49 protein-coding genes and 2 pseudogenes (1 of these 51 running past the window's edge) are annotated in these 57,671 nt (G+C 72.5%); 35 read left to right on the forward strand and 16 right to left on the reverse strand.

From position 1 onward, the window contains the following. The first annotated feature begins 98 nt into the window (after nt 1-98). Nucleotides 99-260: a hypothetical protein gene (locus AB0435_RS17745; RefSeq protein WP_366427376.1), complete on the forward strand. Its 162-nt coding sequence runs from the start codon at nt 99-101 to the stop codon at nt 258-260. 207 nt (nt 261-467) lie between these two features. Here the strand turns inward: AB0435_RS17745 and AB0435_RS17750 are convergent, their stop codons facing one another. After that, nucleotides 468-2,759, reverse strand: a complete 2,292-nt coding sequence (locus AB0435_RS17750) for a transcriptional regulator (RefSeq protein ID WP_366427377.1) — start codon at nt 2,757-2,759, stop codon at nt 468-470. Between the two features lie 401 nt (nt 2,760-3,160). On the opposite strand from AB0435_RS17750, the gene AB0435_RS17755 reads away from it, so the two are divergent. From AB0435_RS17755 to AB0435_RS17790, 8 genes are read left to right on the forward strand one after another with little or no spacing between them, the layout of a single operon-like run. Next, entirely contained in the window at nt 3,161-4,783 is a 1,623-nt protein-coding gene (locus AB0435_RS17755; protein ID WP_366004732.1) for an AMP-binding protein, read from the forward strand. Next, a complete protein-coding gene (locus tag AB0435_RS17760) occupies nt 4,780-5,337 on the forward strand; it encodes an acyl carrier protein (RefSeq protein WP_366004731.1) in 558 nt (185 codons plus the stop codon). Before AB0435_RS17755 ends, AB0435_RS17760 begins: the two co-directional genes overlap by 4 nt. Beyond that, entirely contained in the window at nt 5,334-6,482 is a 1,149-nt protein-coding gene (locus AB0435_RS17765; protein WP_366004730.1) for an SDR family oxidoreductase, read from the forward strand. The genes AB0435_RS17760 and AB0435_RS17765 overlap by 4 nt, the downstream gene beginning before the upstream one ends. Then, a complete protein-coding gene (locus AB0435_RS17770) occupies nt 6,475-7,326 on the forward strand; it encodes an alpha/beta hydrolase (protein WP_366427378.1) in 852 nt (283 codons plus the stop codon). Before AB0435_RS17765 ends, AB0435_RS17770 begins: the two co-directional genes overlap by 8 nt. Then, entirely contained in the window at nt 7,323-8,303 is a 981-nt protein-coding gene (locus AB0435_RS17775; protein WP_366427379.1) for a hypothetical protein, read from the forward strand. The genes AB0435_RS17770 and AB0435_RS17775 overlap by 4 nt, the downstream gene beginning before the upstream one ends. Before the next feature lie 30 nt (nt 8,304-8,333). Further along, nucleotides 8,334-9,935: an MFS transporter gene (locus tag AB0435_RS17780; RefSeq protein WP_366427380.1), complete on the forward strand. Its 1,602-nt coding sequence runs from the start codon at nt 8,334-8,336 to the stop codon at nt 9,933-9,935. Then, nucleotides 9,932-10,330 carry a VOC family protein gene (locus AB0435_RS17785; RefSeq protein ID WP_366427381.1) on the forward strand — a complete coding sequence of 133 codons (399 nt, stop codon included), beginning with the start codon at nt 9,932-9,934 and terminating at the stop codon, nt 10,328-10,330. Before AB0435_RS17780 ends, AB0435_RS17785 begins: the two co-directional genes overlap by 4 nt. 2 nt (nt 10,331-10,332) lie before the next feature. Then, complete coding sequence (locus AB0435_RS17790; protein ID WP_366004725.1) at nt 10,333-11,886, forward strand: GMC family oxidoreductase N-terminal domain-containing protein; 1,554 nt, start codon at nt 10,333-10,335, stop codon at nt 11,884-11,886. Nucleotides 11,887-12,133: 247 nt separating this feature from the next. Here the strand turns inward: AB0435_RS17790 and AB0435_RS17795 are convergent, their stop codons facing one another. Then, on the reverse strand, nt 12,134-12,577 hold the full coding sequence (locus tag AB0435_RS17795; RefSeq protein WP_366427382.1) for an NUDIX domain-containing protein: 444 nt from the start codon (nt 12,575-12,577) through the stop codon (nt 12,134-12,136). Between the two features lie 224 nt (nt 12,578-12,801). Between AB0435_RS17795 and AB0435_RS17800 the strand changes: the two genes are divergently transcribed. Together AB0435_RS17800 and AB0435_RS17805 are read left to right on the forward strand one after the other, a co-directional pair. Beyond that, nucleotides 12,802-13,116 (forward strand): hypothetical protein, encoded by a 315-nt coding sequence (locus AB0435_RS17800; protein WP_366004723.1) that lies wholly within the window; start codon nt 12,802-12,804, stop codon nt 13,114-13,116. Nucleotides 13,117-13,806: 690 nt separating this feature from the next. Continuing rightward, nucleotides 13,807-14,835 carry a terpene synthase family protein gene (locus AB0435_RS17805; protein WP_366427383.1) on the forward strand — a complete coding sequence of 343 codons (1,029 nt, stop codon included), beginning with the start codon at nt 13,807-13,809 and terminating at the stop codon, nt 14,833-14,835. Nucleotides 14,836-14,884: 49 nt separating this feature from the next. On the opposite strand, the gene AB0435_RS17810 is transcribed toward AB0435_RS17805, so the two are convergent. The 5 genes and pseudogenes from AB0435_RS17810 to AB0435_RS17830 all read right to left on the reverse strand — a co-directional run bounded on the left by AB0435_RS17810 (nt 14,885) and on the right by AB0435_RS17830 (nt 19,093). Beyond that, nucleotides 14,885-15,547, reverse strand: a complete 663-nt coding sequence (locus AB0435_RS17810) for a methionine ABC transporter permease (RefSeq protein WP_366004721.1) — start codon at nt 15,545-15,547, stop codon at nt 14,885-14,887. Continuing rightward, complete coding sequence (locus tag AB0435_RS17815) at nt 15,544-16,563, reverse strand: ATP-binding cassette domain-containing protein (RefSeq protein ID WP_366004720.1); 1,020 nt, start codon at nt 16,561-16,563, stop codon at nt 15,544-15,546. Before AB0435_RS17815 ends, AB0435_RS17810 begins: the two co-directional genes overlap by 4 nt. A 3-nt stretch (nt 16,564-16,566) precedes the next feature. Beyond that, entirely contained in the window at nt 16,567-17,445 is an 879-nt protein-coding gene (locus tag AB0435_RS17820; RefSeq protein WP_366427384.1) for a MetQ/NlpA family ABC transporter substrate-binding protein, read from the reverse strand. A 150-nt stretch (nt 17,446-17,595) separates the two neighbouring features. Continuing rightward, nucleotides 17,596-18,339, reverse strand: a complete 744-nt coding sequence (locus tag AB0435_RS17825) for a 2OG-Fe dioxygenase family protein (protein ID WP_366427385.1) — start codon at nt 18,337-18,339, stop codon at nt 17,596-17,598. A gap of 233 nt (nt 18,340-18,572) precedes the next feature. Further along, nucleotides 18,573-19,093: pseudogene (locus AB0435_RS17830) on the reverse strand (3-oxoacyl-[acyl-carrier-protein] synthase III C-terminal domain-containing protein). A gap of 567 nt (nt 19,094-19,660) precedes the next feature. Between AB0435_RS17830 and AB0435_RS17835 the strand changes: the two are divergent. The 16 genes from AB0435_RS17835 (at nt 19,661) to AB0435_RS17910 (ending at nt 36,005) form a co-directional block, all read left to right on the forward strand. After that, nucleotides 19,661-20,458, forward strand: coding sequence for a thioesterase family protein (locus AB0435_RS17835; RefSeq protein WP_366004717.1), 798 nt, complete (start codon nt 19,661-19,663; stop codon nt 20,456-20,458). 93 nt (nt 20,459-20,551) lie between these two features. Continuing rightward, the gene (locus AB0435_RS17840; RefSeq protein WP_366427386.1) at nt 20,552-22,414 is read left to right on the forward strand and encodes a fatty acyl-AMP ligase; all 1,863 of its coding nucleotides are present in this window, start codon (nt 20,552-20,554) and stop codon (nt 22,412-22,414) included. 11 nt (nt 22,415-22,425) lie between these two features. Beyond that, nucleotides 22,426-23,361 (forward strand): acyl-CoA desaturase, encoded by a 936-nt coding sequence (locus AB0435_RS17845; protein ID WP_366427387.1) that lies wholly within the window; start codon nt 22,426-22,428, stop codon nt 23,359-23,361. Between the two features lie 82 nt (nt 23,362-23,443). After that, nucleotides 23,444-24,391, forward strand: coding sequence for an acyl-CoA desaturase (locus AB0435_RS17850; RefSeq protein WP_366427388.1), 948 nt, complete (start codon nt 23,444-23,446; stop codon nt 24,389-24,391). 111 nt (nt 24,392-24,502) lie between these two features. Beyond that, a complete protein-coding gene (locus AB0435_RS17855) occupies nt 24,503-24,799 on the forward strand; it encodes an acyl carrier protein (protein WP_366004713.1) in 297 nt (98 codons plus the stop codon). Between the two features lie 14 nt (nt 24,800-24,813). After that, a complete protein-coding gene (locus AB0435_RS17860) occupies nt 24,814-25,914 on the forward strand; it encodes a fatty acid desaturase (protein ID WP_366004712.1) in 1,101 nt (366 codons plus the stop codon). Continuing rightward, a complete protein-coding gene (locus tag AB0435_RS17865; protein WP_366004711.1) occupies nt 25,911-26,774 on the forward strand; it encodes an alpha/beta fold hydrolase in 864 nt (287 codons plus the stop codon). The genes AB0435_RS17860 and AB0435_RS17865 overlap by 4 nt, the downstream gene beginning before the upstream one ends. A 32-nt stretch (nt 26,775-26,806) precedes the next feature. After that, on the forward strand, nt 26,807-26,959 hold the full coding sequence (locus AB0435_RS17870; protein WP_366004735.1) for a rubredoxin: 153 nt from the start codon (nt 26,807-26,809) through the stop codon (nt 26,957-26,959). Between the two features lie 88 nt (nt 26,960-27,047). Continuing rightward, nucleotides 27,048-28,271 carry a cytochrome P450 gene (locus AB0435_RS17875; protein ID WP_366004710.1) on the forward strand — a complete coding sequence of 408 codons (1,224 nt, stop codon included), beginning with the start codon at nt 27,048-27,050 and terminating at the stop codon, nt 28,269-28,271. 85 nt (nt 28,272-28,356) lie between these two features. Continuing rightward, nucleotides 28,357-29,763, forward strand: a complete 1,407-nt coding sequence (locus AB0435_RS17880) for an MFS transporter (RefSeq protein ID WP_366427389.1) — start codon at nt 28,357-28,359, stop codon at nt 29,761-29,763. Between the two features lie 308 nt (nt 29,764-30,071). After that, entirely contained in the window at nt 30,072-31,304 is a 1,233-nt protein-coding gene (locus AB0435_RS17885) for a serine hydrolase domain-containing protein (RefSeq protein ID WP_366427390.1), read from the forward strand. 157 nt (nt 31,305-31,461) lie between these two features. Continuing rightward, the gene (locus tag AB0435_RS17890; protein WP_366427391.1) at nt 31,462-32,448 is read left to right on the forward strand and encodes an ABC transporter ATP-binding protein; all 987 of its coding nucleotides are present in this window, start codon (nt 31,462-31,464) and stop codon (nt 32,446-32,448) included. Next, nucleotides 32,445-33,431, forward strand: coding sequence for an ABC transporter permease (locus tag AB0435_RS17895; protein WP_366427392.1), 987 nt, complete (start codon nt 32,445-32,447; stop codon nt 33,429-33,431). Before AB0435_RS17890 ends, AB0435_RS17895 begins: the two co-directional genes overlap by 4 nt. Nucleotides 33,432-33,484: 53 nt before the next feature. Continuing rightward, nucleotides 33,485-33,871 carry a GntR family transcriptional regulator gene (locus AB0435_RS17900; protein WP_366004705.1) on the forward strand — a complete coding sequence of 129 codons (387 nt, stop codon included), beginning with the start codon at nt 33,485-33,487 and terminating at the stop codon, nt 33,869-33,871. Nucleotides 33,872-34,082: 211 nt separating this feature from the next. Then, nucleotides 34,083-35,303, forward strand: coding sequence for a hypothetical protein (locus AB0435_RS17905; protein WP_366427393.1), 1,221 nt, complete (start codon nt 34,083-34,085; stop codon nt 35,301-35,303). A 138-nt stretch (nt 35,304-35,441) separates the two neighbouring features. Then, nucleotides 35,442-36,005 carry a sigma-70 family RNA polymerase sigma factor gene (locus AB0435_RS17910; protein WP_366004703.1) on the forward strand — a complete coding sequence of 188 codons (564 nt, stop codon included), beginning with the start codon at nt 35,442-35,444 and terminating at the stop codon, nt 36,003-36,005. Here AB0435_RS17910 and AB0435_RS17915 read toward each other — a convergent pair. Then, nucleotides 35,992-36,810 carry an ABC transporter ATP-binding protein gene (locus AB0435_RS17915; RefSeq protein ID WP_366004702.1) on the reverse strand — a complete coding sequence of 273 codons (819 nt, stop codon included), beginning with the start codon at nt 36,808-36,810 and terminating at the stop codon, nt 35,992-35,994. The two genes, AB0435_RS17910 and AB0435_RS17915, sit on opposite strands and share 14 nt — an antisense overlap. Nucleotides 36,811-37,032: 222 nt before the next feature. Here AB0435_RS17915 and AB0435_RS17920 point away from each other — a divergent pair, with 222 nt between their 5' ends. The 5 genes from AB0435_RS17920 (at nt 37,033) to AB0435_RS17940 (ending at nt 44,860) form a co-directional block, all read left to right on the forward strand. After that, a complete protein-coding gene (locus AB0435_RS17920) occupies nt 37,033-37,965 on the forward strand; it encodes a serine hydrolase (RefSeq protein ID WP_366004701.1) in 933 nt (310 codons plus the stop codon). A gap of 503 nt (nt 37,966-38,468) precedes the next feature. After that, complete coding sequence (locus AB0435_RS17925; protein ID WP_366427394.1) at nt 38,469-40,466, forward strand: ABC transporter ATP-binding protein; 1,998 nt, start codon at nt 38,469-38,471, stop codon at nt 40,464-40,466. A 585-nt stretch (nt 40,467-41,051) separates the two neighbouring features. Further along, nucleotides 41,052-41,699, forward strand: a complete 648-nt coding sequence (locus tag AB0435_RS17930) for a DUF4360 domain-containing protein (RefSeq protein WP_366004699.1) — start codon at nt 41,052-41,054, stop codon at nt 41,697-41,699. 314 nt (nt 41,700-42,013) lie between these two features. Further along, nucleotides 42,014-42,553 (forward strand): ATP-binding protein, encoded by a 540-nt coding sequence (locus tag AB0435_RS17935; protein ID WP_366004698.1) that lies wholly within the window; start codon nt 42,014-42,016, stop codon nt 42,551-42,553. 216 nt (nt 42,554-42,769) lie between these two features. After that, nucleotides 42,770-44,860, forward strand: coding sequence for a SpoIIE family protein phosphatase (locus tag AB0435_RS17940; RefSeq protein ID WP_366427395.1), 2,091 nt, complete (start codon nt 42,770-42,772; stop codon nt 44,858-44,860). Nucleotides 44,861-44,894: 34 nt separating this feature from the next. Here the strand turns inward: AB0435_RS17940 and AB0435_RS17945 are convergent, their stop codons facing one another. From AB0435_RS17945 to AB0435_RS17970, 6 genes and pseudogenes are all read right to left on the reverse strand, one after another. Continuing rightward, nucleotides 44,895-45,398 (reverse strand): hypothetical protein, encoded by a 504-nt coding sequence (locus tag AB0435_RS17945; RefSeq protein ID WP_366427396.1) that lies wholly within the window; start codon nt 45,396-45,398, stop codon nt 44,895-44,897. Nucleotides 45,399-45,584: 186 nt separating this feature from the next. After that, the gene (locus tag AB0435_RS17950; protein WP_366427397.1) at nt 45,585-46,514 is read right to left on the reverse strand and encodes a ribokinase; all 930 of its coding nucleotides are present in this window, start codon (nt 46,512-46,514) and stop codon (nt 45,585-45,587) included. Nucleotides 46,515-46,526: 12 nt separating this feature from the next. Continuing rightward, nucleotides 46,527-48,421, reverse strand: a pseudogene (locus AB0435_RS17955) (substrate-binding domain-containing protein). Continuing rightward, nucleotides 48,411-49,994 carry a sugar ABC transporter ATP-binding protein gene (locus tag AB0435_RS17960; protein ID WP_366004693.1) on the reverse strand — a complete coding sequence of 528 codons (1,584 nt, stop codon included), beginning with the start codon at nt 49,992-49,994 and terminating at the stop codon, nt 48,411-48,413. Before AB0435_RS17960 ends, AB0435_RS17955 begins: the two are co-directional and overlap by 11 nt. A gap of 120 nt (nt 49,995-50,114) precedes the next feature. Continuing rightward, nucleotides 50,115-51,125 carry a LacI family DNA-binding transcriptional regulator gene (locus AB0435_RS17965; RefSeq protein ID WP_366004692.1) on the reverse strand — a complete coding sequence of 337 codons (1,011 nt, stop codon included), beginning with the start codon at nt 51,123-51,125 and terminating at the stop codon, nt 50,115-50,117. A 169-nt stretch (nt 51,126-51,294) separates the two neighbouring features. After that, complete coding sequence (locus AB0435_RS17970; RefSeq protein ID WP_366004691.1) at nt 51,295-53,694, reverse strand: phosphoketolase family protein; 2,400 nt, start codon at nt 53,692-53,694, stop codon at nt 51,295-51,297. Between the two features lie 250 nt (nt 53,695-53,944). Here AB0435_RS17970 and AB0435_RS17975 point away from each other — a divergent pair, with 250 nt between their 5' ends. Beyond that, nucleotides 53,945-54,760 carry a sigma-70 family RNA polymerase sigma factor gene (locus tag AB0435_RS17975; RefSeq protein WP_366427398.1) on the forward strand — a complete coding sequence of 272 codons (816 nt, stop codon included), beginning with the start codon at nt 53,945-53,947 and terminating at the stop codon, nt 54,758-54,760. 103 nt (nt 54,761-54,863) lie between these two features. Beyond that, nucleotides 54,864-55,055: a hypothetical protein gene (locus AB0435_RS17980; protein ID WP_361523651.1), complete on the forward strand. Its 192-nt coding sequence runs from the start codon at nt 54,864-54,866 to the stop codon at nt 55,053-55,055. A gap of 65 nt (nt 55,056-55,120) precedes the next feature. On the opposite strand, the gene AB0435_RS17985 is transcribed toward AB0435_RS17980, so the two are convergent. Further along, a complete protein-coding gene (locus tag AB0435_RS17985; RefSeq protein WP_366004688.1) occupies nt 55,121-55,423 on the reverse strand; it encodes a chaplin in 303 nt (100 codons plus the stop codon). 460 nt (nt 55,424-55,883) lie between these two features. On the opposite strand from AB0435_RS17985, the gene AB0435_RS17990 reads away from it, so the two are divergent. Next, complete coding sequence (locus AB0435_RS17990) at nt 55,884-57,359, forward strand: SDR family NAD(P)-dependent oxidoreductase (protein WP_366004687.1); 1,476 nt, start codon at nt 55,884-55,886, stop codon at nt 57,357-57,359. Between the two features lie 73 nt (nt 57,360-57,432). Here AB0435_RS17990 and tsaD read toward each other — a convergent pair whose 3' ends face one another. Continuing rightward, nucleotides 57,433-57,671: the end of a tRNA (adenosine(37)-N6)-threonylcarbamoyltransferase complex transferase subunit TsaD gene (tsaD, locus tag AB0435_RS17995; protein ID WP_366004734.1), read on the reverse strand. 826 nt of this gene lie beyond the right edge of the window; only the last 239 of its 1,065 coding nucleotides appear in the window; its start codon lies beyond the right edge, outside the window — the gene reads right to left on this strand; it ends in the stop codon at nt 57,433-57,435.

Raw genomic sequence — 57,671 nt, forward strand, 5'->3', positions numbered from 1 at the left:
TACCGGAATACCACCGTGCGCATGCTCGCCATGGCCTTCCTGGTCGCCGTCCGGAGCCGGCGCATATCCGCCCAACCGACGGAACCCTCCCCCCGACCGTGAACGAGATCCGCCGCCTGTACGACCGGATCGTCCTCGCCCCCGCCCGCACCGCCCGGACCTGGCTCGCCCTGCACTGGCACCGCTGGCGCACCCGCCACCAAAGCCGGGCCCGCGCCAGCCACTACCGCACCCGGACAGGCCGCGCTCACTCACCGTGAAACCACCGGCTGTAGTACTAGGAGGTGAACAGTTCCCTGGGGGAGTTTGAGGACACCGCGCGAAGCGTGGTTGGGGGTCTGGGGGCGTGCCCCCCACGCGGCGGAGCCGCACATCAGACGCAGCCGGGAAGGGGCGGGTAGGGGAACAAGCCCGCCGCTGGGGGCACCTCCCAGCGGTAGCTGGGGGAGCCAGCCACCCGCACCCGGCTACCGCCCCTCACCCCCGCGCCCCACCACGCACGGCACCCCCACCCTCCCCCCGCCCCGCGCAGCGGACACGCACGCCAGTCGGTACCGCGCGTGCGACACCGTCGCCTCCTGCCCCAGCAGCGCCGCGCACTGCGCGATGCGCCGCCAGGTCCGTTCGGCGTCGTCGAGCAGGCCGTGCTGGTGCTGCCAGGTGAACTGGCGGTCCGCGAGCCTGGCGGCCGTGCCGGGCCGGGCGGGGCACTCGCGGTCGATGACGCGCCGCAGGTTCGCGTACTCCGCCGCGAACCACGCCGAGGCGTCCACCGTGATCCGGGTGGCCACCCGGCCGGGTATGACGGCGGCGACGGCGTCGGCCCGGTCGCCCCGGGCGTCGTCGGCGGGCGGCAGGCGGGGCGGGCGGGCCAGCCCGCGGTCGGCGACACGGGCCAGCAACAGCCAGGCGTCCAGCAGGCGTTCGCGCACGGCGTCGGCCTCCTCAGGAGTGATGCCACCGGCGCCCCCATCCGGGCTCGCCGCCGCGTACAGCCGCAGCAGCTCCGGCAGCCGGTAGCGCGGCTCGCCGGTCGCGTCGACGCCGACCGGGGTGAGCAGACAGTGGTCGACCAGGGTGCCGACCACGGTGTCGGCGTACGGCCCGCCGAGCAGGACCCCGACGACCCAGGACGCGAAGTCGTCGAGCTCACCGTGGGCGAGGAGCCGCATCGCGCGCCGGGCGCGCGGGTCCAGGGCGGCGCAGCTCGGGGCGAGCCGGGCCCGTACGCCCACGTCGTCCGCCTCCAGCACGTCGAGGCGGCTGTGCCGGTCGCCGATGATCTCCGCGAAGGTGCTCAGCGGCCAGTTGGGCCGCGCGGCCAGCCGCATCCCGGCGATCCGCAGCGCGAGCGGGAGTTCCGCGCACGCGGCGGCCACCCGGCCCGCCGCGTCGGGTTCGGCGACGACCCGCCGCCGTCCGATCATGCGCTCCAGCATCAGCAGGGAGTCGGTGGGGGAGAGCGGTTCGAGGCCGACCAGGGTCGCGCCCGGCGGGGCGGCGAGCCGCATCCGGCTCGTCAGCAGGAGCGCGGAGCCCGCCATGCCCGGCAGCAGCCGCCGCGCTTGCGTCGGGCCCGCGGCGTCGTCGGCGACGATCAGGACGCGCCGGCCCGACAGGCGCGTACGGAGCAGCGCCGCCCGTTCGTCGGTGGAGTCGGGCACGGCCCCACACGCGACGCCCAGTGAGCGCAGCAGCTCGCCGAGCGCGTCGTGAACGCCCTTCGGGCTGTCGGAGGTGGCCCCGAGCTGCACGTGGAGCTGGCCGTCGGGGAAGCGGTGGCGCAGCTGGTGTGCGGCGTGCACGGCCAGCGCCGTCTTGCCCACGCCGGGCTGGCCGCACACCAGGACGACGGGCGGCGCGGCGGCGGTCCCGGCCGCGTCGAGGAGCATGACCAGCCGGGCCGTCTCTGCCTCGCGCCCGGTGAAGTCGGGTATGTCCGGAGGGAGTTGGTGGGGTGCCGGGGCCGGTTCGCTCGGCCGGGGGCGCTCCGGCTCGGCCGGCTCGGCGCCGCGATGGCTCAGGGTGTCGTCCTCGTCGAGGATCCGCTGGTGGAGCCGGCGCAGTTCGGGCCCGGGGTCGACCCCGCACTCGTCGGCGAGCAGCGTACGGACCTGGGTATAGGTCATCAAGGCGTCCGCCTGGCGGCCGCTGCGGTAGAGCGCGAGCATCAGCTGGGCCCAGGCGTGTTCGTCCAAGGGGTCGGCGGCGGCCATGGCCCGCAGCCGGGGCACGATCTCGTGATGCCGTCCGAGCGCCAACTCCGCCCACACGAGCGAGCGTTCGGCGAGCCGTCGGCGGTCCATCAGATGAATGGCCTCGGCCTCCATCGCGGCCGTGGGGGGCAGGTCGCCGAGGACGGGCTCCTGCCACAGGGCCAGCGCCTGCTGGAGGAGGAGCGACGCGGTGTGCGGATCGTCGTCGAGCAACTGCTCGCCGACGTCGACGAGACGGCGGAAGTCGTGCAGGTCGAGCTCGCCCGGCTCCACGTGGAGCGCGTAGCCGCTGGGGTGGGTCCGCAGCCGGCCCGGGTCGTCGAAGAGGCTCCGCGCCTTCCACAGATACGTACGCAGCATGCCGCAGGCCGAAGCGGGGGGACCGGGCCCCCAGATCAGGTCGGTCAGCCGGTGCTTGGGCACGGGGCGGTTGGCGTGGAGCAGCAGGATGCTGAGCAGGGCGCGCTGCTGGGGCTGTGTGATATCGAGAACGTGATCGTCAGCGGTACGGATCTCCAGATATCCCAAGACTCGAAATTTCACGGTTCCCCCGGGATGCAGAGGTTGACGCCGGACCGGCAGCGGGCCACCGATGGGATCTGCCGACTCCGGGCGACGCTTCGGTCGCGCGGATTGTAGTCAGTTCGAGGGCACTCCGGATGAGGCGGGGAACCGGCCATTTGGCGATCAAGCAAGGACTCGCACCGGAGCCGGATCGGGGGTCACCGCGTGTCGGGGAGCGCTTACGTGAGAGTAGCAACTCCCTGACCGGCACGGCAGGTGTATCGGCCCGCTCCCGGCGGACGCCCCGTAGACGTCGCGTAGACGGTGCGCTCCTAAAGTCGACTGGGTCCAGTGGTCATGGACCAGCGGTGTCGACGGGGGGATCGTCCATGCGCGTTCCGGGCCGTAAGGGGCAGCCGCCCGGAGCGTACGACGGAAATGTGAATTCCGAATTCCATACGCTGGTCGATCGCCTCGCCGAATATCCCGGGCGGGAATTGTGGTGCTACCGGGGGCGTGAAATCGTCCGCCACTCCTACGCCCGGGTCCACGACGACGTCCTCGCCGCCTGCGCCGCGCTGGAGCGCGCCGGCGTCGTCGCCGGGACGCACGTCGGCATCCTCGGCACGAACAGCTACGAGTGGATCGTCGCCGACCTTGCGCTGATCCGGCTGCGGGCCGTCTCCGTCGCCCTGCCCGTCGAGACCCACCACGACACCCCGCCGGAGGAACTCCGCGCCGCGTACGGCCTCGGGCTGCTGCTGATGTCGCGGAGCGAATACACCCGGCGCGCTCCCGGCCTGCCCTGGACCGCGCCGCTGGACGACCCGGGCGCCGCCGTCGTCGCACCCGGCCGCGCCCGTGAAGTCCCCGGGCCCGACGTCTTCACGCTGGTGTTCTCCTCCGGCTCCAGCGGCCGGCCCAAGTGCGTCATGATGAGCGCGCCCGGCACCGTCGCGACCCTGGAGGAGTACGCCGTCCAGCTGCGCCTGGACGCGAGCGACGCCATCTTCGTGGTCCTGCCGCTCACCGCCTTCCCGCAGCGGCTCATGGTCTACCTCGCCGTCTGGCGCGGCTTCGACATCCGGCTCGCGGACGTGCCCCGACTGCACCCGGCACTCAAGGCGATGGCGCCCACCGTCGTCGTCGGCCCCCCGGCCTTCTTCGAGACCGTCGAGAACCGCCACCTGGCCCTGCCCCCCGCCGAGCGACGCCGGGCCGGCCGGCTGCGGCGGCTGACCGGGCTGATCCCCCTGCGCGGCGTCCGGCAGCGCGTGCGCCGACGGCTCTTCGCCGACGCGCACGCCCAGTTGGGCGGCCGGGCGCGGCTGCTGCTCACCGGCTCGGCACCGGCCCGGGTGGCCACCCTGCGGCTCATGGAACAACTCGGCTTCGCGCTGCACGAGTTCTACGGAATGACCGAGGTGGGCGTCATCTCCTGGAACCTTCCGGGCCGCACCCGGCACGGCTCCGTGGGCCGGCCGCTGCTCCCCGGCACCGTCAGGACCGCCGAGGACGGCGAGATACTCGTCCGCTTCGACCCGCCCCGCAGCGTGGGTTATTACGGTGAGCACGGCGATGACGACGTCCACCGCCCCGACGGCTGGACCGGCACGGGCGACCTCGGCCACTTCGACGGGCCGTACCTGCACCTCACCGGGCGCAAGAAGGCCGTCATCATCACGCGGTCCGGCTACAAGCTCCAGCCCGAACCGGCCGAGCGCGCCCTCGCCGGACTGCCGGGGGTCGCGCACGCCGTACTGCTGGGCGGCGAGCACGCCCATGTGGTGACCGCGGTCGTCTCCCTGTCGGACCCGGCCGACGACAGCGTGCGCACCCGGCTCGACCGCACCGTCGAGGACCTCAACCGCGGCCTGCCCGAACCGGCCCGGATCGCCCGTCTGTTCTGCACGGAGGAGGCGTTCACCGCCGTCAACGGGCTGCTGACCCGCACCCTCAAGCCGGACCGGGCCGCGATCGCCGCCCACTTCGGGAACCGCCTGTTCACCCCGGCGCAGCTCCCCGCGACGACACCCGCACCCAGGACGGGAGAGGCGCCATGACCCGGCGGACACCCGAGGACGACCCCGCGGCACGGGCCGTCGCCCTGATCACCGAGACCCTGCCGCCCTGGGCGGACCGTGCCGCCGTCGTGCCCTCGGCCCGCCTGCGCGAGGACCTGGGCCTCGACTCGCTGGCCAGGGTCGCGCTCGCGGCCCGGATCGGCGAGGACATCGGCGAGGCCGGGGAAGGCCACGCCTTCGAGGAGTTCACCACCCTCCTCACCGTCGCCGACGTCCAGGAGCTCTACCGCAGGCTGAGCGCGGCACCGCCCGCGGACACCCTCGGCCGGCTCGTCCTCCTGCTCGCCCGCGTCGGCCCGGAGCCGCTCGACACCACGCGCATCGACCCGGCAGCACCCCTGCGCGAGCTCGGGCTCCCCTCCATGGTCCTGGTGGACTTCCTCGTCCGCATCGAGACCGAATTCGCGTTCACCTGGGACGAGGACACCTCTCCCCAGACCTTCGCCACCCTCACGGCGCTCGCCCGCCACATCGACGACCGCACCGCACCACCGGCCACCGGCCGGCCCGCCCACAGGGAGCACGCTCCATGACGCCGTCCGGCGCACCACCCGCCCTCGTCACCGGCGCCACCGGCCTCGTCGGCGGCGCGATCGTCCTCGAACTGCTGCGCCGCACCGACGCCGACATCCTGTGCCTGGCCCGCGACAGCCGGCACGAACCCGCCGCCCGCCGGGTCCCCCGGCTGCTCGCCCGCATGGCCGCCGACTACGGCATGGACGACGTCGCCGGGCTGATCGCCACCCGCTGCCGGGTGCTGCCCGGCGACGTGACCGCCCCCGGCTGCGGCATACCCGACGCCCTGCTGCCCCCGGCGGCGGGCGAGGTGTGGCACGCCGCCGCCTCCCTGAAGTTCCGCGACCGCGACCGCGCGGAGATCGACCTGCACAACGTGACCGGCACCCGCAACGCCGCAGAACTGGCCGTACGGCTCGGCGCCCACACCTTCGACCTGGTGAGCACCGCCTATGTGGTGGGCGACCGCACCGGACTGCTGACCGAGGCCCCCGTCCCCGCCGGCTGCCGCGCCAACAACGCGTACGAGAGCTCCAAGATGGCCGCCGAGGCCCTGGTGGCCGGGGTGCCGGTCGAGACCGTGCGCATCCTGCGCCCCGGCATCGTCATCGGCCACAGCGGGACCCTCGCCGCGCCCACCACCTTCGGCCTCTACAGCTTCGTCGACGAACTGACCGCGTTCCGCGCCCTGATCGAGCCCCGGCTCGGCAACTACCTCGACCATTACCCCGTGGCGATCCTCGGCGACCCCGACACACGCGGCAACCTCGTGCCCGTCGACGCCGTGGCCGCGGCGGCGGTGCGCCTCGGCGCCGTGGGGGCGCCCGGCGGGATCTACCACCTGACCAACAGCGAACCCACCCGCCTCGGCGAGGCCCTCACCGCCCTGACCGGCGCCCTCGGTATCCGCGCGCCGCGCTGGGTCCGCGACCGGGCCGAACTGAACTCCATCGACGAGGCGTTCAACAAGGGCCTCGACTTCCAGGGCGCCTACATGCGCCAGGACAAGGTCTTCGACGCGTCCAGGGCCCGGCGGCACTGCGCGGACCTCCTCACCGTCCCGCTCGGCCCCGCCCGCGTCGGCGCGTACATCACCCGCTACCTCAAGGACGGCGCCGCCGAACAGGTCCGCGCCCTGCGCAAGGCGGCCGCCCGTGTTTGACTTCGCCGACCCCGCCACCCTCGACCTGCGCTACCGCGGCCAGGGCCGCTGCGCCACGGCCACCGGCGCCGAGCTGTACTACGAGAGCGTCGGCAGCGGCCCGCCCGTCGTCTGCCTCAACAACTTCTTCATCGTCGCCCCCGCCTGGCGGAACTTCACCTCACGCCTCGTCCGCGACCACACCGTCGTCACCTACGACCTGCGCAACCAGGGAGTCTCCAGCCCCGGCCCCGGCGCACACCACTTCGACGACCACGTGGGGGACCTGCGCGACCTCCTCGACCACCTCGGCCACGACGCCGTCCACCTGATCGGCACCTCCGCCTCCACCCTGATCTGCCGCGACTTCGCCCTCCGCCACCCCGAACGCGTCCGCGGCATGGTCCTCACCGGCCCCGCCTTCTCGCCGTACGGCCCGCTGCGCATGCGGCTCATGGCCAAGGACTGGCTCCAGCGCCTGGACACCACGCACGCCGCGGGCGTCTTCGACTACCTCTATCCGCTGGTCTTCACCGACAAGGCCATCGAACGCGGCGGCCGCGCCACCTACCTCGCGCTGCGCGAACACTTCCTCGCCCTCAACTCCGAGGCGCAGGTGCGCGTGTGCGTGACCGAACTCCGCCAGGCGTCCGGCGACCCCGCCCTGCTCGCGCGGATCACCCGGCCCGTCCTGCTGCTGATCGGGGACGGCGACCACCTGTGGTCCCGCACCACCCTGAAGGACGCCACGGCCCTGATCCCCGACGCCACCGGCCACGTCATCGAGGGCGCGGGCCACATGCCGTTCATCGAGGCGACCGAGGAGTTCGAGACCGTCGTGGGCCGCTTCGTGGCGAGGACATGAGCGAGGACATGAGCGAGGACATGAGCGACGCCGCCGGCACGGAGGCGGGCTGGCAGGCGGCCCTCGACGGCTTCGTGCCCGTGCCCGCCGCCCACGCCCGGCCCGAGCTGGACGCGGCCACGGCCCGCCACCTGCTGCGCTGCCCGCCCCCGGTGTGGGCGCGGCTCACCGCCGGGGGCCTGCCCGCGCGGCCCGCGCCCGACGGGGAACGCTACGACAGCCGCGACCTGTTCAACCTCGCCGTCCACTCCGGATCGCGCGTCTCCGTACCCGAGGTGGCCCTGTCGCTGGCCCTGCGCTTCACCCGGCAGGACCCCCGGCACTGGTCACGCACGCGCGCATGGGAACTGCGGACCACCCTGACCTGCCTACGTCACGAGGGGGAGGGGCACTGGCGGGCCTGGCCACCGGTCCCGTACGACACCCCCGCCGCCGGCGCCGGGCCCCGGCGCTGGTCCGGCCCCGAGGCCGTCCACACCCTGAGCCACCGGGTGCGGACCCGCGGCGTACACGCGCGTCTGGTGGGCCCGCGGCTCCGCGCCGAGACCGCCGACGAACTCGCCCGGCCGCTGCGCTACGTCCGCATGCCGGCCGCCGTCCGCGCCGACGCCGCGTGGATGGCGGAACGGGGGCTGGTCGACTGCGTCAGTGGTACGCTCTCGCTCGCGCGGCGGCTGACCGCCGCGGGATACGAGGTCCGTGGCCGCACCGGCTGGCTCGTGGGGCCGGAGGTCTGCGACCACACCTGGCTCGACGTCCGGGACGACGACGGGCAGTGGAAGAGCGTCGACGTCGCCCATCACCACCTCGCACGCACCCTGTTCGGACCGGACGCCGTCGCCCCCGAGACCTTCGCGGGCTCGCGCCCCGACCGCCTCGTGGCCAGCGCCGCCCCGCCCGGGGAGCAACTGTTCGCCCACCGGTGCCGTACCGCACCGGCCGACCTGGACTGTCGGATCTCAGCTGTGAGCCGGTAGGCCCCCGGGGCCGAGGAGGCGTGGAGAGACATGACGGAGGCGGAGAGGCTGCGGCGGCCGCGCGTGCCGGAGGGTGTAGGGGCCGTCGGGGCCGCCGGGGACACAGTGACGCTGCGGTCCATGGCACCGGTGCTCGTCATCCTCTGCACCGGGCTGTTCATGGTCTGGCTCGACACGACCATCGTCAACGTCGCGCTGCCCGACATCCAGGACTCCCTCGGCACGACCTTCACCGGCCTCCAATGGGTCGTCAACGCCTACACCTTGACGTTCGCCTGCCTGATGCTCGTGGCCGGTGACATCGGTGACGTGTTCGGCCATAAACGGGTGTTCCTCGTGGGCATCCTGGGATTCACCGCCGCGTCGGCGCTCTGCGCCGTGGCGCCGGACATCGGCTTCCTCCTCGCCGCCCGCGGACTCCAGGGCGCCTGCGGCGCGGTGATCATGCCGATCTCGCTGTCCCTGATCACCGCGCAGGGCGGCACCCCGCGGGTGCGGGCCGCCGCGGTGGGCATCTGGTCCGGCGTCGGCAGCCTCGGGCTGGCCGGCGGCCCGCTGGTCGGCGGCCTCCTCGTGACCCACTTCGGCTGGGCCAGCGTGTTCTGGGTCAACGTGCCGATCGGGCTCCTCGCCGCGCTCGCCGCCCTGCGGTTCATCACCACGGGCCGCGGCCACGCCGGACGCCGCATCGACACGACCGGCATGGTGCTCTTCTCCGCGGGCGTCGGCTCCCTGACCCTCGGCCTCATCCAGGCCGACGACTGGGGCTGGACCTCCGCCGCCGTCCTCGGCGTGCTCGCCCTCGCGGCGGTGCTCCTCGCCGGCTTCGCGGGCTGGGAGCTGCGCACCCGCGCCCCCGTCCTGCCGATGACCCTCTTCCGCGACCGGGCCTTCACCCTGCCCAACCTCGCGGGCATGGTCACCTTCTTCGGCATGTTCGGCGTCCTGCTGTTCCTCTCGGTCCACTTCCAGTCCTTCGAGGGGCTCTCCGCGTACGACACCGGGCTGCGCTTCCTCCCGCTGACCGCGGCGACCGCCGTGGCCGCGCCCGTCGCCGGGTGGGTGACCGGCCGCTACGGCGCCCGGCTCCCGCTCGCCGCGGGCTGCGCCGTCTCCGCGCTGGGCCTGCTCGCCCTGACCCGGGTGCCGATGGACGACGGATTCCTGGAGTACACCGGCCCGTTCGTCCTCATCGGCTTCGGCACGACGCTGGCCGTCACGCCCGGGACGATCGCGGTGCTCGCCGCGGTCATGGAGAACCGGGCGGGCATGGGCGCCGGGGCCGTCCAGACCTCCCGGCAGATCGGCGGGGTCCTGGGCGTCGCCGTCCTGGGCACCGTCGTCATCCAGCACTTCCGCGACAAGCTGCCCGGCGCGCTGGCCCACCTCGCGCTCCCGGACGGCGAACGCGCCCGCGTCGTCGAGCGGCTCTCCTCGGGCGGCCGTCCCGACGTCTCCGGGCTACCGCCCGCGGCGCGCACGGCGATCCTGGAACCGGCGGGCCGGGCCCTCGCGGACAGCATCCAGACGGCCATCGGCGTCGCCGCCGTCTGCAACCTCGTCGCGGCCGTGCTGGTGCTGGTCGCCATGCCCCGCCAGGCGCACACCCCGGGGAAGGGCGGCACCGCGTGATCGGACACCTGGGCCTCAACGTCCCCGACCTGCGGGCCGCCGTCGCGTACTACGACCGCATCGTGCCCCTGCTGGACTTCGAGACCTATTTCGGCGACGCGACACAGCACGCCTACCGGCCCGCGGACGGCAAGCGCGGCACCTACCTCTTCCTCTACGAGAGCGCGGAGCCCGGCGCCCACTCCCGCCACCGCACCGGCCTCCAGCACCTCGCCTTCATGGTCCCCACCCGCACCCGGGTCAGGGAGGTCGCCGCGGCCGTGGTCGCCGCGGGCGGTGAACTCGTCCACGCTCCAAGGGAGTTCCCCGAATACCCGCCGCCCTACTACGCCACGTTCTGGACCGACCCCCACGGCTTCCTCCTCGAAGCCGTCTGCCATCACGACCGGGAGTGAGCGTGGGCGACCAGGCGGACCACGACTACGTGATCGTCGGCGCCGGGTCCGCCGGCTGTGTCCTCGCCGCCAGGCTCAGCGCCGACCCCGGCACGAGCGTCCTGCTCCTGGAGGCCGGACGCGACGACGCCGTCCGCGCGATATCCGTGCCCGCCGCCTTCTCCACGCTCTTCCGCACCGAGGTCGACTGGGACCACCGCACCCGCGCCCAGCACGCGCTCGACGGCCGGGAGCTGTACTGGCCCGCGGGCAAGGTCCTCGGTGGCGGCTCCTCGATCAACGCCATGGTGTACGTCCGGGGGAACGCCGCCGACTACGACGGCTGGCGCGACCGGGGCCTGGACGGCTGGGGCTACGACGACGTCCTCCCGTACTTCCGGCGCTCGGAGCACAACGCGCGCGGCGCCGACGCCCACCACGGCACCGGCGGCCCGCTCGCCGTCTCCGACCTCCGCCACCGGCACCCGCTCAGCGAGGCGTTCCACGCGGCGGCCCGAGCGGCGGGACTGCCCGCGAACCCCGACTTCAACGGCGCCCGGCAGGACGGCGTCGGCTTCTACCAGGCCACCGTCCGGCGCGGCCGCCGCGCCGGCACCGCGAGCGCCTTCCTCCGGCCCGCCGCACGGCGCCGCAATCTGACGGTGCGCACCCGGGCGACCGTGCGGCGCGTCCTCGTCGAGCGCGGCCGGGCGGTCGGGGTGAGCGCCGAACTCGACGGCCGGGAAGCGGAGTTCCGCGCCCGCCGCGAGGTGATCCTGGCGGCCGGCGCGATCGGCTCGCCCCGGCTGCTCCTGCTCTCCGGCATCGGCCCCGCCGCCGAGCTCACCGCGCTGGGCATCGCCGTCGTGTCCGACAGCCCGCAGGTCGGCCGTAACCTCCAGGACCACCTGACCATCGGCGCGGGCTGGGAGGTGCGCGGCGTCCGCACCATGGAATCGGCCCTCGGCCCGGTGAACGTGCTGCGTTATGCGGCCGGGCGCCGTGGCCCGCTGGCGTCGCACGTGGTCGAGGCGGGCGCGTTCGTCGCCGCCGGGGGTGCCCCGCCGCACCTGCAACTGCACGCCGCCCCCGTGCTCTTCGACAACCACGGCCTGACGCCGCCGCCGTGCCCCGGGTTCACGATCGGGGTGTCCCTGCTGACGCCCACGAGCCGGGGGAGGATCACGCTCCGCTCCGCCGACCCGGCGGCCGCCCCCGTGATCGATCCGTGCTACGGCACCGGGCCCACCGACCTCGCACGCCTCGTCGACGGCCTGGAACTGGTCATCGAGATCGGCAACACCCGGCCGCTGTCCGGCCACTTCGCCGCCCTGTACGCCCTCCCGGCCACGGACCGCGGGGCGCTGGAGCGGTGGACGCGCGCCCGCGCGGAGACCCTCTACCACCCGGTCGGCACCTGCGCGATGGGCACGGTGGTCGACGCGGCGCTCCGAGTGACCGGGGTGGACGGGCTACGGGTGTGCGACGCCTCGGTCATGCCCGTGATCCCCCGGGGCAACACCAACGCCCCGACCATCATGATCGCGGAACGGGCCGCCGACCTCATCCGCGGCTGAGGCCGCGCCCGGCCCCTGGTCCGACGGAAACCTCCTGACCAGGCGTACGCCAGGCCGAATGCAGACGGCTTGATCCCTCCTTCCTCCGGTGTGTCTGTTTATTGCAGTGTTCTGAGGTGGTCGAGTGCCACTCCAGTCACAATCTGCACACCCGGAGCGCTTGAGGACACCGCCGCGCAGCGGTGGTGCGGACGACGACCACCCACAGCACCGACCACAAGATCCGCCGGACAGGCCCGCCGCGCCGTCACGCGCGCGGCAGCAGGCCCGTGGCCACCAGTTCGTCCAGGACCATGGCCGTGGCGGCGCTGACCCGGTCGCGGTCCTCGGGGCCCAGCCACGCCACCTCGGCGATCTCGCCGTCCGGCACCGGGGCGCCCGTCCCCTCGGCCGTGAAGCAGACCATCCGCACGACCGTACCGGCCGCCTTGCCGTCGGCCGCGGCCTCGACGGTGACCGCGTGCGCGATCGTCGCGGGGTCCAGCGTGACGCCGAGCTCCTCCGTGATCTCCCGTACCAGGGCCTCCTCCCGGCTCTCCCCGGCCTCCGGCTTGCCGCCGGGGAGGTAGAAGGCGGGCCTGTCGTGCGTACGGGCCGTGAGCACCCGGCCGTTCTCCAGCCGGATCCACGCGACCTTCTCGATCAGCCTGCCCGCCGGGGCCGTGCCGGCGGGGCGCTGTTCGACGTCCATGCTGCTCCTCGTGCGGGGTGACGGGCGCGGGCCCCTCGACGGCCGGCGCGAACCGCACGCCGATGATGTCATCACCGCGTCCGTCCCCGGCCACGTGGGGCCGGTGGCCATGATGTCGTGCGGCTCGGGCGCGCGGGCGCGACCGGCCACTGGGAGCGCGGGCATCGGCATCGCCCTGCACGAGCACCTGTGGCACCGCGACCATCCGCGCCTCATCCTGGCGCGTGACCGGATCCGGGGCCGGGCTCGACACCGAACTCCTGCCCTCCCCAGGCCTGTTCACCGCTCGGACGGGGCTGCTGTACGGCCTCGCCCACCTCGGCGGCCCGGGCTCCGCAGTGGCCACGCCACCGCTCGGCGCGGCGCTGTCCGGCGCGCTGGTGGACAGCTGGCCCGACGCGGCCGTCTTCCTCTTCTTCGGCGGGCTGCTGGGCCTACTCGCCCTGGCCCTTCCGGGGGACGGCGCCTTCGAGGACGGAGCGCGCGACGTGCATGCCGTCAGCGATGGCGCCGAGGCGGTGTGCGGTTCGGGCAGGTGAGCGAACGGCCGCGCGCCGCTCCCCGATGAGGGGGTCCGACTGCCGTGCCAGGGTACGGAATCCGGTCACTCCGATATGCCGTCACCATATGCCGTTGGGCGCGTAGTCAGGTCCGTACCGCCGCCCACTGGCGCTGTTGCGTTCCCGAGTGCCGGGCGTGTCGCCGGTGGCTCACCAGACCCTGTCGTACGTTCACGGTACGCCTTCCCCGGGGCGTCCGGATCACGGCGCTATTGTCACCGCATCGCAGCTGAGCCGCATCAGGGGGCGCGTGGCGCACGGACAAAGCCGTTTGCCTATGCAGCACGGACCGAGTGCGCCGTGTGCCTCAATACCTCTATCGAATGTATGGTTTTCGTTTTTACGCTCGCGTCTAGAGGGCACCTTCTTGCCAGGCCCGCCAGGGGAGAGGAGACGGGGCCTGGACGCACGGCCCGCCACGGGGGACGAGGGAGGGGGCAGTGATCCAGCCTGGGAGCGACCGTCCAGGGGGACACGGCGCGGGCACCGCGCCGCGAGGGAACGCGTGCGGGCGTATCCCTGCCTTCTCCGTGCCGATCCGCCGGAGAGCCGGCCTCCGCTCCGCCGAGGAGCACCCACCGCAGACCAGGACGGGCTTCGCCCGGTCCGAGCACCCCGTACCGCCACGTCGAGTTCGGCTCGGAATGGCCCGAAGGAGGCCGGCCCCAGATGCCACAGGACATCGCACTGGACATACCGTTCCCCACCAAGACGAATCCACGGGTGGACGCCGTGGCCGATCGCAACGAGCGATGGCTGATATCGGCTGGTCTGCTCAGCAGCCAGCAGAACATCGAGCGCTACCGGTCATGGAACATCGCCCTGCTCGCGGCGGGCTTCCTGCCCGACGTCTCCGAGCGGGAGCTGACCTTCGGCCTCGCGGTGCAGAGCTTCCTCTTCTTTTTCGACGACCTCTTCGACGGCGCCCTGGGCCACAACCCCGCGGCCACGTACGAGATCTGCCACGAGATGGCGGCCCTCGCGCGGCAGGGCTCCGGCTTCGGCAAGCCCGCCGTCGTGCCGACCTTCCCGCTGGCCCGCCTGTGGTCGAGCCTGTGGACCCGGGCCCAGCAGGGGATGTCGGCCGCCTGGCGGGCACGCACCGTCCGGCACTGGGAGGAGTACTTCCTGACCTACGTCTCGGAGGCCGTCAACCGCAAGAGCGGCACCGCGCTCGGCATGGACTCGTACATGAAGCTGCGCCGTGACGGGATCGGCAGCCAGGTCGTCCTCGACATCTCCGAGCGCTGCGGGCACTTCGAGGCACCGCCGGAGATCCACCAGAGCATGTGCATGCTGGAGGCCCGCGACATCACCGCCGAGGTCGTCACGCTCACCAACGACCTCCACTCGCTGGAGAAGGACCAGGCGAACGGCGACCCGAACAACGCGGCCCTGCTGCTGAGCAGGGAGCACTCCTGCTCACAGGACGAGGCCGTCGCCCGGCTCCAGGAGATGGTGCGCCGGCGCACCCGCCGCTTCCAGCAGCTCGTCGACGAGGCCGACCGGCTGTGCGACGCCTTCGGCTTCTCGGGGGAGGAGCGCGAGAACACCCACCGCTTCCTGGACACCAACCGCGCCTGCATGCGCGGGAATTACCACTGGAGCAACATCAGCGCCCGTTACAGCGACGTGGGCGTCCTGCACGTCATCCGCTCCCCCCGGATCGAGGACGTCATAGCCCAGACCGTCGACTGAGCGGCGCCCCGGGCGGCGGAGTGCCGCCGCCCGGGGCGCCGCCCGGCCGTCAGCGGCGCAGCACCTTGCGGGCCAGCAGATTGCCCAGCAGCTGGGCGATCTGCACCAGCACGATCAGGACTGCCACCGTCACCACCATCACCGAGGTGTCGAAGCGCAGATAGCCGTACGTCATGGCGAGGTTGCCCACCCCGCCGCCGCCCACGGTCCCGGCCACCGCCGAGAAGTCGATCAGCGCGACCAGCATGAAGGTGAAGCCCAGGATCAGCGGTCCGAGTGCCTCCGGGATCAGCACGGTGAGGATGATCCGCCAGGGGCCCGCACCCATCGACCGCGCGGCCTCGACCACCCCGGGCTCGACGGACAGCAGATTGCTCTCCACGATCCGGGCCACCCCGAACGTCGCCACGAGCACCATCGGGAAGATCGCCGCCTCGGTGCCGATCATCGTGCCCACCACGCCGCGGGTCACCGGTGACAGCGCCACGATGGCGATGATGAAGGGCACCGGGCGGATCACATTGATCAGCGCGTTGAGCACCGCGAAGACCAGCCGGTTCTGCAGGATGCCGCCCTTGCGGGTGGCGTGGAGGACGATGCCGACGGCCAGGCCGAGCAGCGCGGACAGGCCCAGGGTGACCAGCACCATGTAGACCGTCTCGCCGGTGGCGTCGACCACCTTGACCCAGAATCTGCTCCAGTCGACGTTCACGCGGCGGCCTTTCCGGCCGCGGCCAGTTCGGTGAGGAAGGCGTCGATCGCGTCGTCCGGACCGCGCAGTTCGAGCGTCACACTGCCCAGCGGGCGGTCCTGCACCTCGGCGACCCCGGCGTGGGCGACGGAGAAGTCCAGCTCGTACCGGCGCAGCAGCCGGGACCACTCGTGCGTGCCCGCGGCGTCGGCGGAGACCGGCAGGGTGACGAGCCGGCCGGTGTGCCGGGTGCGCAGCCGTTCCAGGATCGCGTCCTCGGGCACGTCGTGCAGCGCCGAGCGGACGAAGGAGGAGGTGACGGGGTGCCGGGGCCGGGAGAAGACGTCGTAGACACCGCCGCTCTCCACGACCCGGCCGTCCGCCATGACGGCCACCTCGTCGCAGATGCCGCGCACCACGTCCATCTCATGGGTGATCAGCACGATGGTGATCCCGAGCTCGCTGTTGACCCGCCGGAGCAGGGCCAGCACCTCGCCCGTGGTCTGCGGGTCGAGCGCGGAGGTCGCCTCGTCGCAGAGCAGCACCTTGGGGGAGGTGGCGAGGGCGCGGGCGATGCCGACGCGCTGACGCTGGCCGCCGGAGAGCCGCTCCGGATAGCGGCGCGCGTGCTCCGCCAGCCCCACGAACCGCAGGGCCTCCTCGGCGCGCGCACGGACCTCGGCGCGCGGCAGCCCCGACAGTTTCAGCGGATAGGCGACGTTGCCGAGGACCGTGCGCGAGCGGAACAGGTTGAACTGCTGGAAGACCATCCCGATGGACCGCCGGACGGCCCGGCGCCGTCGCTCGCCCAGCGCGCCGAGGTCCTGGCCGTCGATGAGCACCGTGCCGGAGGTGGGCACCTCCAGGTGGTTGATCAGGCGCAGCAGGGTGCTCTTGCCCGCGCCGCTGTGGCCGACGATGCCGAAGACGCTGCCCGCGCGGATGGTCAGGGACACCTCGTCGACGGCCCGGAATCCGGACTCCCGCCTGCCCTCGCGGGCGGGGAAGACCTTGCTGACGCCACGGAGTTCGATCATCGGTCAGCCCCGGCTCTGCTTCTGGAGCCGGTCGAGTTCCCGCTGGAGCTCGGCCGCCGGGATGTCCACGACGTACTTCGCGCCGTGCGCCGACTTCGCCACGGCCTCCTGGACCTTCGGGGACCGGTAGATCTTGACGATCTTCCGCACGGCCTCGCTGTCCTTGTCCTTCGCCCGGGCGGCGATGACGTTGACGTACGGGCGGGCGGCGGCGCTCTCCGGGTCGTCGCGGAAGATCGCCTCCGACGGCTGGTGACCGGCCAGCACGGCGACGCCGTCGTTGATGACCGAGGCGTCGGTGTCCTTGAGGGTGCGCGGAGTCTGCTGGGCGTCGACCGGAGTGATCTTCAGATGCCTCGGATTGGCCTCGATGTCCTCCGGCGTGGCGTAGATTCCCGCCTTGTCCCTGACCTCGATCAGCTTCGCCTGCTCCAGCACGAGCAGGGCCCGGCCCTGGTTCGACGGGTCGTTGGGGATGGCGATCCGGGCGCCGTCCGGGAGTTCGGCGGGCTTCTTGTGCTTGAGGGAGTAGAGGCCCATCGGTGCCACGGAGGTGGAGGTGACGGGCACGATGTCGGTGCCGTTGCGCGCGTTGAACTGGCTGAGGAACGCCAGGTGCTGGAAAGCGTTGAGCTCGATGTCGCCGTCGGCGAGCGCCCTGTTGGGCAGCTGGTAGTCGTCGAAGGTGACGGTCTTGACGTCGATGCCCTCCTTCCTGGCCTCCTCGGCCACGACGTCCCACTCCGGGTCGGCGCCGCTGACCCCGATCCGCACCTGGTCGCCGTCGGCCGCGTCGGACAGACCGCAGGCCGACAGCAGGAGCGGGAGTACGGCGGCCGCGGACGCCGTCGCGAAGAGGCGGCGGGAAGGGGTGAGTTTCATCGACAGGCTCATTCCAGGAAGTGCAGGACCAACAAGTGCTGAGGATCGTATGAGTGGAATGAGCATTTACCTGGGAAAGAAAGGAAGGCTTCACGGGCCTGTAATAGGAGTGAAGGAATCCCCTCTGCGGGTTCCGGGGAGTTCCGGCCCTTACGCCGCCCCCGGGAAGAAGTCGACGAGCAGCATGTCGCGGACACCGGAGTCCGTGCCCGCCGCGGGCCGTACGGGGGAGACCCCGTGCAGCACCCGCCTGTCGTCGAGCAGGATCGTCTCCAGGGGTGTGGTGAGCAACGCCCGGTGCACGGGCCGCTCCTGGAGGTCGTAGAGGCAGGACTCCGCGCCCCGCACGCCCCGGCGGCGGATCAGCACCTGCGCGACGTACGCGTGGCCGTCCCGGTGCACGCCCTCGGGCGCGGGGTGGCCCTCGGCCCGGACGGTGGCGGTGACGCGGATCTGGTGGACGCCGCAGGTGTCGATGCCGGTCCGGGGGCCGGGCAGGCGCTCATGGAGGGCGTGGACGACCGCGCGCAGCACCTCGCCCGCGGCCACGGACTCCTCCAGCGGGGCGAAGAGCCGGTCCACCCCGCCGTGCACCCGGTTCACCGACCGGTCCTGGAAGAACGCGGCGTGCGGCAGCGGCGTCAGCCGGCCGTCGGCTATGCGGAAGGTGCCGTACCGGCGGAAGCGGTAGGGGCTGTCGGTGCCCAGGTGGGCGTCGGCCGGCAGGTCGTCCCAGGAGGCGGTGAACCGTGCGACGGAGTCCGCGGGAAGCCCGTCCAGCGCGGCGGTCAGCATCTCCGGGCCGAAGTGTGTGAAGGGCGGCCGTTCCGGTTCGGCGGGCTTTCCGGACGGGGCGGCGGGCCGGCCCGGCACGCGCGAAGGGGCTGACGTCATGGTGTCCTTGCCTTTGGTGCGGTGTGTTCCGTCGGCGAGGCGAGCCGCTGCGCGGTGGCCTCATCACGACATTAAGCCGACACCACGGGCCCGTTGGCCGGAACGCGTTCATCGGTGGGACGGAAGGGGGCAAACGGGCTGAGGAGAAGAAGAGGGGGCAAGAGAGGAGGGGTCGCGTGCGGAACTGCCCGGCGCACGTGCTCAGTCGGCGCCCTGCCTACCGCGTGGACCGCTCACGGCAGTCGCACGACCTGGGCTCCCCAGGTGAGGCCGGCCCCGAAGCCGAGGAACAGCGCCAGGTCGCCCGTGCCCACGGCCCCCGATTCGCGCAGCCGGGCGACGGCGAGGGGAATGGAGGCGGCCGAGGTGTTGCCGGTGTTCACCACGTCGCGGGCCACGGCGACGTGCGCGGGAAGTCCCAGCCGCTGCGCCACGGTCTCGATCATCCGCAGATTCGCCTGGTGCGGGACGAAGGCGCCGAGTTCCTCCGGGCGCACACCCGCCGCGTCCAGGGCCCGCCGGGCGCGACCCCCGCGTCGGCGGCCGCCTTCCGTGCCGCCTCCACCGCCATGTCCGCCACGGTCTCGTCCGCGGCGGCGTACCGACGCTCGACGATGCCCGTACGCCGTTCGATCCATTCAGGTGTACGGCCGGTGCGTTCCGCGATCTCGTCATTGCCCACGACGCGGTGCGGCCGATACGCGCCGATCCCCAGAATTCCTACGTCCTGTGCGGCAGCTCGCCGTATCAGCATGGCAATACCCACCTTCGGTCCGTCCTGGTGCCGGCCCGCGTCCGGCCGTCGTCACGAGGCCGCCGCCGTGCCCTCGACACGGAACGCGGCCACGGGAGAACCGGCGGAGGAAACCGTCCGGGCCCGGCCACGCCGGCCGTTGCCGGGGATCGTGGACGGAGTCCGGTTCCCGCTCCGGAAAAGGCGGGACGACCGACCCCGCCTGGGGCGATAGCGGAGCACATGGCTTCCGCGGGGCACCGGGCGCACCGCGGCGGCGGTCGCCGTGCCTCTCGTACGGGCCCCGAACCGGATCGAGCTCACTCGCCGGGGAGACTATCGCCGGGCGAGTTGGATTCCGCAACCCGATGGCGGAAGGTCGTCGAGTGTTGAACGTCACGCGGATTCCATGATTCGCGCGCCCGTGACGCGGGTCACAAAAATTATTGCTTGCTTGGCGACATAGGCCCCTTCTACGGTCACACGTGTGATCCAACTCATCGCCATGGCTGGCCTGTTGTCGACGATCGAGTTCCGTCATCGCGCGCGGTTCCCCGCGCCCGCACCGACCGGGGAAACGGTGGGCTCATGACGAACACCGCACCACCGCTGTCGCCGCTGGATCTGCTCGGCCGGGCCGCGGCCGGCAGCATCGACGCCGGAGCGCACCTGAACGGCTTCGGCGGATTTCACGGCGGGCTCACGGTCGCGCTCATGGCAGCCGCGATGCGGGGCGAGGCGCCCGGCCTTCCCCTGCGGAGCGTCACCGCGCGCTTCCACCGGCCGATCAGCGACGAGTTCCGGGTGGAGACCTCGCTGACCAGGGCCGGGCGCAGCCTCACCGCGGTCGGCGCCAGGGCCGTGACGGCCAAGGGGACACACGTCGACGCCTCGGCGGTCTTCGGGTCGCTCAAACCGGCGGAATGGCGGGAGTTCGCCCCCGCGATGCCGGAGGCGCCACCCGTCGAGGAATGCGAGATATTCGCGATCCCGCCGGAGTTCGTGCCCATTTCCGCCTATCTGGAGATCCGCCCGGTCGGCCCCAACCGGCCGTACGCGGGCGGCACGGAACCCGAACTGACCGCCTGGCTGAGGCTCGTGGGCGACGAGCGGCCACCGGACGCCCTGCGGTTCATTCTCCTGATGGACGCGCTGGCGCCGTCCTATGCCGCCGTGCTGTCGACCCTGGCCCTGGTGCCGACGGTCGAACTCACGGTACGCACCGGCGAGAACCTCGACCGCACGGCCTCGCCCTGGATCCTCCTGCGCGCCCGGACCGGCGCGGCCACCGCCGACGGCTGGGTGGACGAGGAGATCGACGCCTGGGGTCCGGACGGCGCCCACCTGGGTTCGGCCCGGCAGCTCCGCATCATCCGCACCGACTGAGAGCTCCACCGTGCACGGCGGCGGGAGCACAGGAATCCAGGGTCCGGCACCGGGCGATGAACCCGGTCACGAGACCCGTGTAACGGGGGCGCTGTGGATCACATATCAGGGTGGGCGGGTCCGCCACGGCCCGAGACCCTGCCCGAGATACTCGGACACCGTGCGAGCCTGCCCCGGCAGCTCGCCTTCCGCTTCCTGCCCGACGGCACGGACGACGCGGCCGTGGAATGGACGTACCACGACCTCGTCGAGCACGCCGACGTCATCGCCGCCGGCCTGCTGCGGCGTGAACTCACGGGCCGGCGCGTGGTCCTGGCCCTCGACCCGGGCCTGCACTACATCGCCGCCCTCTTCGGGATCTTCCGGGCCGGCGCCACCGCCGTGCCGTCCTTCCCGCCGACCGGGAAGCGGGCCCTCGCGCGCTTCGTCGCCATCGTCGAGGACTGCGCCCCCGACGTGATCATCGCGGACACCCGGCTGGCGGACCGCGTCGCCCAGTTCGAGGCGGAACTGCCCGCGTCCGTGGCCCGCCCGCACTGGATGTTCGTCGACGACGACCACTTCCGGCAGACGGCGGGCGCCCGGACCCCGGACGGCGGCCCCCACGCGGCCGCGCCGACCGACGGGCCGGCGCTGCTCCAGTACACCTCCGGCTCGACCGGCGACCCCAAGGGGATCGTGCTCACGCACGAGAACCTCGTCAGCAACTGCCGTGCCCTCGAGGCGAACATGGGGTACGAGCCCGACCGCGTCGGCTGCACCTGGCTGCCGCCCTACCACGACATGGGCCTGATGGGCACGATCATGCTCGCGGTGCACGGCGGCTGGCCCCTGGTGTTGATGCCCCCGGCGTACTTCGTGCAGCGGCCCTACCGCTGGCTCAAGGCCGTCACCGACCACAAGGTGACCATTTCGGTCGGCCCGAACTTCGCGTTCGACATCTGCACGTCGAGCATCACCGACGAGGAGCTGGCGACACTCGACCTCGGCAGCCTGCGCCAGGTCTTCTGCGGGTCCGAGCCCGTCTCGCGCGCCACCCTGGACGCCTTCCGGGACCGCTTCGGGCCGCGCGGCTACGACGAGACGTCGCTCATCCCGTGCTACGGACTCGCCGAGGCCACCCTCTACGTCTCGGGCAAGCGCACCGGCAGCGCCGTGAGGACCGTATGGCTGGACAAGGCGGAGCTGGAGAACGGCCGCGTCCGCCACCTGTCCGCCGAGGACGCAGAGGCCGCCGAAGCCGCCGAAGCCGCCGAAGATGCCGAAGCCGCCGGGGACGCCACGCTGTCGGAGGGCGGCCGGGCCGCCCGGATCGTCAGCTGCGGTGAGGTCGCCGAGGGCCACGAGGTGATCGTCGTCGACCCCGGCGAGCGGCGCCCGGCGGAGCCCGGCCGCGTCGGCGAGGTCTGGGTGAGCGGCCCGAACGTCGCCGCGGGCTATCTGGACAAGCCGGAGCTCACCGCCGAGACCTTCGCCGCGCGCCTCGCCGGTTCGGAAGCCGAACGCACCTATCTGCGCACCGGCGACCTCGGATTCCTGCACGAGGGGGAGCTCTTCATCACCGGGCGCCTCAAGGACCTCGTCGTCATCGCGGGCCGCAATCTGTATCCGCAGGACATCGAGCGTTCCGTGCGCGGCTCCCACGGGAAGCTGCGCGGCGCGGCCGCCTTCTCCGTGCCGGGGGAGAGCGGCGAGGAGCTCGTGGTGGTCACGGAATTCCGCGGCACGGCACGGCAATTGGCCGAGGAATTCGCCGGGGTGCGGGACGCGGTGGTCGCCGCGGTGACGGCCGGGCACGGCGTGGCACCGGCCGATGTGCACATCGGCCCCGTCGGCGCGATCCCGATGACGACCAGCGGCAAGGTCCGCCGGGACGCCACCCGCAAGGCATATGTCCAAGGAACGCTGAAGAAGCTGACCCCGGCCGCGGACGACCTGCCGCTGTCCGTACGGTGACGGGAGTCCCCATGACCTCTGCGCCCGAGACATCCTTCGCGCCCCCGCCCGGTGACCTCTCGGCGGCCGGCCCCGACACCGACGCCTCCGCCCGCCGCCTCGCCTATGTCACGGTGGGGGTGCCCACCCTCGGATTCCTGGGCGCGGTGGTGTTCGCCGTGGCCTACGGCTTCACCGCCGTCGACCTCGGTCTGCTCATCGGGATGTACCTGCTGACCTCCCTGGGCGTGGAGGGCGGCTTCCACCGCTTCTTCTCGCACCTGTCCTTCGCGGCCAGGCCCGGTGTCACAGCCTTCTGGGGCATCGCCGGATCGATGGCGGCCCAGGGCCCGATCGTCTTCTGGGTGGCCACGCACCGCCAGCACCACGCCTACACCGACCGCGACGGCGACCCGCACTCGCCGCGGCCGGCCGAGGACGGGCGGCGCTTCCCCCGGGTGCGCGGGCTCTGGCACGGCCACGTCGGCTGGCTGTTCACCGTCCGCCGGCAGAACTGGAGCAAGCGCGTCCCCGACCTGCTGCGGAACCGGCTGGTCATGCGGATCGACCGGTACTACTTCGGCTGGGTCCTGCTCGGTCTCGCGCTGCCCGCCCTGCTGGGCTGGGCGCTCACCGGCGGCAGCGGCCGGGGCGCCGTGGGCGGGCTGCTCTGGGGCGGGCTCGCCCGGATCTTCCTCCTCGACCACGTGACGTGGAGCGTCAACTCGATCGGTCACACGCTGGGGAGCAGGCCGCACCGCACGCGGGACAACAGCCGCAACGTCGCCTCGCTCGCGCCGTTCTCGGTGGGGGGCTCCTGGCACAACAACCACCACGCGCAGCCGGGTCTGGCGCACAACCGGCACGCGTTCTGGCAGATCGACATCGCGGGAGGCTTCATCCGGCTGCTGGACCTGCTGGGTCTGGTGTCCGACGTCCGCTATCCGAAGCGCGCGCGACCGGAATAGGCGGCGCGCCTTCGCCGGTCCGCAGGTGCGCGGAAGCGGCCGTACCGCCACGCGGCCCGGCAGCCGAAGAAAGGAGCACCACGTGTCCACCACCACCGTCGACCCTCTCGCGGCGGCCATCGTCAAGCTGGATCCCGCCAGCCGCCGCATCAAACGGTTCTCCGCACTGACCACGATGACCCTGCCGCTGCTCGGCACCGCGGCGGCGGTCTGGTTCCTGTGGACCGGAAACTTCACGACCACGGACCTGGTCCTGTTCGGTGTGATGTATTTCGTGCACATGGGCGGGATCACCATCGGGTTCCACCGCTATCTCTCGCACAAGGCGTTCAAGACGTCGCCCTTCTTCGAGGGCGTCATGATGATCACCGGATCCATGGGCGCCCAGGGCCCGTTGATGTTCTGGGTCACCACCCACCGCAGGCACCACCGGTTCAGCGACCGCGAGGGCGACCCGCACTCGCCCAACCTGCACGGCCGCGGCCTGCGGGCCAGGCTGCGCGGCCTGTGGTACGCGCACATGCCGTGGATGCTGAGCGACGAGACCTCCAAGTGGACGGTCTTCGCCCCGGACGTCCTGCGTGACCGCCGGCTGATGTGGTACCACCGCACCTATCCCACCTGGGTGCTCGCCGGCGTGCTGCTCCCGGCCGTGGCCGGCCTCGCCGTCGAGCGGACGCCGATAGCCGCCGTGACGGGCCTGGTGTTCGGCGGGCTGGCGCGGATCTTCGTCGCCAACCAGGCCGCCTGGTGCGTCGGTTCGGTCTGCCACGCCATCGGCAGCCGTCCCTTCGGCAACGCCGACCGCAGCGCCAACAACTGGCCCGTCGCCGCGTTCACGTTCGGCGAGGGGCTCCAGAACAACCACCACGCGTTCCCGGGCTCCTACCGCCACGGGGTGACCTGGTGGGAGCCGGACCTCAGCGGCTGGCTGCTCTTCGGCCTGGGCAAGGCGGGCGTCGTCTGGGACCTCAGGGAGCCCGACGCGGCCACCATCGCGCGCAAGCGGGCCGTGAAGTCCGCCGCCTGACCCCACTTGCCCCCGCCCGCCCTGACCCCACTTGCCCCCGCCCGCCCCTTCCACCGCACCCCTTTCAGCACACCCTTTCCACCACGACACCCACGGGAGCGTGAGCACCAGATGTTCGGACGCAAGAAGGAACCGCTGATAACCGGACCGCTGACGGAGGAGTCCCTCCGGCAGTGGCTGATCGGCCACCTGGCCCAGCGGATCGAGGTGCCGCCCGCCGACATCGACACCGGCAAGACGTTCGAGGCGTACGGGCTCGACTCCCGGGTCGCCGTCCAGGTGTCGGGCGCGCTGGAGAAGGTCGTCGAGCGGCGGCTGTCCCCGGGGCTGCTCTACGAGCACCAGACCATCGACGACCTGAGCGGCTATCTGGCGCGGGAGCTCAGGCTGTCCGACCGGACCGGCTGAGGGGAAGCGGGACCATGGCCGCGTACAACTTCCCCTCGGATCCCGGCGAACCCTTCAAGGACTTCCTGCGCAAGTCGGAGCGGCTGGAGGGCGAGCGGCTCGCGTCGGCGATCCCCAGGGACTACTTCGAACCCCGGGTCGCCCGCGGCCTGCTCGGCTTCGCCGTCAGCTGGGCGCTGTACGCCGGGGCGATCGTGGGCGTCGCCTACGCGCCGCACTGGCTGCTGTACATCCCGCTGTGGGTGGTGGCGGGCCTCGGCGGCTGGGGGCTGCACTGCATCGCCCACGACTGCGGGCACGGCTCGTTCTCCCGGTCGCGCAGGTTCAACTTCGCCGTCGGCCATGTGTCCCTGCTGCCCCTGGTCTACCCCTTCCACGCCTGGCGTCACGTGCACAACCTGCACCACAGCCACACCAACAACCTGGAGCTGGACACGGACTGGCGGCCGGTCCCGGCGGCACTGTACGACCGGATGCCGCTCCACGAGAAGGTGATCTACCACGGGACGCGGACCTGGGCGTTCTGGGGCGGCACCATCAACTACTGGCGGGAGTCGGGCTTCCGGCCCTCGTTCTTCCCCAAGCGGGAGGCGCGCCGCGACGTCCGCCGGTCGATCGTCTTCGTCCTGGCCGTGTGCGTCCTGTACTTCACCCCGCTCGTCTACTTCACGGGCGCGGAGGGCTTCCTCCTCTACTTCGTCGCGCCGTGGCTCGCCACCCACGCGTGGTTCAGCGCGACGACGCTGATGCACCACAGCGCCGGCGACGTGCCCTACCTGACCAGCGAGCACTGGACCCGCAACGCCAGCAGGCTGCTGGTGACGACGGACTACGTGTATCCGAGGTGGCTGCTCTTCCTCACCCACAACATCTCCATCCACACGGCGCACCACGTGGCCCCCGTCGTCCCGTACTACAACCTCCGCAAGGCCCAGGCGGCGCTGAAGGAGGCGTACCCCGGCATGGTCCGCGAGGAGCGGGTGCGGGTGGGGCAACTGGCGCGCATCATCCGGCGGCTGCACTTCTACGACACGGAGTCCGGCTTCTACACCGACTTCTCGCGTACGCACATCGCGCCGGCGGACACCCCGCCCGCGGTGAAGGCGCCGTCATGACACCGCTGAGCTTGAGGCGGATCGCCCACGCGGCGGTTGGCGCCGTGCTGCCGGGCACCGGCGGGCGCTGGGCGACCGACGTCTTCAGCCGGACCCGCACGCTGGGCGCCCGGCCCGACAACGTCCTGCCGCTGGGCGCCCGCAGGTTCGCCGTGGCGGGGAACCCCGATGTGCGCGGCGGCTATCTGTGGGGCGACGACGGCGGGCCGACCGCGCTGCTCGTCCACGGCTGGGGTTCCGACAGCAGCAGCATGTACTCCCTGATCGCTCCGCTGCGGCAACTCGGCTACCGCGTGGCCGCGTTCGACGCCCCCGCGCACGGCGTGCACGAGGGCACCCGGGCGACGATGACGCAGTTCACCACCGCCGTGGGCGCCGTCCTGGACTCCCTCGGCGGCGCGCGGGTGGTGGTCGCGCACTCGCTGGGCTCGATCGCCGCGGTCGGGGCCGTCGCCGCGCGGCCACGGCAGGGCGTCGACTGCCTCGTCCTCCTCGCCCCGACGTGCACGCTCTCGGCCGTGCTGGAGCGCTGGGCCGAGGCCGAACTGCGGCTGTCGCCCGCGATCGTCGACCGGATCCGCGCCGAACTGCACCGCCGCAACGGCGTGCCCGTCGGCCACTGGGACGTCGTCGGCCTCGGCCGCGCGCTCGACTGCCCGGTCCTCGCCCTCCACGACCCCGACGACCCGGTCGTCCCCTTCCGCGAGGCCGAGGCGATCGCCGCCGGACTGCCCGCCGTACGGCTCGAACGCGCCCCCGGCCGCGGCCACATGGGCATCCTGATGTCACCCGAAGTGAAGAGCGCCGTCTCCGCGTTCGTCGCGGAACACGGCACGAGGACTGGAGAGACCATCCCGTGAGCGAGGAAACGGAATCCGGCGGCAGGGCGTGGATGTGCCTGGTCTGCGGCTGGGTCTACTACGAAGCCCTCGGCCTGCCCGAGGAGGGCATCGCCCCCGGGACCCGCTGGGAGGACATCCCGGCGGACTGGAAGTGCCCCGACTGCGGCACGACGAAGGACGACTTCGTGATGGCCCCGCTGTAGCACCACGGCACCACAGGCCGCCGGACCCGCGGCACGACCGAGCCGCCCGGCGTGAAAAGCCCCAGTTCCGCGCGACGAAGGAGTCTCAATGACCACCGCCACGGACCCGCGCACCGCCATGATGACGCTCCTCTCCCCCCAGGGGAAGCGCGACCCGTATCCCCTCTACGAAGCCCTGCGCGCCCACGGCCCGATCCTGCCGCTGGGGCCGGGCCAGCTCGTCGTCACCGGGCACGCGGAATGCGCCAGAGCCCTCCGCGAACCCGCCCTGCTGTCCACGGACGCCGCCGTGCAGGACGCGCTGCTGCCCGGCTGGCGCGACCACTCCTCCTGGCGCTGGCTCACCAAGAACATGCTCTTCAGCAACAACCCCGACCACGACCGCTACCGCCGCTTCTTCGGCGTCGCCTTCACGCCCCGCCGCGTCGCCGACCTGCGGCCCGCCCTGGAGGGCCTGATCGGCGGGCTCGTGGACCGGCTGGCGGACCTCGGCGCGGGCGGGGCCCCGGTCGACTTCATGGCGGAGTTCGCGTTCCGGGTGCCCATGGCCGTGATGGGGGAACTGCTCGGCATACCCGCGGCCGAACAGCCCGGCTTCCGCGGCGCCATCGGCGCGATCACCACCGCCCTGGAGCCCGTCCAGGACCTCGCCCAGCTCCTCCCCGGCGACGCCGCCATGGATCAACTGGCCGTGTACTTCACCGACCTGGCCGACCGGCGCCGCGCCCGGCCCGGCACCGACCTGGTGAGCGAGATGGTCCGGCTGCGGGACGGCACCGGCGAGCTCAGCGAGGAGGAGCTGGTCGCCAACTTCATGCTGCTCCTGGTCGCCGGCACCGAAGCGCCCATGGACCTCATCGGCAACGCGCTGCGCCTCGCCGTCGAGCACCCCGAACACGCCGGCCGGCTGCGCGAGGACCCCTCGCTCGCCCCCGGCTTCGTCGAGGAGACCCTGCGCTTCGACCCCGCGGCACAGGCCCTGAACCGCATGGCCGTCGAGGACTTCGACTTCTTCGGGGTGCCGGTGGCCGCCGGCACGAAGGTGACGCTGCTGATCGCCGCGGGCAACCGCGACCCGCGCCAGTACGCGGACCCCGGCGTCTTCGACCCCGGCCGGCAGGGCAACCACGCGCTCACCCTCAGCGGGGGAGCGCACTACTGCCTCGGCGCGGGCCTGGCCCGGATGCAGGCGGAGATCGCGCTGCCCGCCGTGCTGCGCCGCTTCCCCGGCCTGACCCTCGCAGGTGAACCCACCTTCCGTGACCAGCTCGTTCAGCGCGGCTTCGGCCAACTCCCCGTGAAGTGTGGGTGAGCGGCCCACCTCACATTCCGTCAGTGCTGGGTGACGCTGTATGCTCCAGTGAGTTGGAAATGCCAACTCGCGAGCGAGGAGAGCGATGACTCAGACTGCCGCCGCTCAGGCGGGCAGTGCGACGAAGCCCCGCTTCGGTCCAGTGTTCGCCGTCGTTGTAGCCGGGGTTGCGATGTCCAACCTCGACATGTTCATCGTCAACGTCGCCCTGCCCGACATCGGCGATCAGTTCTCCGGATCCTCGCTGGCGTCCTTGTCGTGGGTCCTCAACGCCTACGCGGTCGTCTTCGCCGCGCTGCTCGTCCCGGCGGGCAGCCTCGCGGACCGCACCAGCCCCCGCCAGGCGTACCTCCTCGGCATCACCGTCTTCACCGTCGCCTCCGCCGCCTGCGCGGTGGCGCCCGGGGTGTGGGTCCTCGTCGCGGCCAGGGTCGTCCAGGCCGTCGGCGCGGCCATGCTGATCCCCTCCTCCCTCGGCATCCTGCTCGCCGCGGCCCCGCCCGAGAAGCGGGTCGCCGCGGTCCGCGGCTGGACGGCCATCAGCGGTGTGGCCGCGGCGCTCGGCCCCGTCGCCGGCGGCCTGCTCACGCAGCTCGACTGGCGCTGGGTCTTCCTGGTCAACCTGCCCATCGGCGTCTTCGCGCTGGCCGTCGGCGTGCGCGTGCTGCCCCGTACGCCCGCCCGCCCCGCCACCGCCCGGCTCGACCTCGTGGGCGCGGCCCTCCTCACCCTCGGCATCGCCGTCGTCGCCCTCGGCCTGGTCAAGAGCGAGGACTGGGGCTGGACCTCCGGCCGCACGATCGGCTCACTGGCGGCGGGCGTCGTCCTGCTGGCGCTCTTCCTCCTCAGCTCCTCCCGCCACCCCTCGCCGGTCCTGCCGCTGCACCTGCTGCGGGTGCCCGCCGTCGGGCCCTCCACCTTCGCCAACCTCCTCTTCGCGGTGGCCTTCGGCGCGATGCTCCTCTCCGCCGTGCTCTGGTGCCAGCAGGTGTGGCACTGGTCCCCGCTGCGGACCGGCCTCGCCATCGCCCCCGGCCCGCTCATGGTCCCCGGCTTCGCCATGGGCATCGGCCCCGTGATCCGGCGGTTCGGCTCGGCCGCGGTCTCCGCGATCGGCTGCCTCCTCTTCGCCGCGGGCGTCGGCTGGTGGATCCACCGCCTCGGCACCGGCCACGACTACGCCGCGGGCCTGCTCCCCGGCATGCTGCTCACCGGCATCGGGGTCGGCCTGGTCGTGCCCACGCTGGTCGGCGCCGCGGTCACCGCCCTGCCGCCGCAGAGCTTCTCCACCGGCTCGGCCGTGGTGACGATGGCGCGTCAGGTCGGTTCGGTGCTGGGTGTCGCCCTGCTCGTCGCCTTCCTCGCCGCGCCGCACGGCGGTGACCCTGTCACCTCGTTCGACCACGGCTGGGAGTTCATCCTCGTCTCGGCCGTGGCCGCGGCCGTGGTGTGCCTCTTCATCCCCCGAGCGAGGCCCAAGGAAGCGGCCTGACGGTGTACGTAACGGTGGAGCCCGGAGGCACGAAAGCCCCCGAACCCTCCTGGCTCACGCGCTCCCCTGGCGCGGCCGCGGCCTGACGGCTGTCGGCACGACGTACACCAGGCCGGGCGGCCCGTGTGCGCGGTGACCCCACCGCGCCGGGCCGCCCGGCTCTTACGTGCCCCGCGGGAACGGGGGTTTTCCCTACCCCGGCCGGGGGTTCACGTCCCTGGTCCGCCACCGCCGCCCCTGATTGGCTGGGGAACGCGGGGGAGGGAACGGCCCTCCACCGGTACGGGACACACAGGGGGACGAGGACGATGCGCGCGTACGGGCGGAAGAGCCGTTGGCCGAAGGCCGGCCGGGCGGGTGCCGCGGTGGGCGTGGCCGCGGCCGTCGCGGCGGGGATCGCGATCGCGCCGCAGGCGAGCGCCTCCGGCCCGGCCGCGGGGCACTACGGCACGCGCGCTCTGGAGGCGGACGTGCGCGCGGTGCGGGCCGCGGGCGGGAAGGTGAGCGTCCTCGCCGAGGTCGCCACCGGCGACGGTGCCGTCCGCGCCAGGTCGGCGACGGGGGCGCAGGTGCCGTGGGACGCGCGGTTCCGCACGGCGAGCACGACGAAGACGTTCACCGCCACCGTCGTGCTCCAGCTGGCCGCCGAGGGGAAGCTGTCCCTGGCCGACACGGTCGAGAAGTGGCTGCCCGGCGTGGTGTCGGGCAACGGCAACGACGGGTCGAGGATCACGGTCCGCGACCTGCTCCAGCAGACCAGCGGCCTCTTCGACTACGTGGACGACCCGGAGCTCTCCGGCGCGCTCACCGAGGACTTCGAGAAGCACCGCTACGACGCCACGCCCGCCGAGCAGTGGGTGGCCGTGGCGATGCGCCACCGGCCGCTGTTCGCACCCGACCACGAGCACCCCCGCTGGGCGTACTCCAACACCAACTACCTCCTCGCCGGCATGGTCGCGGAGAAGGCGGGCGGCCTGAGCTGGCGCGAGCAGGTCGAGCACCGCGTCATCGCCCCGCTCGGTCTGCGGGGCACCAGTGTCGCGGGCGCCAACCCCTTCATGCCCGGACCGCACGCCCAGGTGTACTTCGACGTGCCCGGCGGCGCCCGGCTGGACGTCACCGAGCACAGCCTCCAGCACACCGCGGACTCGGCGGTCATCAGCACCACCGGCGACCTCAACACCTTCTTCCGCGCCCTCGTCACCGGCAAGCTCCTGCCCGAGGCCCAACTGGCCGAGATGCGGCGGACCGTGGCCCGGACCGACGACCCCGGCGACCTGGCCGAGTGGCCGCAGGGCGAGTACGGGCTCGGGCTGCGCTGGGTCCCGCTGTCCTGCGGCAACGGCTACTGGACCCACGAGGGCGACGGATTCGGCTCGTACACCCGCACCGGCGTGACCCCGGACGGGAAGCGGTCCGTCGCCGTGTCGATCACCAGCGCGGGGGACCGCCCCGATTCGGCGCGGCTCAATCCCGCCGCCCGCAAGCTCGTCGACGACGCCCTGTGCGCACGGCCGAGCTCGGGTAACTCCGCGAAATAGGGCGTATCTCACTAAAAGGGGCGCGAGTTCGCTGCGGTGCGGCGAGTTCGCGCCCTTTTTGGTTGTTTTGTTCCTCCGTGTTGACATGTGATCCCGTGATCCATAATGCTCATTCCACTAGCTGACTAGTTAATTAGCAAAGTGGGCGGTGGGTCGGATGAGATCAGCCGACGGCGCGAGCCGTTGGGCGGTGGAGGCGCGAGGGCTGGGCAAGCGCTACCGGAAGAACTGGGCGTTGCGCGACTGCTCCTTCCGGCTGCCCGCCGGGTCGGTCTGCGGGCTCGTGGGCTCCAACGGCGCGGGCAAGAGCACCCTGCTCAACATCGCGGCGCGGCTCGTCCGGCCGACGACCGGCAGCCTGCGGATCCTCGGCCGGCCAGTGACGGACCCCGGGGTGCTCGCGAGCTGCGCCTTCGTGGCCCAGGACAAGCCGCTCTTCCCGCAGTTCACCGTGGAGGACACGCTGCGCCTCGGCGCGGAGCTCAACCCCCGCTGGGACCAGGCGGTCGCCGAGCGGATCGTGGGGTCCGGCAGGATCCCGCTCGGCGCGCGCGTGGGTACGCTCTCCGGCGGCCACCGCTCCCGGGTGGCGCTCGCCCTGGCCTTCGGCAAGCGGCCCGAACTGCTGCTGCTCGACGAGCCGCTGGCCGCGCTCGACCCGCTCTCCCAGCACGAGATCGGGGGCCTGCTGATGGCCGAGGCCGCCGAGCAGGGCACCACCGTCGTGATGTCCTCCCACCAGCTGTCCGACGTGGCCACCATGTGCGACCACCTGGTGGCCGTCGCCGACGGCCGCGTACGGCTGGCGGGTGAGGTCGACGAGCTGCTGGAGGCCCACCGGATGGTCACCGGAGCGCACCTCGTGGAGGGCGTGCCGGAGGAGATCGCGCGGCACACCGTCGTCGAGTCGCGCACCACAGGGCGGCAGTTCACCGCGCTGATCCACGCGCGGGGCCCGGTCGAGGGCGAGTGGAAGGTCACCGCGCCCAGCCTGGAGGAGGTGCTGCTGGGCTACCTCCGGTCGCCCGGCGCGCCCGCCCTGGTGACCGCGGACGCCGGACCCGAAGACATCGAGCAGACAGAGCACACCGAGCACACCGAGATCGAGGCCCGCGCCGCGCGCGGGGAGGAGGGGGCGGCATGAGCACGGCCGCAGGGACAACGAAGGGGACGGAGGCCGGCAAGCAGCCGCCGCGCCTGCTGCGTGGCATGGCGTGGCTGGTCTGGCGCCAGCACCGCACGGCGCTGGTGGCCTGCCTGGTCCTCGCGGCGTCGGCCTCCGTCTACATGCTCTGGGAACGGGCGGCGGCGGTGGACTACCTGTCCGGCGACCGGATGGGCATCCCGGACGGCGAGTTCAAGATGGCCTTCCAGGGCACGGCGTACGCGTCGGCCTTCCAGAACGGCTCCTGGGTGATGTCGATGCTGCCCGTGGCCCTGGGGGTCTTCCTCGGAGCCCCGCTGATCGCCGGTGACCTGGAGCGCGGCACCCTGAGGCTGGTGACGACCCAGTCGATGACCCGCCGCCGCTGGCTGGGCACCAAGACCGGCACGGCGGTGCTCGTCACGCTGCTGTGCTCGGTCGGGCTCTCCCTCGCGTTCACCTTCTGGTGGCGCGCGGTGCACGGTGCCACCTTCGCCGACTGGACCGAGAGCAGTGACTTCGACACCACCGGGCCCATGCCGGTGGCACTGTCGCTGCTCTACCTCGCCGTCGGCATCGCGTTCGGTGTGTTCGTCCGCCGGGTGCTGCCCGCCATGGTGCTGACGTTCGGCTTCGGGTTTGCGATGAACCTGGTCTGGGACCGGATCCGGCTGCTGCCCTTCACGCCCCGGCAGATCACGGGCCCCGTGGAGCAGGGCCAGCCCGCCGTGCCCGCAGGCGGCGCCCGTTTCGACAACTGGACCGTCGACGCCCAGGGCAAGCTCCATGGTTTCGGCGCCTGTGCCAACGAGCGCACGCCCGCCGAGTGCAGGGCGAACAAGGGCATCGTCGCCGAGCGCCTGGAATACTTCGGCCACGACCAGATGAGCGCCATGCAGTGGACGTGGGCCGGAATCCTGCTGGCGGCGGCCCTCGCGATCGCGGGCCTCACCGTGTGGTGGATCCGCAGGCGGCCACTGTGACCCGCGCGGCCGTCCGGTCCACGCGCAGACGGACGGGATGAGGGGCGGGCGACATGGTCGAGTTCAGGATCGACCGGCACAGCGGCATGGCCGCCTACCTCCAGATCGTCCAGCAGGTCCAGGAAGCGCTGCGGATGGGCATCCTCGCCGAGGGCGACCAACTGCCCACCGCGGCGCGGGTCGCGCGGGACACCAAGCTCAACCCCAACACGACGCTGAAGGCGTACCGGGAACTCGAACACCTGGGGCTGGTCGAACCCCGCCCCGGCGTGGGCACCTTCGTCAGCGCCGTCCCGGCGCAGCGGAGCCCCCTCGCCGACTCCCCGCTCCTCGGTGAACTGGTGGACTGGATGCGCCGGGCGCGCGCGGCGGGCCTGGACTGGGGAGACGTCTCGGCTCTCGTCACGGCGGCACGCGTGGACCACTTCCCCGCGGGTTGACCGGATCCTGTGGCCGGCCTGTGTGTCCGGCCGCGGGCCGTCTTGTCCGCCACACGCTTCGCGCGGTGTCCTCGGTCTCCCCCCAGCGGTAGCCGGGGGAGACCGAGGACGCTCCCCCGAACTTCGTCCGGGGGACCCCCAAGGGCGCCACCGCCGAAGGCGGCGACGGCCCCGCACCCGACCCCGACCTACGAAACGGCATGACGACACCATGAAACCGGTCCCGATACCCGGCTCCCGCACCGCGGAGGACGCCCCGGCGGCGGAGCCCGCCGCCGGGGCGGCGCTGCCCGCGTCATCGCCCGCGGGCATGGCGAAACGTATCTTCCCCTGGGTGTGGCCGCCCCTCGCGGTCTACGCCGTCACCACCGCGCTGCATCTCGTGCTGCTGTCCGCGATGGCCGGCCCCGACGGCCCCGGGCTGCGGGACCGGCTGCTCTCCTGGGACGGCGCGCTGTACGTCGACATAGCCGCCAACGGCTATCCCGACGGCTACACCTACGCCGCCGACGGCAGCCTCACCGGCAACAACCTCGCGTTCTTCCCGCTGTATCCGCTGCTGATCCGCGTGGTGCACACCTTCACGGGCCTCGGCCACGAGATGGCGGGCATCGTCACCGCCCACCTCGCGCTGATCGCCGCGCTGATCGTCGCGCAGTGCCTCCTGACCCGGCTGTACGGACGGCGGACCGCCGTCATCGGGATCGTCCTGCTGGCCGGGGCGCAGCCGATGGCCGTCGCCTTCCTCATGTCCTACAGCGAGTCGCTGTTCCTGGCGCTGGCCGCCGGGACGCTGCTGGCCGCGCACCGCCGCGCCTGGCTCACCGCGGGCACGCTCGCGCTGCTCACCGGGCTGACCCGGCCCGCCGCGGCGGCCGTGGTGGCGGCCCTGGCCGTGGCCGTCGCCCTGGAGCTGCTCCGTGAACGCCGCTGGCGGGCCCGCCCCTTGGCGGCCCTCGCCCTGGCCTGCGCGGGCACGCCCCTGTACCTGTGGTGGGTGGGCGCGCGCGTCGGTGATCCGGACGCGTGGTTCACCATCCAGGAGGCCGGCTGGGGCACGCACTGGGACAACGGTGCGGCGTTCCTCGACTTCCTCCAGGACTCGCTCGCCCACAGCGAGGGCTGGGTGCCGGTGAGCACGGCCGTACTGCTGCTCGCTCTGGTCTGCGCCACGGTGGCGGCGTGGCGGCGCGACGCGTGGCCGCCGCTGCTCGTCCACGGCACGGGCATCCTGGTGCTCACGCTCTGTCAGAGCAATTACTCCCACTCCAAGCTGCGCCTGCTGGTGCCGGGCCTGCTCTTCCTGGTGCCCGCGGCGAGGGCGCTGGCCCGGGCGCGCCAGCGCACGGCGGTGATCGCCCTGACGGCGGCGACGTTCTTCGGCTGCTGGTACGGCGCGTACATGCTCACGGTCTGGCACTTCGCGATCTGAGCGGCTGGGGTGGGCCACCGCGCGGTCGTGCGTGAGTAATCGTACCGCTGCGGAGAGTTAAAATTTTTGACGTGTTGCCGCACAACCAGCTCCGCCTTCCGGTTCATTGGACGCACCGCACGACGGATCGAGGGATCTGTGACTGGAGAGACGGACCGGCTCCCGCCGCTCCGCACGCGCAGCCGTCGACTGGCGATCACCTTCGCCGCGTTCCGCGAGATGCACGCGAGGCGCTGGTGTGCGTACGCCCATGTGCACACCGGCGACGGTGAGGCGGCGGAGGAGATCGTGGCGGCGGTCTTCGAGCAGTTGGGCCGGCGGTGGCCGTATGTGCTGCGCCGGCCGTCCGCCGACGCGTACGCCTGGTCGTTGCTCAAGGAGCACCTCGCCGTCTGGCTCGCGGTGCGCGGCCGGGACTCGGCGCTGGTGACGGCCGCGTTCGGCTGCGTCACCCGCCTGCCCCAGGAATGCCGTCAGCGGTTCGAGCTGCTGGAGAACCGGATGGCGCTGTACGCGGCGATCGCCCGGCTGCCCGAGCGGCAGTGCGACGCCCTCGTCCTCAACCATGTGATCGGCTACAGCGTGGTCCAGGTCGCGAGCCTGCTCGGCGCCGACGAGTCCCTGGTGCACTCCCACATCGGCCACGCGAAGCGCAAGCTCGCCTCCGGCCTGCCCGTCGGGCATCCCGTCAGCGGGAGTTGACCCCGCGGGATCCGAGACTGTCGGCCGGGGCGCGGCGAGCGGCGGGGACCACCACGGGGGAGCCGTCGGCGGGGGCCTGGAGGATGTCGGCCTCGATGCCGTAGAGCTCGCGCACCAGGGCCGTGTCGACGACCTCCCGGGGCGCGCCGTGGGCGACGACCCTGCCGTCCTTCATCGCGATCACGGAATCGGCGTAGCGGGCCGCGCCCGCGAGGTCGTGGAGGACCATGACGACCGTGCGTCCGGCCGTGGCCACCTCGCGCACGAGGTCCAGGACCTCGACCGCGTGGCCGATGTCGAGCGCGCTCGTGGGCTCGTCGAGGAGGACGACGGGCGTCTCCTGCGCGAGCACCATCGCCAGCCAGCAGCGCCGGCGCTGGCCGCCGGAGAGCCGGTCCAGGCGGCGGTCGGCGAGCTCCTCGACCCCGGTGGCCCGCAGGGCCTCCGTCACGGCGCGCTCGTCGTCGCGCGACCACTGGCGGAAGAGCCCCTGGTGCGGGTGGCGGCCGTAGCGGACGAGCCCGGCGACGGTGACGGCCTCGGGTGCCGGCGGGGACTGGGGGAGGAGCGCGACGCGGTGCGCCGCCTGACGCTGTCTCAGCTGCCAGATGTCGGCGTCGCCCACGTGCACCCGGCCGGACTCGGGCTGGTGGAGGCGGGCGATGGCGCGCAGCAGCGTCGACTTGCCGCAGCCGTTGGGGCCGACGATCGCGGCGACCTGGCCGGAGGGGACGGTGAGGTCGACGCCTGCCACGGCGCGGTGACCGGGGTAGCCGGCGATGAGCTGTTCGACGCGGAGCTCCACGGGCGGGGGCCTTTCCAGAAGATCGCCGATCGGTGTGGACCCTTGTGCGACAGGGTCTTCCGGTGAGGCGCGCGCCGGCGCCCCTTTATCAGACGCCCGCACCCTCCTCGCGTCAGCATGCGAGGCCCCAATCACCCGATGGTGAGGCGGATTTCGTCACGTGAGGAGACCGGTGCAACGATGCGCTCGCCCGAACCGACTATCTGAGTAACTGGAGCCTGTATGCAGCGATGTGGGGGAGCATCGGCCGGCCGCTGGGGAGCGGCGATGGTCGCGTCGGCCACGGCCGTCGTCCTCGCGCTCCCGGCGCCCATGGCGGAGGCCGCCGGCGCGAGCGGCCCGCCGAAGGTCGCCGCCAAGGGCGCGTACCTGCTCGACAGCGGTGCCGACAAGCAACTGTGGGCCAAGGAGGCCGATGCCAGGCGGCAGATGGCCAGCACCACCAAGATCATGACCGCCGTCGTGGTGCTCGACAGTCACGGGGTGGACCTCGACCGGCAGATCCTGGTCAAGCAGTCCTACCGCGACTACGTGACGCGCACCGGAGCGAGCACGGCCGACCTCCGCACCGGCGACAAGCTGACGGTCAGGCAGCTGCTCTACGCGCTGATGCTGCCGTCCGGCTGCGACGCCGCCTACGCGCTCGCCGACTCCTTCGGCAGCGGCGACGACGAGGGCGCGCGCACCCGTTCGTTCATCGCCATGATGAACAAGAAGGCCGCCGAGCTCGGGCTGACCCGCACCACCTACGACTCCTTCGACGGCATCTCCTCCCGGGGCGGCAACCTCACCACCCCGCGCGACCTGGCGAAGCTCTCCCGGCACGCGCTGGGGAACCGCACCTTCCGCCAGGTCATGGGATCCCTGAACACCCAGCAGAAGGCGACGAACGTCAACCGCCTCTACACCTGGTACAACACCAACAAGCTGCTCGGCTCCTACAAGGACGTCATCGGCATCAAGACCGGCACCACCTCCGCCGCCGGCCCCTGCCTGGTCTTCGCCGCGCAGCGCCGCGGCCGCGCCGTGATCGGCGTCATCCTCGACGACGCCACCGGGCGCTACCCCGACGCCGCCAGGATGCTCGACTACGCCTACGGCAAGCACACCGAGCTGAAGCTCCGCAAGCTCCCCCCGATGGCCCGCGAGGACTGACCGGCCCGGCACCCCGCCGACGGCCCCCAGAGCCCGGACCCCCGACCGGAGGTCCGGGTTCCGCGCGTGTGCGGACCCTTGGTGTGAGTGTCCGTCACTTCCCAGGAACCAGCACTGTTTTGTACCTGAACGAGTGAACCGTCAGCGGGGAAGTGCCGGATGCCGAACTCCCCGGCACGCAGGGGGAGATAGAGTCCTTCCTGTCCGGAAACGGACATCGGATCCCCGCGTTCGCCGACGGTTGTACCGGACCGCACCGCCGTCCGCCGGGGCCCGCCACCCCCACTCCGGCTCCTCGGCACGTCGCCGCCCACCCCTGCGGCCTTCGCATGCCCATGGGCCCTGCCCAAGAACGGGAGCGCACCCCCACCACTTCGTCCACCGAACCCTGGAGGCGCCATGTCCGCCCGAACCGAGCCCCGGAACGACCCGCGAGCCCACCGCCCACGGCCCGCCGCACCGGAGCGCCGGCCCGCCGCGGCGAGTGACCGGCCGGAGGCACGATGACCGTCCTCAAGGGGCGGACACCACGGACGATCCCCGTCTCGGTCAGCGAACTGCTCCTGTTCGGCGGCGCCTTGCGGTGCGACGCGCCGTTCGCGAACCACGAGAAACCCCTCCTGCGGCTCACCTTCCGGTCGATGGCCCGGCAGTTCCCGGCCATGGTCGGCACAGTGGCGAAGGCCGCCTGGCGCGAGGACCCCGCCGCGCTGCTCACCCTGCTGGGCGCCGAGCTGGGGCAGGGCGCGGCCCGCGCCTTCGGGCTGGTGGCCACCAATCAGGTGCTCGTCGCCCTCTTCGCCTCCGGACCCACCCCCGGGCGGATCCACCGGGCGCTGCCCGCCCTCCTCGCCGTCACCGCGGTCAGCGCGGCCTCCGCCCTGCTCGCCTCGGTCTCCCTGGCCGCCGCCGGGCAGTTGGAGCCCAAGGTGGAGCGGGTGTGCACCGCCCGCTTCTACCGCACCGCGGTCCGGGTGGAGCTCGCGACGCTGGAGGACAAGGACTTCCACCGCAAGCTCGACGCCGGCCGCTTCGGCACCGACTCGGTGCGGATGATGCTCGGCTCCTCGGTGCTCGTCGTCAACGCCCTGATCGGGCTGGTCTCGGCCGCCGGCGTACTGGCGCTGCTGCACCCCTCACTGGTGTTCATGCTGCTGCTGATCGCGGCGCCCAAGGGCTGGGGCGCGGTCGTCTCCGCCCGCCGCCAGTACGCCTCGCGGCACGTCTGGATCGAGCACCGGCGTGCCATCTCCGTCATCACCTCCACGCTGACCAGCCAGGACTCCGCCGCCGAGATCCGCGTCCACGGCGCGGGCCGGATGCTCGTCGACGCCTACGACGACATGGCGGCCACCATGGAGAAGGAGCAGCAGCGCCTGGCCCGCGCCCAGGCGGCCACCCAGAGCGCGTCCTCGGCGCTGTCCGGGCTGGCGGCCGTCGCCGCGTACGGCGTGCTGTGGCTGCTGCTGGCGTCCGGGGGAGTGCCGCTGGCGATCGCCGGCACCGCGGTGATCGCCGTGCGCGCCTGCGGAGCCGGGCTCACCTCCCTGGTGATCCAGGTCAACCGGCTCTACGAGGAGGCGATGTATCTGGCCGACCTGGAGGACGCCTGCCGCACCGCCGAGCGCCACGCCATCCCCTCCGGCGGGACGCCGCTGGCGGCGGGGGTGCGCGAGATCCGGCTGGAGAAGGTCTCGTTCGTCTACCCCGACACCACGGCCCCCGCGCTCTACGAGGTCAGCCTGGCCATTCCGCCCGGCAAGGTCGTGGCCCTGGTCGGTGCGAACGGCTCCGGCAAGACGACCCTGTCCAAGCTGGTCGCCGGGCTCTATCTGCCGACGTCGGGATGTCTGTCCTGGAACGGCGTCGACGTCCGGGAGGCCGACCGCGACCAGCTCTTCGACCAAGTCGCCGTCCTTTCCCAGGACTTCCCCCGCTGGCCCATGACCGCCCGGGCCAACGTCCACATCGGCAGGCCGGGGCGGCGGCTCGACCAGGACCTCATCGACCGCGCGGCCGCCGACGCCGACGCGACCGATGTCGTCAAGTCCCTGCCGCACCAGTGGGACAGCCTGATCATCAAGGGCTTCGAGCGCGGCACCCAGATCTCCGGCGGCCAGTGGCAGCGGCTGGGCAGCGCCCGGGCCCGCTACCGCCGCGCCCCGCTGCTCATCGTGGACGAACCCACCTCCGCGCTGGACCCCAAGGCCGAGGCGGAGGCGTTCCGTTCGCTGCGGACGCTGACCGACGAGGGCACGACCGTCCTGCTGATCACTCACCGGCTGGCCGCGACCGCGACCGCCGACCTCATCTATGTCCTGGACCGCGGACACCTCGTGGGCGAAGGCACCCACGAGGAGCTGATGGCCGTGGAAGGCGGGCTGTACCGCTCGATGTACGAGCTCCAGGCCGCCCAGTACGGCATCGATCCCGCTCCGCGATCCGTCCCCGACCCCGTCAGGCGCAATGGTTCCCCGCATGCACAGCCCGCCCAGGCCTGACGGCCGCACCGACGCCCCGTGCCCGTCCCGGCCCTCGCCCTCCGCCCCGTCCCTGCCGCATCCCAGGTCCCCGTCGTCGCGGTCGTCCCCGGTCGGCCGGCCCTCCCTGTCCCCGTCCGTACCCGAACCGTCGTCACCGCCCGTCCGGCCGGCGCCGCCCGCGGCCGTGTCCGCACCGTCGGTCCCACCGGTCCGGCCGGCCCCACCGGTCCGGCCGCCCCTGGGGCCGCTGGCGAGTACCTTGCGTGATGTCTTCGGGTGCCTGGGTGTGATCACGGCGGCGGTCCTCATCTCCTTCCTCTGCGTTCACTTGAGCCACGCGTTCCCCGAACTCTCGGCCAAATGAACGGAGTCGGGCGTCGGTCATTACCGGCCAACAGGCCGCATGGCCGACGCCGACTCTGGCGGAGCGGTGTGCCGCCTCCTACCATTCGAACGCTCCCGTCCCCACGGGTCACCCGAGGGTATGAGTTGTCATGATCATGCCCTGAAATCGTTCAGTTCTCACTCATTCCGTTTCCGGAATCCGTCCCCGGCGTCCGGCCGGAATGTGCCCGCTCAGTCCAGGACAACGATTGGAGAGCCATGCCCGCCGGTCTTTTCGCAGGGGCCACGATCGCGGCGCTGTTCAGCGCGCCGTTCTCCACGTACGGCCCCTCGGTCATCGTCAATCCGCCGCCGGACAAGATCGTGATCGAGATAGCGACCGTGAACGGCTCGGGCTGCCCGCAGGGGACCGCCGCGGTGGCCGTGTCGCCCGACAACACCGCCTTCACGGTGACCTACAGCGACTACCTCGCCCAGGTGGGCCTGGGGTCCAAGCCGACCGACGCGCGGAAGAACTGCCAGCTCAACCTGATCGTCCACGTCCCCCAGGGCTTCACCTACGCCATCGCCAGCGCGGACTACCGCGGCTACGCCCAGCTCGAGGACGGCGCGATCGGCGCCGAGAAGGCGTCGTACTACTTCCAGGGGCAGTCCCAGACCGTGCCCAGCATCCACAACTTCAAGGGCGCCTACGCCGACAACTGGCAGGCGACCGACCAGGTCGACATCGCGTCCCTGGTCTGGGCGCCGTGCGGTGAGCAGCGCAACTTCAACATCAATACCGAGCTGCGCGTCAACGCCGGGACCTCGGACCCGGCCAAGACCACCAGCTACATGACCATGGACTCGACCGACGGCAACCTCAACACCATCTACCACCTGGCCTGGAAGGAGTGCCCGAAGTAGGCACGGCCGCTGTGTGGGGTGGTGGGCCGGCGGGCCCGCCACCCCGGCGTCGGCGGGGACTTTGTACCGCCCACAGCCGACGTCACCTGCGGCGATAGCACTCCGCACGGCCTCGGTCACATAATGGGTATAGACCTCTGGCGAAAAGCGCGCGAATGTGGGGGGAACCATCGCGAAGCCCGACGGCCCGAATCCCTCTCCCGCAGGACCGTACGGCGCCGGAGGCACGTTCCCGCCCAGCGCCCTTCGCGCTACCTCGACCGCCCTTGAGTCAGATGCCTGTTACCAGCCGTGACACCGTGAGCCACCCGCACATGGCCGATGCCGTCACCAGCGCCCCCGACCCGGTCACCGCGTGGGCGGCGGGTCCACGGCACAGCCTCCGGTCCTCCTGGGCCGCCGGGCTCCCCCTGTGCATGCACAGCCCGCCCGCGCGCCGGCAGCCGCACCACCCCGCGCCGCACCCCTCCCGCGCGATCTCGCTGCCCGCGACCGTGCGCTCCGTGGCCGCCGCCCGCCGGTTCTCGGAAGGGCTGCTGGCCGAGTGGGGCCTGCACGAGCTCGTCGGGGACACCGCCCTCCTGCTCTCCGAGCTGGTCACCAACGCCGTGGTCCACGTGACCGACGCCGTCGGCGACATCGAGCTCGTGCTGACCCGGGCGCGGGGGCACCTGATCGCCCAGGTCTCCGACACCGGCGGATGCCTGCCGCGCTGCGGCGAGGCCGGCGCGGACAGCGAGAACGGGCGCGGGATGTGGCTCGTCGAGCAGATCGCCACGCGGTGGGGCCACCGGCCGTCCGCCAAGGGCAAGACGGTCTGGTTCACGCTGGCCCTGCCCGCTCCCGCCCGGTAGGCCGCGTACCTCACCGCCGGGACGACGCGTCCCCGCACCCTGGTCCGGCTCCCGCGCGAACGCGCACGGGCTGCGCGTCGAGCGGGTTCGGAGAGACCATGGAAGTCGCTGCGGCGACATGGCGGAGAAACCGGGGTAGATCCGGAGTGACCTGCCGGTCCGGCCCGACCGGCGCGAGGCCGCCGCACCACCCTCTGGGGCGGAAGGAGGACCTCGATGGGGACGACCGACGCGCACCGGTCGGAACCCGGCCCTGCCGCGGGCGCGCCCTACGAACCGGGCGGCCTGCTGGACGTGCTCAACGTGGCCGCCGTCGTCCTGGACCGCAAGGGACGGATCGTCCTGTGGAGCCCGCAGGCGGAGGCCCTCTTCGGCTGGAGCGCCTCGGAGGCACTCGGGCAGTACGCCGCCCAGCTGCTGGTCATCGACGCGTATCTGGAGCCGGTGCTGGAGCTGTTCGGCAAGGTGATGGGCGGCGAGTCCTGGGCCGGCGTCTTCCCCGCCCGGCACAAGGACGGCACCGCCCGGCTGGTGGAGTTCCGCAACATGCGGCTGGAGGACCGCAGCGGCGACTTCTACGCCCTCGGGATGGCCACCGACCAGGAGGTCCTCCGCCACGTCGAGCGGGACCTCGCCCTCTCGCTCCGGCTGGTCGCCCAGTCCCCGATCGGCCTCGCCGTCCTCGATACCGACCTGCGGTTCGTGATGGTCAACCCCGCGCTGGAACGTATCCACGGCCTGTCCGCCGAGGAACACCTCGGCCGGCGCGTCGGCGAGGCCCTGCCGCTCGCGGACGTGGCCGAGATCGAGTCCGCCATGCGTGAGGTGCTGGCCACGGGCACCCCGCTGCTGGACCGCATGGCCGTGGGCCGCGCCGGTGGCGGCGCCACCGAGGACCAGGCCCAGCTCGTCTCGTACTACCGCCTGGAGGACCCCGCCGGGCGCACCCTGGGCCTCGCCACCTCCGTCGTCGACGTCACCGACCGGCACCGGGCGAACAACGAGGCGCGGCGCCGCACGACGCTGATCGCCGACGCGTCCGTGCTGATCGGCACCACCCTCGACCTGGACCGCACCGCCCAGGAGCTCGCCCAGGCCGTGGTGCCGGGCCTGGGCGACGTCGCGGCGGTCGACGTCCTCGACACGGTGCTGGCCGGCGGGCGCGCCGTCCCGCCGGACGGGGGCGCCGCCGTCTTCCGGGCGCTCGCCGTGGCCTCCGCCGAATCCGCCGGGGCCACCGACGCCGTCCGCGCCGCCGACCCGCCGGGGCAGATCGCGAAATACGCGGCCGACCGGCTGGTCACCCGGTGCGTGACCACCGGGCGGCCCGTGTGCGTCGCCCGGGTCCACGAGCGCGACCTGCCCCGCATCGCCCGCGACGGTACGGCGGCCGAGCTGCTGGCCCGCGCCGGACTGCGCTCCTATCTCGCGGTTCCCCTGATCGCCCGGGGCGAGGTGCTCGGCGCGCTGGACCTCAAGCGCATCGGCAACCCCCGTCCCTTCGGCGAGGACGACATCGCGCTCGCCGGGGAGCTGGCCGCGCGGGCCGCCGTCAGCATCGACAACGCGCGCTGGTACCAGCGCGAGCGCAGCACGGTCCTCACCCTCCAGCGCAGTCTGCTCCCGCAGCGGCCCGCGCACCTGGTCGGCCTGGAGATCGCCTACCGCTATCAGCCCGCGGGCGCCGCGAGCAACGTCGGCGGCGACTGGTTCGACGTCATCCCGCAGGCCGGGGAGAAGAGCGCCCTGGTCGTCGGTGACGTCATGGGCAGCGGCATCAACGCGGCCGCCGCCATGGGCCAGTTGCGCACCGCGGCCCGTACGCTCTCCCAGCTGGGGATCGCCCCCGACCGGGTGCTGCACCACCTCGACCACACCGCCACCGGTCTGGACCAGATGATCGCCACCTGTGTCTACGCCGTCTACGACCCCCATGAGGCCCGCTGCCACGTCGCCACCGCGGGCCACCTGCCGCCCGTCCTCGTGCGCTCCGGCCGCCGCCCCGAACTGCTCGAACTGCCCGCCGGGGCGCCGCTGGGCGTGGGCGGCGTCCCCTTCGAGAGCGTCAGCCTGCCGCTGGCCCCCGGCGATCAGCTCGTCCTCTACACCGACGGCCTGGTCGAGACCCGCGACGAGGACATCGACGTCCGCCTGGAAGCCCTGCTCGCCGTCCTGGCCGACGCCCCCCAGGACCTGGAGGAGGCCTGTGACCTGCTGCTGAGCTCGCTGCGCGACGGCAACGACCAGGACGACGTGGCGCTGCTCATCGCCCGGGTCAGGGCGGAGCCCGCCCCGGACGTCCGGTGACGGGCGACTTCCCGAGCGCGGCCCTGGCGGGGAGTCAGCGGAGCTGGATGCGGTAGGCCGCGCCGTCGTCCTTCAGCGTGATGCGGGCCTCGCCCTTCGCGCCCGCGTAGCTGCCCGTGCCGCCCGTCACGGCCGCGGTCGTCGGGTAGGGGCCACGGCCGAAGCGGTTCGTCAGGGAGGTGAGGACCAACGTGCCCTGGTCGGTGCGCAGGACGCGCTCGCACTGGGTCACGATGCCCTCGTAGCGCGCCAGGACCACGTCGCAGCGGTCACTCGCGTCGCCGACGCGCTTGCCCGCGGTCTCCTTGCCGTCCTTGTCGGTCGCCGTCGTGTGCAGGTCGAAGTAGGTCACCCAGTGGTCCCCGGTCCGGGGGTTCTCCGGCTCGGTGCCGATCTTCTGCACCGTGGTCAGGCGGAGGTCCTTGTCCCCGTCGGCCGCGGCGGGTTGCAGGGACAGCACGCTGATCGTCACGGCGCCGGCGGCGGCCATCGCGGCTGCGGCGATGCTCAGCGTGCGGCGGGGACGGTCACGGAACATGTCGATCCTCCAGATCGGGTCGGAGCGGCCCGGATCCGGCGTTCCCCCATCCGTCCCGTCCGGCACCGCGTTCACCTCGACGCCGACGGTATCGCGGAGCGACCGCGTGGCGACACGAAGTCACCCACGAGATACAGCCAAATGTTCGATAGTTGAACTCGGTTGACGATATGCGGACCGAACTCGCTACCCAGGGAGCTCCGACAGAGTCGGGTACGACGGCTGCGCACCGCTCCTCGCCACCGCCGCGGCCCCCACCCGCACGGCGAACCGCGCCGCCTCCAGCAGGGAGTCCCCCGCGGCCAGTCGACCCGCCAGCGCTCCCGTGAAGGCGTCCCCGGCCCCGGTGGTGTCGACCACCTCGGCGGGCACCCCCGGCACGGGAACCGACTCGTCGTCCCCGGCGTCCAGCACCAGCGCGCCCCGCCCGCCGAGGGTCACCACGACCGAACGGGCGCCCAGCTTCCGCAGTTCGCCGGCCCACTCATGGGCCTCCGCCTGCCGGAGCCCGGAGATCAGCCGGGCCTCGTGCTCGTTGACGACCAAGGGGTCGGCCGCTGCGAGGAGTTCGGGATCCAGGTCGCCCGCGGGCGCGGGCGAGGGGTTGAACACGACACGGGTGGCGGTCTCCGCGGCGACGCGGACCGCCTCCCGTACGGTCTCCCCGGGGATCTCCAACTGCAGCGAGACCACCGCGGAGTCGGCGATCACCTCCCGGGACGCCCGCACGTCCGCCGGGGAGAGGTGCGCGTTCGCGCCGGGGGAGACGACGATGCTGTTGTCGCCGTCCGCGCCGACCACGATCATCGCGGTGCCGGTCCGGGCGCCCTTCTCCACCACGACGTGCCGCACCTCGGCGCCGGACGCGCGCTGACCGGCCAGCACCAGCTCGCCGTAGGCGTCGTCACCGACCTTCGCCAGCAGGGCCGTACGGATCCCGAGCCGCGCGGCCGCGGCGGCCTGATTGGCGCCCTTGCCGCCGGGCGACTCCACCAGATCCGACCCCAGCACCGTCTCGCCCGCGTCCGGCCGCCGGCCGACCCGGACCGTCAGATCGGCGTTGGCCGAGCCCACGACCAGCACGTCGTAGGTCTTCTTCGCGTTCTTCCCGTTCATGTCCCCACCCTCTCAGCCCGTGAAGCCCGCGGCGTTCTCCCGGGTCACCAGCACCACGGGAACCTTCACCTCGCGCGGCAGCGGCTTGCCCTCCGCGGCCCGGACCGCCCAGTCCACCGCCTGCTTGCCGAGCAGCCTGGGCTGCTGGGCGACGGTCGCGGTCAGTGCCCCGTCCCGTACGGCAGTTATGCCGTCCGGCGTGCCGTCGAAGGCGACGACCTTCACGCCCTTGCCGGAGCGGGCACCCAGCGCCTTGGACGCGCCGAGCGCCATCTCGTCGTTGGCGGCGAAGACACCGGTGATGTCACCGTGCGCCTGGAGCATGTTCGCCATGACGTCCATGCCCTTGGTGCGGTCGAAGTCGGCGGGCTGCCGGGCGACGACCTCGATGCCCGGGTAGGCCCGGATGCCCTCCTCGAAGCCCTTGCCGCGCTCCCGGGCGGCCGACGTGCCCGGCAGGCCCTCCAGGAACGCCACCTTCCCCTTGCCGCCGACCGATTCGGCGAGCGTCTTCGCCGCCAGCCGCCCGCCCGCGACGTTGTCGGAGGCGATCGTCGAGCCGACCTTGCCGCCGTTGACCCCGCGATCGATGGAGATCACCGGCACGTCCGCGCGGTTGGCGACCCCCACGGCGGGCACCGCGGCGTCCGAGTCGACGGGGTTGATGACCGCGGCCCTGACGTTCTGGCTGGTGAACGTCTCCATCTGATTGACCTGCTGCACCGGGTCGTTCTGCGCGTCCGTGATGTTGATCTTCAGGCCGCGGGCCTTCGCCTCCTCCTGCGCGCCCTTCTTGATGCCCACGAAGAACGGGTTGTTCATCGTGGACAGGGCGAGCCCCAGATCCGTATGCCCGCCGCGGTCGCAGCCGCTCAGCGCGAGGGCGCCGGCCAGCACGGCCGCCGTGGCCACCGCTCCCGTACGTCCCCTCACCGCGCGCTCCGGCGGCGCAGCGTGTCCAGCAGCACGGCCAGCGCGATGACCAGGCCCGTCGCGACCTGCTGCCAAAAGGCCGACACCGAAAGCAGGTTGAGGCCGTTGCGCAGCACCGCGAGGATCAGGGCGCCGATGAGCGTGCCCGACGCCTTGCCCGAGCCGCCGGACAGGCTCGCCCCGCCGATGACCACGGCGGCGATGGCGTCCAGTTCGTAGCCCACGGCGGCCTGCGGCTGCGCCGAGGTCAGCCGGGAGGCCAGCACGATGCCCGCCACCGCGGCGAACAGCCCCGAAAGCGCGTAGACGACGAGCTTGCGGCGTCGGACGTCGATGCCCGACAGCCGGGCCGCCTCCTCGTTGCCGCCGATCGCGAACATCGCCCGCCCCGTGTACGTCCGCGCCAGCACCAGCGCCGCGATCGCCCCCATCGCGACCATCACGAGCACGGGCACCGGCAGCCAGCCGCCGAGGGTGTCACCGAGCCGGCCGAGCGAGGAGGGGAAGGCGATCGGGGAGCCGCCCGAGATGACGAGCGCGAGGCCGCGGCCGACGGACAGCATCGCCAGCGTGGCGATGAAGGCGGGGAGCCGGCCGTACGCGACGAGCGCGCCGGACACCAGCCCGGCCACCACACCCACCGCCAGGCCCAGCAGCACCGCCACCACCACCGGCAGCCCCTGGTGCGTGGCGGCCCACGCGACCACCGTCGCCGAGAGCGCGGCGACCGAACCGACCGAGAGGTCGATGCCCGCCGACACGATCACGAACGTCACGCCGAACGCGAGGATCGCCGTCACCGACGCCTGGACGCCGACGTTGAGGAGGTTCTGCCCGCCCAGGAAGTCCCGGGACAGCGCCGCCATCACCACGGCCAGGGCGATGAGCCCGCCCAGCGGGCCGTTGCGGAGCACCGCCCTCGTGAACCACTGCCCGGGAGTGACCCCGGGCGCCCGAAGCACCTCAGCCGACATCGGAGCCCTCCATCGCGCTCTGATCCATGTTCCTGTCCGTGTGCGGCACCCGGACCGCGAGTTCCATCACCGCGTCCTGCGTGGCCTCTTCGCCCGCGAGCTCGCCGACGATCCGGCCCTGGGCCATCACCAGCACCCGGTCGCTCATCCCGAGGACCTCCGGGAGGTCACTGGAGATCATCAGGACCGCGCGGCCCGCGGCCGTCAGCTCGTTGACGAGCCGGTAGATCTCGACCTTCGCGCCGACGTCGATGCCGCGCGTCGGCTCGTCGAGGATCAGCAGCCGGGTGCCCGCCAGCAGCCACTTGCCGATGACGATCTTCTGCTGGTTGCCGCCCGAGAGCGTGCGCGCCGACTGCTCGAGGCCGCTCATCCGCACCTTGAGCCGCTCGGCCACCGCCGCCGCCTCGCGGCGCTGCGCCCGCCGGTCCACGAACCCGCCGCGGGTGTCGCGGTCGAGCCGGGCCAGGGTGAGGTTGTCGCGCAACGAGGCGTCCAGGAGCAGGCCTTGGCCCTTGCGGTCCTCGGGGACGAGCCCGAGCCCGGCCCGCATCGCGGCCCGTACGTCACCGCGGGCCAGAGCCTCGCCGTCCACCTCGACCGTGCCCGCGTCGTAGCGGTCCACGCCGAACAGCGCCCGCGCGACCTCGGTGCGGCCCGCGCCCACCAGCCCCGCCACCCCCACGACCTCACCGGCCCGCACCTCGAAGCCGACGTCGGTGAAGCCGGGTCCCCGGCCTCCGCCACGGGTCAGCCCGCGCACCCTCAGCAGGGGCGCGCCCGGCTCCTCGGGGCGGCGCCGCGGATACTGCTCGGCGATGTCGCGGCCGACCATGAGCCGGATGAGCTCGTCCTCGTCGGTCGCGGCGGGCACCTCCGTCACCGAGCGCCCGTCGCGCAGCACCGTCACCCGGTCCCCGAGCGCGGCGATCTCGTCCAGACGGTGGGTGATGAAGATGACGCCGACGCCGCTCTCGCGCAGCTCGCGGACGATGCCGAAGAGGGTCGCGACCTCCTCCGACGTGAGCACGGCGGTCGGCTCGTCCATGATCAGTACGCGGGCGTCCAGGCTGAGCGCCTTGGCTATCTCCACCATCTGGAGCCGGGCGATGCCCAGTTCGGAGACCGGGGTGGCGGGGGAGACGTCGAGGCGCACGCGGCGCAGCAGCTCCGTGGCGCGGGCCCGCATGGCGCGCCGGTCCACGAGACCGAGCGCGGTGCGCGGCTGCCGCCCCAGGAAGATGTTCTCCGCGACGGTGAGCTGGGGGACGAGGTTGAACTCCTGGTGGATGGTGGCGATGCCGAGGCGCTCGGCGTCCTGCGCGGAGCGGATGACCACCTCCCGCCCGTCGACCAGGATGCGGCCCGCGTCGGGGCGGTGGGCGCCGGAGAGCATCTTGATGAGGGTGCTCTTGCCCGCGCCGTTCTCACCCAGCAGGACGTGCACCTCGCCCGCGCGCAGGCTCAGGTCCACCCCGTCCAGCGCCCGCACGCCGGGGAAGGACTTCGTGACCCCCTCCACCCGCAGCAGCTCCCGGCCACCGGCCGGAGCGTCGTCTTCGACGCCGGTCATGCGCTGTCCTCCCTGTTCGGCGGATCTGTTTCGGCGGATCAGTTCGGCGGATCTTGTGGTCGGGTGCGGGTGGTCGCCGTCCGCACCACCGCTGCGCGGCGCCGGCCCACCGGACGCCGGCTAGCCGCCGGTCCGCGGCGCCTGTTCGCCGCAGGAGCGGCGGGTCACCAGCCGCGCGGGCAGCAGCACCGGCGGGGCCTCGCGGCCCTCGATCCGCTCCAGGAGCGTGTGCACGGCGGCCCGGCCCAGCTCCCGCGTCGGCTGGGCGATCGCGGTGAGCGGCGGATCGGTGTGCGCGAACCACGGCACGTCGTCGAAGGCCACCAGCGCCACGTCGCCGGGGATGCGCAGCCCCCGCGCCCGTACCTCGTCGAGCGCGCCCAAGGCCATCAGGTTGTCCGTGGCCAGCACGGCGTCCGGCGGCTCCGGCAGGTCCAGCAGGTCCCGCATCATGCGCTGCCCGCCGGCGGGGGAGAGGTCCGGCGAGGAGACGATCCGCTCCGCGGGCAGGTCGATCCGGTGCCCGGCCAGGGCCGCCCGGAACAGCTCCAGCCGCTCCTCGCCGATGGGTGTCCCGGCGGGGGCCACGATGACAGCGGGCCTGCGCCGCCCCAGCCCCGCGAGGTGCGCGGCGAGGTCGGTGAGCGCCTGGCGGCCCTCGGCCCGTACGCACGGGGCGGCGACGCCGGGCACCGCGCGGTCGAGGAGGACGAGCGGGGTGCCGGAGGCGACGGCCTCGCCGAGCATGGCGGAGCCGGTGCCCGCGGAGCTCACCAGCAGGCCGTCGATGCGCCGGTCCAGGAGGGTGCGGATGTGGTCGTCCTGCTGGCGCGGGCTCTCCCCGGCGTTGCCGATGATCAGGCTGTAGCCGAGCCGGCGGGCCTCCTGCTCGACGGCGTCGGCGAGTTCGGTGAAGAAGGGGTTGCGGAGGTCGCTGATGACCAGGCCCAGCGTGCGGGTGCGGGCGGTGCGCAGCGCGCGGGCCACCACGTTGGGCCGGTAGCCGAGCTCCGCCACGGCCGCGAGGACGCGGTCACGGGTCCCGGCGACGGGCGAACGGCCGTTGAGCACCCGGGAGACGGTGGCGACGGACACGCCCGCCCGCTCGGCCACGTCCTTGATGTTCGCCATGGCGCTCCGTCGGATACGGGGGATGTGATCGATTCCGTGCGGCCTCAGGTAATCGATTACACACGCGCGCCGTCAAGATGCCGTTCATGTGACGCGCGTCTCGCCGCCGCGCGTCGACTCCGTTGTCCTCAGGGTGCTTTCAGGTCCGGTTCACGGCGTCCGTGTTCCGCTACGTTCCGCCGGACCACGTCCAGTCCCGTACCTCCGGCATGTCCGTGCCGTGCTCGCGGATCCACGCGTGGTGCCGCGTACGGGCGTCCGCCATCGCCTGCCGGACCGGAGCCGCGCGCACGCCCAGGCCCGGCACCCGGTCGATGACGTCCATGACCAGGCGGTAGCGGTCCAGGTCGTTGCGGACGACCATGTCAAAGGGGGTGGTCGTCGTGCCCGCCTCCTTGTAACCGCGCACGTGCGTGCCGGCGTGGCCGGCGCGGCGGTAGGTGAGCCGGTGGATGAGCCACGGATAGCCGTGGTAGGCGAAGACGACCGGCCGGTCGGCGGTGAACAGCGCGTCGTACTCCGGGTCGGACATCCCGTGCGGGTGCTCCTCCTTCGGCAGCAGGCGCGTCATGTCGACGACGTTGACGACCCGTACGGCCAGTCCGGGGAGGTGGTGGCGGAGCAGGTCCGTGGCGGCCAGCACCTCCTGGGTGGGGACGTCGCCCGCGCAGCCGAGCACGATGTCGGGCGGCCGTTCGCCGGTCTCCGTGCCCGCCCAGGTCCACACCCCGGCGCCGCGCGCGCAGTGCGCGCGGGCCTCGTCCAGGGTGAGCCAGTCGAAACAGGGCTGCTTGCCCGCGACGATCACATTGACGCGGTCGCGGCTGCGCAGCGCGTGATCGGTCACGCACAGGAGCGTGTTGGCGTCCGGCGGGAGACAGACGCGGACGACGTCGGGCGACTTGTTGAGCACGTGGTCGACGAAGCCGGGGTCCTGGTGGGAGAAGCCGTTGTGGTCCTGGCGCCAGACGTGCGACGTGAGCAGGTAGTTGAGGGAGGGTACGGGGCGGCGCCAGGTCAGGGACCGGGAGGTCTTGAGCCACTTGATGTGCTGGTTGACCATCGAGTCCACGATGTGCACGAACGCTTCGTAGCAGGAGAAGAGGCCGTGCCGGCCGGTGAGGGTGTAGCCCTCCAGCCAGCCCTGGCAGAGGTGTTCGGAGAGCACCTCCATCACCCGGCCGTCGTGGGCGAGGTGTTCGTCGGTGGGCAGGGTCGCCTCCTGCCACGCCTTGCCGGTCGCCTCGTAGACGGCGTCCAGCCGGTTGGACGCCGTCTCGTCCGGGCCGACGAGCCGGAAGTCCCTGCGCTGCGCGGTGTCGGCCATCACCTGTGCGAGGAGGCGGCCGAGCACCCGGGTCGGCTCGTGCAGGGCGGTGCCGGGCTTGTCCACGGGCACGGCGTAGTGCTCCAGCGGTGGCAGCGGCAGCGAGCGGGTGAGCAGGCCGCCGTTGGCGTGCGGGGTGGCGCCGAGCCGCCGGGTGCCGCGCGGTACGCACTCCAGCACCTGCGGCAGCGGCCGCCCTTGAGCGTCGAAGAGTTCCTCCGGCCGGTACGAGCGAAGCCAGCTCTCCAGCATGCGCAGGTGCTCGGGGTTGTCCCGGACCCCGGAGAGGGGGACCTGGTGGGCGCGCCAGGTGTTCTCCACGGGCAACCCGTCGACCTCGGCGGGGCCGGTCCAGCCCTTGGGCGTACGGAGCACGATCAGCGGCCAGTGCGGCCGGTCGGGCACGCCCTCCTCGCGGGCCACGCGCTGCGCGGTGGCGATGTGGTCCAGGGCCCGGTCGAGGGCGGCGGCCAGTGCCCGGTGCACGCGGGCGGGGTCGTCACCGGACACGTACAGCGGCTCGTGGCCGTATCCGCGCAGCAGCCGGTCCAGTTCCTCCTCGGGGAGACGGGCGAGGACCGAGGGGTTGGCGATCTTGTAGCCGTTGAGGTGGAGCACGGGCAGGACCGCGCCGTCGTGCACGGGGTCGAGGAACTTGTTCGCGTGCCAGGACGTCGCGAGCGGTCCCGTCTCCGCCTCGCCGTCCCCGATGACGCAGGCGACCAGCAGGCCGGGGTTGTCGAGGGCGGCGCCGTACGCGTGGGCGAGGGAATAGCCGAGCTCGCCGCCCTCGTGGATCGAACCGGGTGTCTCGGGGGCGACGTGGCTGGGCACCCCGCCGGGGAAGGAGAACTGCCGGAACAGCAGCGTCATGCCCTCCGCGTCCCGGCTCACGTCCGGGTACACCTCGCTGTAGCTGCCCTCCAGCCAGGAGTTGGCGAGCACCGCGGGCCCGCCGTGCCCGGGGCCCCAGACGCAGAGCACGTCCAGGTCCCGTGCCGTGATCACACGGTTGAGGTGGGTGTGGATCAGATTGAGGCCGGGGGTGGTGCCCCAGTGCCCCAGCAGCCGCGGCTTGATGTGCTCCGGCTCCAGCGGGACGGTCAGCAAGGGGTTGCTCAGCAGGTAGATCTGCCCGGCGGAGAGGTAGTTGGCCGCGCGCCAGTGCGCGTCCAGGGCCGCCACCTCGGCGTCGCCGAGCCCGCCCGTACCCGGCTCGGTGGTGTGGGGGTGCGTGGTCATGGGGCCTCCAGTGCGGTGGCGGACGCGCCTCGCGGTCGGCCGGGTACCCGGTGCCCGGCGGAGGAAACGGCGGTCACCGTGAGTGCGTACGGAACTGCTCCGAGTCGCGTAAACCCCTGACGCGCGTGATGCTGGGGTGATCGTGGCCGGCAACGGCCGCCCGAGCCTCGGGGAACGGTGGCACCGGCTCCTGACCGGCGCCGCCCGCGCACGGCGAGAGCGTGCGCGTGAGCGAGGGAGCAGCGTGACCATGGCCGAGACGACCCACCGGCGGCGCACCCGCGACGCCCCCGACACGGCCGACGCCTTCGTGCTCCTGGCGGCCCTGCCCCCCGGCCCGGAGCGCGACCGCCTCCGGCAGGAGGTGATCGCCGCCTGGCTGCCCATGGCCGAGCGCATCAGCCTGCGCTTCCGCAGCAGCGGCGAGAGCCCCGCCGACCTGCGCCAGGTGGCCGCCCTCGGGCTGGTCAACGCCGTCGACCGCTACGACCCCGGGCTCGGCCACGCCTTCGAGACCTTCGCGGTCCCCACCATCAACGGCGAGCTCAAGCGCCACATCCGTGACCACGCCTGGTCCGTGCACATACCCCGCCGCGACCAGGAGCTGCGCACCGCCGTCCGCACCGCGCAGACGGTCCTGGTGCACCGGGACGCGCGGACCCGGACCACCCCGGCCGAACTGGCCGCGGAGACCGGGCTGACCATGGAGGAAGTGCTCCGCGGCCTCGCCGCCGAGGGCGTGCACAACACGCTGTCGCTGGACCACCCGGTTCTCGGCGCCGACGACCTCCCGCTCGCCGAGACCCTGGGCTGGGTGGACCGCGCGCTGGACCTGGTCGTCGACCGGCAGTCGCTCAAACCGCTGCTGAGCGCGCTGCCCGAGCGGGAGAAATACGTCCTGTACTGGCGTTTCTTCGGAAACCTCACCCAGAAGCAGATAGGGGCCCGGCTGGGCGTCTCCCAGATGCAGATCTCCCGCATCCTCAGCCGCACCTGCGCCCGGCTCCGCGGGGAACTGCTCGGACAGGCGGCCGCACCGCCAGGCCGCAGCCCCGCTCCGGGGTGAGCGCGGGGGGAGAAAGAGGGGGGTCGTACGCACTCCCGGTGCGGCGGCATTCCGTAGACCTGCATTTCCTCGGCAGTTCCCGCACGGCAGGAGGCGTATCACCATGACGTCCGGCCACACCCACCTGACCCCCGATCTGCCGCCGATCGTCGAGATCCCCGACCTGCCCGGTGCCCAGCACCCCAGGAGGAAGCCCGCCGACCCCGGTGGCGAGGAAGCCGCACATGGCGGTGGCGCCCACCATGATGACCATGATGGGCGCCACGAACGCGCAGGTGAGGACTCCGGCGGCTGACTGTGACCCCTCCCCGGCGCGGGGTGCGCGGATGCGGTCGGCTGGAAGCGCTCCGCGCAGGCGGGTTACCAGCGGTCGTGGTCGCCGTGGCCGTGACCGCCGTGGTGGCTGTGGAAGTGCTCTTCCTCGTCGACGTTGGCGCAGGTGTTGCCGAAGGTGGGGTTCAGCAGGCCGACGATGTCGATCGTGTTGCCGCAGAGGTTGAGCGGGATCTGAATCGGCACCTGGATGGCGTTGCCCGAGATGATGCCGGGGGAGCCGACGGCCGCGCCCTCTGCTCCAGCGTTTGCGGAAGCGATTCCCGCGGCGCCGGCAACGGCGACGCCGGTGGCGAGGGTCAGGGCGGCGGCCTTGGCGATACGCGACATGGCTAAACCTTTCTCATGGGTGTTGAGCGGCAATTGTTGCCGGAGAATCCAAAGGGATTCGCCCAATATCGGCTCCGAACACCATAATTAACCCGGAAAGCTCAATAAGTCATATGGAATGCATTCGGGGTTGGCGGGGGTGGTGGGGCTTTCCCTGGAATGGCGATGAGGGGGCTTGGCGAGTAAGGGAGTTCGCTTCGTGAATACTCAACTCCCTTTCCGGAAAGGCGTCTTCCGCCGCCGGGCCGGGTGTGTCCGCGCGGGCCCCGGCGGGCTCGCGGACGTCCGTTGTGCCGCCGTGCCGGTCGTGACCCACGGTGAGTGGCTCGTTACTCGCGTCAGGGGCGGGTGCACCCGGATCGTGTGATGTTCCGCGCTCGGGTTTGTCCTGACAGGCTCCGCCTACGTACAGTTCTTCGAAGCTTCAATAGATCAGAAGAACTGGGAAACGACAGCGCCGATGACGGTCACAGAAGAAAGCCGCGACGGTGCGGTCCACCAGTCGGGCATCGACCCGGAGCGTATGGCGGTCTGCCTGAGCGTGCTCGAGGAGCTCGACGAGCTGCCGGTCGACCACCCGCAGGCGATCGAGATCCGCCGCGCCACCGCCGGGATCTACCGCACGGTCAAGCAGCGCCGCCGCCAGGAGCGCCGGGCCGCCAAGACCGCCAACGACAAGGCCGTCACCGAGGCCACTGCCACCGGCTCCGCCGAGCGCATCGACGACGAGACGCAGGGCGTCCTGCCCAGCTCCAGCACGCTCGGCGAGATCGCGGGCATCCTGCAGCGCCCACGCTCCTGCTACATCTGCAAGGCCCGCTACGTCGAGGTCGACGCCTTCTACCACCAGCTGTGCCGCGAGTGCGCCGCCGAGAACCGCGGGCGCCGCGACGCCCGCACGGACCTCACCGGCAAGCGCGCGCTGCTCACCGGCGGCCGGGCGAAGATCGGCATGTACATCGCCCTGCGGCTGCTGCGCGACGGCGCCCACACGACCATCACCACGCGCTTCCCCAACGACGCGATCCGCCGCTTCAAGGCCATGCCCGACAGCGACGAGTGGATCCACCGGCTGAAGATCGTGGGCATCGACCTGCGCGACCCGGCGCAGGTCGTCGCGCTCGCCGACTCGGTCGCGGCCGAGGGCCCGCTGGACATCCTGATCAACAACGCGGCCCAGACGGTGCGCCGCTCCCCGCAGGCGTACAGCGAGCTGGTCGCCGCCGAGTCCGCCCCGCTGCCCGCGGGCGAGCTGCCGCCCGCCGAGGTGATCGGCACCTTCGGCAGCGGCACCGTGGACCGGGTCGCCGCGCTGCCGGCCCCCCGCGACGGCGAGGGCCTGACCGCCCAGGACGTCACGGAGCTCGCGCTGGTCTCCGGCTCGGCGTCGCTCGCCCGGATCGAGGCGGGCACCGCCATCGACGCCGGCGGACTCGTCCCGGACCTGCACGACACCAACAGCTGGATCCAGACCGTCTCCGAGGTCGACCCGGTCGAGCTGCTCGAAGTGCAGCTGTGCAACTCGACCGCGCCGTTCATCCTCATCAGCCGGCTGCGGCCGGCCATGGCCGCCTCCGCGGCCCGCCGGAAGTACGTGGTGAACGTCTCCGCCATGGAAGGCGTGTTCAGCCGCGGCTACAAGGGCGCGGGCCACCCGCACACCAACATGGCCAAGGCCGCGCTCAACATGCTCACGCGCACCAGCGCCCAGGAGATGTACGAGAGCGACGGCATCCTCATGACGGCCGTCGACACGGGCTGGATCACCGACGAGCGCCCGCACCCCGACAAGGTCCGGCTCGCCGAGGAGGGCTTCCACGCACCGCTGGACCTCGTCGACGGCGCGGCGCGGGTCTACGACCCGATCGTCCGCGGCGAAGAGGGCGAGGACCTCTACGGCTGCTTCCTGAAGGACTACGGGAAGTCGAACTGGTAACCAGAACTTGGTACCACGACGCCGGGCGGGCCGGATCTTCCGGCCCGCCCGGCGTTTCTCGTGGTCACCGCGGCTACGCGACGCGCGCCACCGCCCGGGGGTGCAGGGCCGCGTACTCCAGCGGAGCCGAAGGGTCGATCGACACGTCCAGCGGCGCAGGCTCCGCGCCCGCGCGGACCAGCAGGTCGCCGACCGCCGCGACCATCGCGCCGTTGTCCGTGCACAGCCGCAGGGGCGGCACCCGCAGCTCGATGCCGGCGGCGGCGCACCGCTGCTCCGCCAGGGAGCGCACGCGTGAGTTCGCCGCCACAC

Source organism: Streptomyces sp. NPDC051173 (assembly GCF_040689515.1).
In the GTDB taxonomy this organism is placed as follows: Bacteria; Actinomycetota; Actinomycetes; order Streptomycetales; family Streptomycetaceae; genus Streptomyces.

Bases quoted from the DNA above. Each gene is read 5' to 3' on its own strand.
- AB0435_RS17760 (WP_366004731.1), top strand. From the start codon at position 4,780: ATGACCCGGCGGACACCCGAGGACGACCCCGCGGCACGGGCCGTCGCC.
- AB0435_RS17765 (WP_366004730.1), top strand. From the start codon at position 5,334: ATGACGCCGTCCGGCGCACCACCCGCCCTCGTCACCGGCGCCACCGGC.
- AB0435_RS17775 (WP_366427379.1), top strand. From the start codon at position 7,323: ATGAGCGAGGACATGAGCGAGGACATGAGCGACGCCGCCGGCACGGAG.
- AB0435_RS17780 (WP_366427380.1), top strand. From the start codon at position 8,334: ATGACGGAGGCGGAGAGGCTGCGGCGGCCGCGCGTGCCGGAGGGTGTA.
- AB0435_RS17795 (WP_366427382.1), bottom strand. From the start codon at position 12,577: ATGGACGTCGAACAGCGCCCCGCCGGCACGGCCCCGGCGGGCAGGCTG.
- AB0435_RS17805 (WP_366427383.1), top strand. From the start codon at position 13,807: ATGCCACAGGACATCGCACTGGACATACCGTTCCCCACCAAGACGAAT.
- AB0435_RS17815 (WP_366004720.1), bottom strand. From the start codon at position 16,563: ATGATCGAACTCCGTGGCGTCAGCAAGGTCTTCCCCGCCCGCGAGGGC.
- AB0435_RS17820 (WP_366427384.1), bottom strand. From the start codon at position 17,445: ATGAAACTCACCCCTTCCCGCCGCCTCTTCGCGACGGCGTCCGCGGCC.
- AB0435_RS17825 (WP_366427385.1), bottom strand. From the start codon at position 18,339: ATGACGTCAGCCCCTTCGCGCGTGCCGGGCCGGCCCGCCGCCCCGTCC.
- AB0435_RS17835 (WP_366004717.1), top strand. From the start codon at position 19,661: ATGACGAACACCGCACCACCGCTGTCGCCGCTGGATCTGCTCGGCCGG.
- AB0435_RS17845 (WP_366427387.1), top strand. From the start codon at position 22,426: ATGACCTCTGCGCCCGAGACATCCTTCGCGCCCCCGCCCGGTGACCTC.
- AB0435_RS17855 (WP_366004713.1), top strand. From the start codon at position 24,503: ATGTTCGGACGCAAGAAGGAACCGCTGATAACCGGACCGCTGACGGAG.
- AB0435_RS17860 (WP_366004712.1), top strand. From the start codon at position 24,814: ATGGCCGCGTACAACTTCCCCTCGGATCCCGGCGAACCCTTCAAGGAC.
- AB0435_RS17865 (WP_366004711.1), top strand. From the start codon at position 25,911: ATGACACCGCTGAGCTTGAGGCGGATCGCCCACGCGGCGGTTGGCGCC.
- AB0435_RS17870 (WP_366004735.1), top strand. From the start codon at position 26,807: ATGTGCCTGGTCTGCGGCTGGGTCTACTACGAAGCCCTCGGCCTGCCC.
- AB0435_RS17875 (WP_366004710.1), top strand. From the start codon at position 27,048: ATGACCACCGCCACGGACCCGCGCACCGCCATGATGACGCTCCTCTCC.
- AB0435_RS17880 (WP_366427389.1), top strand. From the start codon at position 28,357: ATGACTCAGACTGCCGCCGCTCAGGCGGGCAGTGCGACGAAGCCCCGC.
- AB0435_RS17885 (WP_366427390.1), top strand. From the start codon at position 30,072: ATGCGCGCGTACGGGCGGAAGAGCCGTTGGCCGAAGGCCGGCCGGGCG.
- AB0435_RS17890 (WP_366427391.1), top strand. From the start codon at position 31,462: ATGAGATCAGCCGACGGCGCGAGCCGTTGGGCGGTGGAGGCGCGAGGG.
- AB0435_RS17895 (WP_366427392.1), top strand. From the start codon at position 32,445: ATGAGCACGGCCGCAGGGACAACGAAGGGGACGGAGGCCGGCAAGCAG.
- AB0435_RS17900 (WP_366004705.1), top strand. From the start codon at position 33,485: ATGGTCGAGTTCAGGATCGACCGGCACAGCGGCATGGCCGCCTACCTC.
- AB0435_RS17905 (WP_366427393.1), top strand. From the start codon at position 34,083: ATGAAACCGGTCCCGATACCCGGCTCCCGCACCGCGGAGGACGCCCCG.
- AB0435_RS17920 (WP_366004701.1), top strand. From the start codon at position 37,033: ATGCAGCGATGTGGGGGAGCATCGGCCGGCCGCTGGGGAGCGGCGATG.
- AB0435_RS17925 (WP_366427394.1), top strand. From the start codon at position 38,469: ATGACCGTCCTCAAGGGGCGGACACCACGGACGATCCCCGTCTCGGTC.
- AB0435_RS17930 (WP_366004699.1), top strand. From the start codon at position 41,052: ATGCCCGCCGGTCTTTTCGCAGGGGCCACGATCGCGGCGCTGTTCAGC.
- AB0435_RS17935 (WP_366004698.1), top strand. From the start codon at position 42,014: ATGGCCGATGCCGTCACCAGCGCCCCCGACCCGGTCACCGCGTGGGCG.
- AB0435_RS17940 (WP_366427395.1), top strand. From the start codon at position 42,770: ATGGGGACGACCGACGCGCACCGGTCGGAACCCGGCCCTGCCGCGGGC.
- AB0435_RS17945 (WP_366427396.1), bottom strand. From the start codon at position 45,398: ATGTTCCGTGACCGTCCCCGCCGCACGCTGAGCATCGCCGCAGCCGCG.
- AB0435_RS17950 (WP_366427397.1), bottom strand. From the start codon at position 46,514: ATGAACGGGAAGAACGCGAAGAAGACCTACGACGTGCTGGTCGTGGGC.
- AB0435_RS17960 (WP_366004693.1), bottom strand. From the start codon at position 49,994: ATGACCGGCGTCGAAGACGACGCTCCGGCCGGTGGCCGGGAGCTGCTG.
- AB0435_RS17965 (WP_366004692.1), bottom strand. From the start codon at position 51,125: ATGGCGAACATCAAGGACGTGGCCGAGCGGGCGGGCGTGTCCGTCGCC.
- AB0435_RS17970 (WP_366004691.1), bottom strand. From the start codon at position 53,694: ATGACCACGCACCCCCACACCACCGAGCCGGGTACGGGCGGGCTCGGC.
- AB0435_RS17975 (WP_366427398.1), top strand. From the start codon at position 53,945: ATGGCCGAGACGACCCACCGGCGGCGCACCCGCGACGCCCCCGACACG.
- AB0435_RS17980 (WP_361523651.1), top strand. From the start codon at position 54,864: ATGACGTCCGGCCACACCCACCTGACCCCCGATCTGCCGCCGATCGTC.
- AB0435_RS17985 (WP_366004688.1), bottom strand. From the start codon at position 55,423: ATGTCGCGTATCGCCAAGGCCGCCGCCCTGACCCTCGCCACCGGCGTC.
- AB0435_RS17990 (WP_366004687.1), top strand. From the start codon at position 55,884: ATGACGGTCACAGAAGAAAGCCGCGACGGTGCGGTCCACCAGTCGGGC.